Raw genomic sequence first — 55,947 nt, 5'->3', positions numbered from 1 at the left:
CCGTCACTCTGGGCGTGGCCAAGATCATCGAGAACATGGAGATCGGCCACAACGTCATGCACGGCCAGTGGGACTGGATGAACGACCCGGAGATCCACTCCTCGACGTGGGAGTGGGACATGAGCGGGTCGTCCAAGCACTGGCGCTACACCCACAACTTCGTGCACCACAAGTACACGAACATCCTCGGGATGGACGACGACGTCGGCTACGGCCTGCTGCGCGTCACCCGCGACCAGCGCTGGAAGCGCTTCAACATCTTCAACCTGGTCTACAACACCATGCTTGCCCTCCTCTTCGAGTGGGGCGTCGGTCTGCAGCACGTGGAGATCGGCAAGATCGTCAAGAAGCGGATGGAGCACGACGACGCCCGGCAGCGGGTGGACGAGTTCCTGGCCAAGGCCGGCCGGCAGGTGGTCAAGGACTACGTCGCGTTCCCGGCGCTGACCGCGCTGTCGCCCGGCGCGACGTACCGCTCCACGCTGAAGGCCAACGCCGTCGCCAACGTGATCCGCAACGTGTGGGCCAACGCCGTCATTTTCTGCGGCCATTTCCCCGACGGCGCTGAGAAATTCACCAAGACCGACATGATCGGCGAAACCAAGGGGCAGTGGTACCTGCGCCAGATGCTGGGCAGTGCCAACTTCGAGGCCGGGCCCGCACTGCGGTTCATGAGCGGCAACCTGTGCCACCAGATCGAGCACCACCTCTACCCGGACCTGCCGAGCAACCGGCTGCACGAGATCTCGGTGCGGGTCCGCGAGGTCTGCGACAAGTACGACCTGCCCTACACCACGGGCTCGTTCCTGGTGCAGTACGGCAAGACCTGGCGCACGCTCGCCAAGCTGTCACTGCCGAACAAGTACCTGCGCGATGACGCCGACAACGCTCCGGAAACCCGCAGCGAGCGCATGTTCGCCGAATTGGCGCCCGGTTTCGCGGGCATCGACCCGGAGACCGGCAGGCGGCGTGGGCTGAAGACCGCCATCGCGACCGTGCGTGGCTGGCGGCGCGCCAAGCGCGCACAGCGGGATGCGCGGCGCGCGATCGGCGGCGCGGACGACCTGGCGGCCTGACCCTTGCCGCCGAACGTGCACTCAGTGCGGGATTTCGGCCGATTTCTCGCCGTGAGTGCACGTTCGCCGCGGCGGCGCGGGTAGCCGCCTGACGCACGGCCGTTCGCCATACTGGGATACGTGCAGGTGTTCGTCGGATCGCAGGTTTCGCACTGGGATTTCCCGCGTAGCACGGCCAGCGTCGCGTTGATGACCGAGTTCGGTTGCGAGAACGGCCTTGCCGTAGCGGACCTGCTCGAGGGAACCGGCCTGTCGCAGGCCGACCTGCGCGACCACAACCGGATGATCGTCGGACGCGAAGAGCTGGCGGTCGCCACTAATCTGGTGAACCTCTTGGGCAAAGAGGCCGGCGCGGCCGACCTCGGGGTTCGGGTGGGCGGCAGCTATCACGTCGGATCGCTGGGCATCTTCGGCTTCGCGTGCCTGACCAGTTCCACGCTGGGTGACGCCGTCCGGTTCGCGGCCCGGTTCTACGAACTCAGCTATGGCTTCTGCCTGCCGACCGTCACGGTGGATGGGCCGGTGGCGGCGTTGCGGCTCGACCTGCCCGACCTGACCGGTCCGGTCGCGGAGTTTCTGGTGCGGCGTGACCTGGCCGCCATCGCCCGGGTCATGGCGGAGATGCTGGGCCGGCCCGTCCCGTTCTCCTCGATCGAGTTCGCGGGCCCCGCGCCCGCGCCTGGAGACGCATTGGCCCGCAAGGCATTCGGCGTGACACCGCGTTACGATTCGCCGGCCAACGTGGCGCGCTGGCCCGCCGCCCTGCTGGACAACCCGCTGCCGCGGGCAAGCGAGATGAGCGTGGCCATGTGCGAGCAGCAGTGCCAAGCCCTGTTGGAAGGCCGCCGGAAGCGGACCGGTGTCGCCCGGCGAGTCCGTGAGCGGCTGGCGGCGATCGACGGCGAACCCCACACGATCGCGGCCGTTGCCCGGCAGCTGGCGATGAGCGAGCGGACGCTGCGGCGCCGGCTGACCGAGGAGAACACGACCTTCCGCGATCTGGTCGAGGAGGTGCACCGGGTCCTCGCCGAGGAGATGTTGGCGACGGGCGCACTCTCGGTCGACGACGTCGCGCTGCGGCTGGGCTACGCCGAGGCGACGAGCTTCATCGCCGCGTTCAAGCGGTGGACGGGCACCACGCCCGCGCGCTACCAGCGTTCGGTCGCGCCGCGGGCCCGGCTACAGGCCGTCTGACGGTGGCCGGAATCATGGATTTTCCGACCGCAATCGGCTGCTCGCGCCAGGTCGCCCGCCCCTAGCGTTGGGGTCATGAATTCGACTCGTCCTCGCGTTTTGGTGATCGGCGCCGGCTTCGGCGGCCTTGCCGCCGCCTACGAGCTGACCAGGGATGGCCTGGCCGACGTCACGGTCCTGGAGAAGGCCGACGACATCGGCGGCGTCTGGCGGGAGAACACCTACCCCGGAGCCGCCTGCGATGTCCCGTCGAACCTGTACTCCTACTCCTTCGCCCGCAAGACCGACTGGGGGCGGCGGTACGCCGAACAGCCCGACATCCTCGGCTACATCCACGACACCGCCGACCGGTTCGGCCTGCGCGACCTGGTGCGGACGGGGGTGGAGGTAACGTCGGCCTGCTACGACGACGGCACCGCAACGTGGCGGGTGGAAACCTCGATGGGCGACGTCTTTGAGGCGGACGTGCTGGTGCCCGCGGTCGGGCAGCTGTCGCGGCCGGCGCTGCCGAACATCCCGGGACTCGACACCTATGCAGGCCCCTCGTTCCATTCGGCGCAGTGGCGCCACGACGTCGACCTCACCGGCAAGCGCGTCGCCGTGCTCGGTACCGGCGCGTCGGCGATCCAGTTCGTGCCGCGCATCCGCGAGACCGCGGGCCATGTCACCGTCTTCCAGCGGTCCGCCCCGTACGTCATCCCGAAGCCGGATCGCGCCTACACCGACGCGCATCACGCCGCCTTCCGCAACGTGCCCGGCTTCGCCGCCGCCATGCGCGGGCTGATCTGGGAGATCTCGGAGTCCTTCGGCCTAGCGCTGATCAAGGCCGCCCCGCTCGCCCGGCTGGTGGGTCTCGCCGCGTCGGCAAACCTCAAGCGTCACATCAAAGATCCGGTGCTGCGCGCCAAGCTCACGCCCGACTACCCGATCGGCTGCAAGCGCGTGCTGTTCAGCAGCGACTGGTATCCGGCGCTGGCGTGCGACAACGTCGACGTGGAGACCGGCCCGATCACCGAGGTGACGCCCGCGGGTGTGCGCACGGCCGACGGTCGGCTGCATGAAGTCGACGTGATCATCTACGGCACCGGGTTCAAGGCCACCGAGTTCCTCGCGCCGATGATGATCACGGGCCGCGACGGTCGGGACCTGCAGTCCGAGTGGGCCGGCGGGGCCCGCGCCCATCTCGGCATGGCCGTGCCCGGCTTCCCGAACATGTTCTTGATCTACGGCCCGAACACCAATCTCGGCAGCAGCTCGATCATCCTGATGATGGAGCAGCAGGCGCGCTACATCCGCCAGCTCACCGAAGAGCTCGCCCGCGGGGGCGTGGCCCGCGCGTACGAGGTCCGGCGCGCCGCGGAGCAGGCCTACGACGCGGAGATCCAGTCCCGCCTGGACGCCGGCGTCTGGACCGCCTGCGACTCCTGGTACCGCACCGCGTCCGGGCGGGTCACCACCAACTGGCCGGGTCTGGTGCACGAATACCAGCGCCGCACACGGGAAGTCGTCCTTGCGGACTATCAGGTGGTGCTGCCGGACCGCGCGGCCAAGAAGGTCGGCGCGTGACCCGGTTCGACTATGACGTGCTCGCCATGGGGTCCGCGTCCGCCGCTCGGTTCCCCCTACGTCCGCATCCCCGCCGCTCCTCCGATCAAGCCCGCCGTGCCGGCGAGCGCGCCGGGCGCACTACGTACCGACCGGGACTACGCTTCATAGCGTGCTTGCAGCGTTTGGATTCGAAACCCTCGGCGTGGTCGTCGGGGACATGTTCTTCGTGGACCCGCGCCCGCTCGAGGGTCAGGAGACGCCGGAGCGGGGCGTGAGGCTGGAACTGCGTCTCGTCGACCGCGACGAGCCGCAGGGGTCGATCTACGCCGGCGTCCCGATCGGCTTCAACCGCCCGGTGTGGCGGGTGGACCTGTTCGGCTCCACCGAGAGCCCACCCGGCACGCTGGACCGGGCGCATCACCACCCGAAGTTCGACGGTTGGGAGCCCGGGCGCCGGCATTTCGTTCCCGAGCTCTCCGCCGATCCGGTGGCCTGGCTCGCCGATCAGCTCACCGACCCAGCCTCCGTGCTGGCGCGGGCGGGCGTCGACCCCGACCAGGTTCCCGAAGCCGACAAGGCCGGGCTGGCCGCGGCCGCGCCGGAGATCGTGGCCGCGGTGAAACGGATGCTCGACGGCGTGCGGGACGGGGAACTGGCTCCGGCGCCGCCCGAGCCGGTCGCCGCCGCCCGCACCGGCTGGCTCTAGCCAACCACCTTTTCGGCCAGCGCGGCCAGCTTGGCGTCGAGTTGTTCTGCCGCGCTGAGCAATTTGGGATGGGGGGCGATGACCATCAGCGACGAAGGCTTGACGTACGTCAGGCTGCTGCCGGCCGGCTCGTCGGTGACCAAGAGTTCGACCGGGGCGAACAGGCCCGCCGTCACGTCGTGGCGCAGCATGGTGATCGCGATCAATGGGTTGCCGAGAATCACCCGGATCGCCTTGCGGTCGATGCCGGCCTTGGGAATCCACCCGCCGTGGTCGACGACACCGAACAGCATGAACCCGCTTGGCCCAACGTGGGGTTCGACGCGCTGCCGGTAAGAATCCCAGCCGTCGGTTGCCGCCGCGATGTCGTTGATCGGGACGGGGCGCTCGCCGATGTCGGCCAGTAGCGCGGCGAGCAGATCGTCGTAGCTCTTGACGCTGTCGTAGCGCACCCGCACGCCCGTGAACCGGATCTCGGTCATCGAGCCGCCCCCGGAAAGACCGGTTGAAGGCGAGGATTCCATGTCTCAGTCCACCTTTCAGACGCCGGGCCTACAATTTCCCTGTCCTTTGATCCTCACCAATCTTGAGGATCGGAGTCCGGTTCTCCTGTTGGACCCGCTCCCACAGGCCGCCCCTCCCTAGCGCTCTGCCCAACTCGTCTTCTCTGCGGAGCCACTCCTCGGCGGTTCTGATCCGGTTCGGGTGAATCTCGTCGAGCAGATCGTAGTCGCGGTCAATGACTCCGTATTTCCACAGATTCCAGAATCCCGTGAAGTTGTCGCGGATGTTCATGGTGCTCTTGTCGTTTGGGTCGGCGTTGTACCCAGCAGGCGCATCCGCGGCTCCACTGAGGGGACCGGTCCTGAAGTAGGCGTCTAGATCGGTGTCGATGTACTGCGCCGGATGTCCGGTGACCTTCTCAAACGCCGCAGCAAGATCCGCGTAGGCGATGTGGTCGATAGCGACTTCGAGATCCATGCCATTCGCGCGCTCGCGATGGTCGAAGAGCCAACGCACATAGAATCCGCAATCTTCAAGAGCCACATGGGGCACAGCACCCGCACCGAGGGGAACCCGCCACGTCACGACGCCGTCCTCGACGGTAGGCGTCATGGGTGTACCGGGTGAGATCACCATCTCGATGTATGGGCCCGACGTGAAGACCGCCGCTCCCATCCGATCGCCATTCACCTTATTCTGCAACAGGATCCACTCACCCACCCGGCCCTTGCCGTCATAGTGGCCGGTGCGGAATCGAGAGTCGTATCCCGACTTCTTGAGCCCGTAGTCGAGGTTTCCATAGACGAAGAATTTGATTCCTTCTTCGATAGCTATCTCGTAACTGCGGATGGCCCAATACATCTCGGTCTTCTCGCCGGTGTTGAACCCGTCGATGTTGACGAATGCCGCGTCACAACCGCGAAATCCTTCCCGCAGGACCGCTTCGTCGGCGAACGAGCCTTCCAGGACGGACACGTTGTCGAGGGCGAGGAGGTCCTTCGCTCGCCGGGAGCCGGGATCTCGGCTGAGGAACCGGACGGCGTATTTGTTGTCGGCGACCAGGGCGCGGATGATGGGCATGCCCTGGGCGCCCGTGCCGCCGATGACGAAAACTTTCGAGATGGTGTGCGACGACATCGTCGTGTCACAGCCGCTCGATGACGGTCGCGTTGGCCATGCCGCCGCCCTCGCACATCGTCTGCAGCCCGTACCGGCCGCCGCGCTGTTCCAAAGCGTTGACCAGTGTCGTCATGATGCGCGCGCCGCTGGCGCCCAGCGGGTGGCCGATCGCGACGGCGCCGCCGTTGACGTTGGTCTTGGCCAGGTCGGCGCCGGTGTCGTGCGCCCAGGCCAGCACGACTGGGGCGAACGCCTCGTTCACCTCGAACAGGTCGATGTCGGCCAGCGTCAGCCCGGCGCGCCGCAGCACCTTCTCGGTGGCCGGGATGACCCCGGTCAGCATGTAGAGCGGGTCGGAGCCCACCACCGTCGTGGTGTGGATGCGGGCGAGCGGGCGCAGGCCGAGCTTCTCGGCGGTTTCGCTGGTGGTGATCATGACCGCAGCGCTGCCGTCGGAGAGCGGTGAGGAGTTGCCGGCGGTGATTTCCCAATTGATCTGCGGGAAGCGGGCATCCATCGCCTCGCTGTAGAACGCGGGCCGCAGGCCGGCCAGCGTTTCGACCGTCGTGCCGGGCCGGATGAACTCGTCGGCGGCAAGGCCCGCGATCGGGATCAGCTCGTTGTCGAACAGCCCGTCCTTGGTGGCGCGGGCGGCCTTGTCGTGGCTGCCGGCGGAGAACTCGTCCAGCTGGGTGCGCGAGAAGCCCCACCGCGCGGCGATCAGCTCGGCGCTGATGCCCTGCGGCACCAGGCCTTCGGGGTAGCGCCGCGTCATGTCGTCGCCGAAGGGATTGCTGCCCGGCAGCACCGAGCTGCCCATCGGCACGCGGCCCATCGACTCCACGCCTGCCGCGACGACGATGTCGTAGGCACCGGAAAGCACGCCCTGCGCGGCGAAGCTGATGGCCTGCTGGCTGCTGCCGCACTGCCGGTCGATCGTGACGGCCGGTACCGACTCGGGAAATCCGGCACCCAGCAAGGCGTTTCGCGCGATGTTGACCGCCTGGTCGCCGACCTGGGCGACGGCGCCGGCGATGACGTCGTCGATCTGCGCGGGGTCCACGCCGGTGCGCGCCACCACTTCGCGCAGGCTGTGCGCGAGCAGGTCGGCTGGCAGCACATCGTGCAGCGCCCCGCTCGGCTTGCCCTTGCCGATGGGGGTGCGGACGGCTCCGACGATGACGGCGTCGCGGTTCATGGCTCCTCCTCGAGTCCCGCGCGGTCTAGGTATAGATCGCTATATCCAGGTAACGATCTGGGTATACTAAAGGCAACCCAGCTGGGAGAGTGATTTATGACACTGCTGCAGGGACCGCTGGCCGACCGCGATGCCTGGTCGGCCGTCGGCGAGTGCGCGATCGAGAAGACCATGGCGGTGGTGGGCACCAAGTCCGCGATGCTCATTATGCGCGAGGCCTACTACGGCACCACGCGCTTCGATGACTTCGCCCGCCGGGTGGGCATCACCAAGGCCGCCGCCTCGGCGCGGCTGTCCGAACTGGTCGAGCTGGGGCTGCTGAAGCGGCGGCCCTACCACGAGCCCGGGCAGCGGCGTCGGGAAGAGTACGTGCTCACCGAGGCCGGCATCGACTTCATGCCCGTGGTGTGGGCGATGTTCGAGTGGGGCCGCCGTCATCTACCGGGGCGCAATCGCCTCCGGCTCACCCATCTCGGCTGTGGCGCCGAGGCGAGCGTCGAAATCCGTTGTTCGGAAGGGCATAAGGTGGCGCCCGAAGAACTCGGCATGCGGCTGGCTAAGTCTGGTTGAGCGCGGCGAGCAGCCGGCGGGCCGCGGCGACGCGGCGGGCGGCGGGGCCGGCCAGGGTGTCGAGCGCGCATTCGGGGTCGGCGGGCGGCCCCATGTGTCCGCAGCCACGCGGACAGTCCTCGATTGCCTGGGCCAGATCCGAGAAGGCCATCAGCACGTCGTCGGGCTCGATGTGCGCCAGCCCGAACGACCGGATGCCCGGGGTGTCGATCACCCAGCCGGAATGTCCCAGCGGGTCTCTAAAAGGAAAAGCGACCGACTGGGTGGAGGTGTGCCGGCCGCGGCCGATGTCGGTGACCTCGCCGACGGCCCGTTCCGCGTCGGGCACAAGGCGATTCACCAACGTGGATTTGCCGACGCCGGAATGCCCGAGCAGCACGGTGATCTTGCCGGCCAGCAGGTCGGCCACCGCGAGCAGCGGGTCGTCGCGGCCCGCGGCCACCACCTTCAGGTCCAGGTCGACGAAGTGTGAGGCAAACGGCTCCGGCGGGGCGAGGTCCGTCTTGGTCAGGCACAGAATCGGCCGCAGCCCGCCGGCAAAGGCGGCGATGAGCGCCCGGTCGACCAGGCCGGTGCGCGGCGGCGGGTCGGCCATGGCCACCACGATCAGCAACTGGTCGGCGTTGGCGACCACCACGCGTTCGGTGGGATCGGTGTCATCGGCGGTGCGCCGCAACACCGTTCGCCGTTCGCCGCGCCGCACGATGCGCGCCAGGGTGTCCAGCCGCCCGGACAGGTCGCCCACCACGTCGACGTCGTCCCCGACCACGATCGGGGTGCGGCCCAGTTCGCGGGCCCGCATCGCCGTGACCCGGCGATCGGGATCCCCGCCGAGCACGCATCCCCAGCGGCCGCGGTCGACGCTGACCACCATCGCGGCCTCGGCGTCGGCGTGTTCGGGACGAGTCTTGGTGCGCGGTCGCGAGCCCCTTCCGGAGCGGACCTTGACGTCGGACTCGTCGTAATCGCCGGGCTTCAAATATCGGACCCCAGCATTTGCGCCCACAGCCGCGGAAACTCCGGCAGCGTCTTGGAAGTGGACCCGATGTCGTCCACCTGGACCCCGGCCACCCGCAGCCCGACGATCGCGCCGGCCATCGCCATCCGGTGGTCGGCGTAGGCGCGCCAGACGCCGGCATGCAGCGGTGTCGCGGTGATCACCAGGCCGTCGGGCGTTTCGGTGCAGTCGCCGCCCAGGCGATTGATCTCGGTGCTCAGCGCGGCGAGCCGGTCGGTCTCGTGCCCCCGCAGGTGCCCGATGCCGGAGAGTCGGGACACCGATCCGGGCTTCGCCAGCGCCGCGAGCGCCGCCACCGCGGGGGTCAGCTCGCCGACCGCGCGCAGGTCGACGTCAAAGCCGTCGTAGTCGGCGGACCCCTGCACTTCGAGGAACGAATCACCCTGGGTGACAACGGCGTTCAGCTTGCCCAGCACGCTCAGGATGTTGTCGGTGGGTTGCACGCTTGCCGCGGGCCAGCCGGTGATGCGCACCGTTCCGCCACTGACCACGGCCGCCGCCAGGAACGGAACGGCGTTGGTCAGGTCGGGTTCCACCTCCCAGTGCCGCGCCGCGACGGGGCCGGGGCGCACCTCCCAGCGGTTGGGGACCGAGTCGTCGACGTCGACCCCGGCTTGCCTCAGCATCACCACGGTCATCGCGATGTGCGGCGCCGACGGCAGCGTCGCGCCGGTGTGCTGCACGGTCAGGCCCTCGGTGAACGACGCCGCGCACAACAGCAGCCCCGACACGAACTGCGACGACGCCGAGGCGTCGATGGCCACGGTGCCCCCGGCGACCGATCCGCTGCCGTGGACCCGGAAGGGCAGACCCGCGCCCGCGATTTGTACACCCAGGCCACGCAGCGCGTCGAGCAGCGGCGCGATGGGCCGCAGCCGGGCCTGCTCGTCGCCGTCGAATTCGACCACCGCTCCGCCCAGCGCCGCGAGCGGCGGGACGAACCGCAGGACGGTACCCGCCAGGCCGCAATCCACGCGCGCGTCGGCTCCGGGAGCGATCCCGCCGCCGATCGTCAGGTCGGACCCGGTGCCCTCGACGCGCAGGCCCAGGGTGCGCAGCGCGCCGATCATCAGGTCGGTGTCCCGGCTGCGCAGCGCCCCGCTGATGGTCGAGGTGCCCCCGATTGGCGGGCCCTGCGCGGCCGCCAGCGCCGCCAGCACCAGCGCCCGATTGGTCTGCGACTTCGAGCCCGGAACGGTCACGCTCGCGCACACCGGTTTCGGCGCGCTGGGGGCCGTCCACATACTCACCGGTCCATCATCGCGTGTCAGGCTCTTCTGCCACCAATGGGAGGCTGGTGGCTCTGCCACTGATGGAAGTGCGTGGCTCTGCCACTGATGGAAGTGCGTGGCTCTGCCACTGATGGAAGTGCGTGGCTCTGCCACTATTGAAGGTATGTGCGGACGGTTCGCGGTGACCACCGATCCGGCGCTGCTGGCCCAGAAGATCAAGGCGATCGACGAGGCCACCGGCGCCTCCGAAAGTGCCGGGGCGCCCAACTACAACGTGGCCCCCACCTCGACCATCGCTACGGTGGTGAGCCGGCACACCGACCCCGACGACCAGCCCACCCGCCGGGTGCGGCTCATGCGCTGGGGGCTGGTTCCGCCGTGGGCCAAGGCCGCTTCCGACGGGGCGCCCGAGACCAAGGGGCCCATGCTGATCAACGCCCGCGCGGACAAGGTCACCACCTCGCCCGCGTTCCGGTCGAGCGCCAAGTCGAAGCGGTGCCTGATCCCGATGGACGGCTACTACGAATGGCGCGTCAATCCCGACTCGGCCGCGGGCAAGAAGTCCCGCAAGACGCCGTTCTTCATGTACCGCGAGGACGGGGAGCCGCTGTTCATGGCCGGACTGTGGTCCGTGTGGAAGCCCGCCAAAGACGCTCAGCCCCTGCTGAGTTGCACGATCATCACCACCGACGCGCCCGGGGAACTGGCCGAGATCCATGACCGGATGCCGCTGGTGGTTCCGGAGCGGGAGTGGGACCGCTGGCTGGACCCGGACGCCCCGATCGACGAGAAGCTGCTGGTTCGCCCTCCCGACGTGCGCGGCATTCGCATGCGCGAGGTGTCGACGCTGGTCAACAACGTCCGCAACAACGGGCCCCAGCTACTAGAGCCGGCCGATCCGGAGCCCGAGCAGGCCCGCCTTCTCTAGGTCGCTCTAGTTGCTGAGAACCAGCTTCCAGTTGCCGTTGACGTTGCGATCCGGCACGCACCAGAAGTTGTTCCAGTTTCCCGGAGTGCTGGCCTTCACGCCCGGCCCGGCGTCCTGACAAGCGGCCCGGGTCGGGTAGTTGCCCTCGGTCTGAATCGTGTCGGCGTTGCCGGTGCCGACACCGATCGTCATCAGCCCGGAGAAAGCCAGCACGCCGGCGGCAACCATCGTCGCGCCGCGGGATCGCTTCGTCGTCATGGCGCGAGCGTATCGCCGCGGAGAGCAAACGGCCCGGTTTTCGCCATAGCGGTACGCCCGCGCAGCTACGCGCGGATGTCCGCGATGACCGCGCCGGTCAACCGGATCAAATCCTGCGGTGAAACCCCGACGTCCCAGCCGCGGCGCCCGGCGCTGCAGTACACCCGAGCCCACGCGAGGGCGCCCGCGTCCACGACGGTCGGCAAACTCTTGCGCTGCCCGAAGGGCGACACGGCGCCGACGACGTAGCCGGTGGCGCGCTCGGCGTCCGCGGCCTCGGCCATGGCGGCCCTGGCCGCCCCCAGCGCCGCGGCGGCGGCCTTCAGCGAAAGCCGGTCCGGCACCGGCAGTATCGCGACCGCGAGTCCGCCCGGCACGGCGATGATCAGGGTCTTGTAGATCTGCTCGGGCGCGATGCCGCGCTCCGTCAGCGCGTGCACCGCTTCGGCGCCGAACGAGCGTTCCCGCGGATCGTGTCCGAAGGTGACAACCTCATGCGGCACACCGGCTTTCGCCAACGCGGCCAGCGCGGGCGTGGCGGCGCGGCCCACTGACTGCGGCTCGCTACGGCCCGGAGTACCCCGGCGGGTTGACGCCGTCCACCCAGAAGTCGACGCCGAGCTGCCCGCCCGGCACGCAGTTGTAGACCGACAGGTCGGTGACGCCGGACTCCAGCAGCACGTCCTCGCACAGCAAGGTGTTGCCGGTGTACTCGCGGGCGGGCTTGTTGAGGATGACGTATGCGGCGTCGGAGTACACCTCGGGCTTGCGGGCGCGGCCCATCGCCTCGTCACCGCCGAGCAGATTCTGCACCGCGGCGGTGGCCACCAGCGTGCGCGGCCACAGCGTGTTGGAGGCGATGCCCGCCTCGCGCATCTCCTCGGCGATTCCCAGGGCGCACAGCGTCATGCCGAACTTGGCCATCATGTACGCGGTGGGCTTCAGCCACTCCTTGCCGAGCAGCACGGGCGGCGACAGCGTCAGAATGTGCGGGTTCTGGGCGGCCTTCAGGTGCGGGATGCAGGCCTGCGACACGGCGTAGGTGCCACGCACCTGGATGCCGTTCATCAGGTCGAACCGCTTCATCGGCACCTCGGTGATGGACCCCAGGTTGATCGCCGACGCGTTGTTGACGCAGATGTCGATGCCGCCGAACTGCTCGACGGTCTTGGCCACCGCCGACTCGACGGACTCCGGATCGCGGACGTCCCCGACGATCGGCAGGGCCTGGCCGCCCGCTTCCTCGAGCTCCTTGGCGGCGGTGTAGACCGTGCCCGGCAGCTTCGGGTGCGGCTCGGCGGTCTTGGCGATCAGGGCGATGTTGGCGCCGTCTTGGGCGGCGCGTTTGGCGATCGCCAGGCCGATACCGCGGCTGGCGCCGGAGATGAACATGGTCTTGCCGTTCAGGGACATGGCGTCACATTAACGTCCTGTCCGGAAGCGGCGGACCGGGGGACGGGCGGCCGCGGATTCGACCGGGAAATAGCACGTCGCCCACCGCTGTTGACTCAACCGGTCTCTGAAGTTACGTGGGCGCACCCGGGCAGACACTGTCGGTGGCAACCTCTAGATTGGGAGGAGCGGTTTGGTGTCAGCGGCGACGAGCCTGTTGGACAGTCCAACGGGTGCCGAGCAGTTGGCTTGCTTTCTTGCAAGTCCGGCGGCGCTTTCAGTGCTGTCCGGCGACACCGCAGCGGAAGGGACCGGGGTAATCGACATGGCCGACACAGACGGCGCAACAGCACAGGAGATTCCCGATCCCGGCCCGCCGGAGACGGACGCCGAGCTGATGGCGCGCTTCGAGCGCGACGCGATTCCGCTGCTGGACCAGCTTTACGGCGGTGCGCTGCGCATGACCCGCAATCCGGCCGACGCCGAAGACCTGCTGCAAGAGACGATGGTGAAGGCGTACGCGGGGTTCCGCTCGTTCCGGGCCGGCACCAACCTCAAAGCCTGGCTGTACCGGATCCTGACCAACACCTACATCAACAGCTACCGCAAGAGGCAGCGCCAACCGGCCGAATACCCGACTGAGGAGATCACCGACTGGCAGCTGGCGTCCAACGCCGAGCACTCATCCACCGGGCTGCGCTCGGCCGAGGTCGAGGCGCTCGAGGCCCTGCCGGACAACGAGATCAAGGAAGCGCTGCAGGCGCTGCCGGAAGAATTCCGGATGGCCGTCTACTACGCCGATGTCGAGGGCTTTCCCTACAAGGAAATCGCCGAGATCATGGACACGCCCATCGGGACGGTAATGTCACGGCTGCACCGCGGCAGACGTCAACTGCGTGGGCTGCTGGCCGACGTGGCCAAGGAGCGGGGCTTCAACCGCGGCCACCAGGCGCACGAGGAGGTGTCGTCATGAGTCGCGCCGGCGATGATGCAGAGCGCAGCGATGCTGTGGGGGCACCTCCCGCTAGCGGGGGAGAGCGGCGCTTATGGGGCGACGTCTCCAGCCCCGGCGACACGTGCCCCAACGACGACGACCACGGCGCCGTCGGCTGTGCCGAGGTGATTCGCCAGGTCTGGCTCCTGCTCGACGGTGAATGCACCCCGGAGTCCCGGGACCAGCTGCGCCGGCACCTGGAGGCGTGCCCCGGCTGCTTCAAGCATTACGGCCTCGAGGAGCGGATCAAGGCGCTGATCGCCACCAAATGCAAAGGCGAGAAGGCCCCCGAGGGTCTGCGCGAGCGGCTACGGCTGGAGATCCGGCGGACCACCATCATCCGCGAGACGCACTAGCGGTCCTCAGGAGTTGGGCCGCTTGCCGTGGTTGGCTTTGCTGTGCTTGCGGTCACGCTTCTTCCGGCCACGCTTGGCCATGGGTCGAACCTCCATTGATTTGGTCATTGATCCGGGCGTCCGGCGCCCGTCAGCCTGCCGCCCAGTCTCTCATGAAAGACCGACGCGACGACAACGCCCCGTGCGCCGCGGTCCCGACTCCCCCTGTGGTTCGATGTACCTGAGCCTGACGGAAGCTTGATGGACCAGCCAGCCTGCGCAATGGCCGAAACGAGTGGGGTGAAGATGGCCGAGGATGTGCGCGCCGAGATCGTGGCCAGCGTGCTCGAAGTCGTAGTGAACGAGGGTGACCAGATCGGCAAAGGCGACATCGTGGTGCTGCTGGAGTCGATGAAGATGGAGATTCCCGTCCTGGCTGAGGTCGACGGCACCGTCAGCAAGGTGAGCGTCTCGGTGGGCGATGTCATCCAGGCGGGCGACCTGATTGCCGTGATCAGCTAGCCCCCGAAAAAGTTTGGACCGTTCTGCTGCCGGGGAATGGCCCGGGGAGTGAGTGATGTCGACTCTCGGTGATCTGCTTGCCGAACACACCGTGCTGCCGGGCAATGCGGTGGACCACCTGCATGCGGTGGTGGGGGAGTGGCAGTTGCTGGCGGACCTTTCGTTCGCCGATTACCTGATGTGGGTTCGCCGCGACGACGGCATGTTGGTGTGTGTGGCGCAGTGCCGGCCGAACACCGCGCCTACCGTGCTCGTCACCGACTCGGTGGGCAGTGTCGTGGCCGCCGACCGGCTGGCGCTCGTCGCCGAAACCTTCGACTCCGGCGTCGTCCAGCAGGATAGCGTTGGGAGACAACAGGATTCGTGGCTGCCCGGCCTGCACGTCGAGGCGTCCCCGGTGCGGTACGGCGGCCGGGTGGTGGCCGTGCTCACCCGCCATCAGACCGCCCTCGCCGCCGACCGCACGTCCGGCCAGCTGGAGACGGCATACCGGGAATGCGCCGGCGATCTCGTCCACATGCTCGCCGAGGGCACCTTCCCCGACGTGGGCGACGTGGTCATGTCGCGCTCCACCCCGCGCGCGGGCGACGGCTTCATCCGGTTGGACGTCAACGGCGTCGTCGCCTATGCCAGCCCCAACGCGGTGTCGGCCTACCACCGGATGGGCCTGACGACCGAGCTGGAGGGGCGCAACCTGGTCAAGGTCACGCGGCCGCTGGTCTCCGACCCGTTCGAGGCGCAGGAGCTGGCCGAGCACGTGCTCGACCTGTTGGCCGGCGGGCGGAGCATGCGGATGGAGGTCGACGCCGGCGGCGCCACGGTGTTGCTGCGAACGCTCCCGTTGGTGGTCGACGGCGCGAGCGCCGGTGCCGCCGTGCTGATCCGGGACGTGACGGAGGTGAAGCGTCGCGACCGGGCCCTGATCTCCAAGGACGCCACGATCCGCGAAATCCACCACCGGGTGAAGAACAACCTGCAGACGGTGGCGGCGCTGCTGCGCCTGCAGGCGCGCCGGACTGTCAACGCCGAAGGGCGCGAAGCCCTGATCGAGTCGGTGCGCCGGGTCTCGTCGATCGCGCTGGTGCACGACGCGCTGTCGATGTCCGTCGACGAACAGGTGAACCTCGACGAGGTCATCGACCGGATCCTGCCGATCATGAACGACGTCGCGTCGGTGGACCGGCCGATCCGGATCAACCGGGTCGGCGACCTCGGCGTGCTGGACTCCGACCGGGCGACGGCCCTGATCATGGTGATCACCGAACTGGTTCAGAACGCGATCGAGCACGCCTTCGACCCCGCGGTCGAAGAGGGATCGGTGACCATCCGTGCCGAGCGTTCGGCGCGCTGGCTCGACGTCGTCGTCCACGACGACGGCCGCGGGTTGCCGGAAGGCTTCAGCCTGGAGACGTCCGACAGTCTGGGCCTGCAGATCGTGCGGACGCTGGTGTCGGCGGAACTCGACGGCACGCTCGGCATGCGCCGAGCCCCGGCTCGCGGGACCGATGTGGTCTTGCGGGTGCCGATCGGCCGGCGGGCACGGTTGGTCATATAGGCGTACACACCCGGGCACAACAGTGCGGCCCCGACTTTCGTCGGGGCCGCACTGTTCGCTCTAACTGAGTCAGACTCCGCTACGGGCCTTCGTCCGGGCATTGCGACGCTTGAGTGCGCGCCGCTCGTCTTCACTCATGCCGCCCCAGACGCCCGAGTCCTGGCCGGTGTTCAGGGCCCAGGACAGGCAATCCGTGGTCACCGGGCACCGATTGCAGACCAGTTTCGCGTCAGCGATCTGCGCGAGCGCCGGACCGCTGTTCCCTACCGGGAAGAACAGCTCCGGGTCCTCGTCGCGACAGACCGCCTTGTGGCGCCAATCCATACGTTGTTACTCCTCACTGAGTGCGCAGCAAGGCGCACGGCCAATTTTCTTCGGCTGTTAACGCGTGCACAAGAAAAGGGTCCGTACCCCTATCTAAATTTCTGCATGCAACCTTTTGATCGTTTCACAGGCCCAACAGATGTCAATAGCCCTGAGTTCGCTCGTGGGCTATCTCACTTTGATGCTTCTGTAGTCGGGCCATTACTCCGTTGTACTACACTGACGGGCCGCTCTCGGGGAAACGCTTCGCCGCGCGGCCGGCGGTCTCTCCGTCTCCGCAGCTCAGAGCATATTTTTACGGGGCGGCGCGACCACGGCCAGCGCGTCCGGCACCGACTGGAAAGTCATCGTTTCGCGCACACCGAGATAATCCCCGTCGAACTGGCAGGCCACCGGGCCGCCGTTCGAGGTGACGCGCAAGCAGGGCACGTCGTCCTCGGTGATGAGGTGGTCGAAGTCGAACTTGGGCCGGTTGGCGAACATCTGGCGCACGATGCGCAGGGTGGGGATCGTTTTCATGCTCTTGGGCGCGAACACCCCCAGGCCCGACTCGAAGGTGCAGCCGGGGTTGGTCCATACCGGCCGTTCGTTGGCGAACGTCCACGGGCTGGAGTTGGACACGAACGCGAAGCTGACCCCCGTGATGGGTTCGCGGCCGGGCAGTTCGAGGGTGAGCATCGGTTCGCGGCGCGTGTAGCCCCAGACGGCGGGCACCGCCGCGCGAATGTAGCGCCACGCCGAGACCTTGCCGCCCTTGCCGCGTTCGGCCTCGACCGCCGCCACCACCTCGGCGTCGACCCCCATGCCGGTGTTGAACACGGCCCACCGCTCACCGCAGTCGATCAGGCCGATGCGGCGCCAGGTGTGGTGGTGGCGGTAGTCGTCGAGGAGCTGGATGAGCTGGTTGGTGGCGGCCACCGGGTCGCGCGAGATCCCCAGCGACCGCGCCAGCACATTCGCCGAACCGCCGGGAACCACCGCGACCGCGGGCACCGGGCCGGTGGGCCCCGAAGCCGCGCCGGGGCGGCCGAGCAGGCCGTTGACCACCCCGCTGACCGTGCCGTCGCCGCCGTGCACCACGACCAGGTCGACGCCGTCCGCGACCGCCTTCTCCGCGAGTTCGGCGCCGTGACCGCGGTGGTTGGTGTGCTCGACGGTGAGCTGCAGGCGGCTCTTGAGCGCGTTCGCCAGCAGGTCGCGACCGGCCGGGGTGGTGGTGGTGGCTGTGGGGTTCACGATCAGCACGGCGCGCATGAAGCACGAGCTTATGCGGGCGCCTTAAGGCCACGCTGTGGGGAACTCCCGCCGGCTGGGGTGACTACGCTGACGCGGGTGACAGTTTTCCGCCGCAACCCGGGGGCCGCCCCGACCGCCGTGCGCGGCGCCGGGCTCCTCGTGCTGCTGCAAGGCCTGGCCGCGCTCGTGGTGGCGGTGGCGCTGCTGGTGCGGGGCATCGCGGGAGCCGACCAGCGCGTGGTTAACGGGTTGGGCACTGCGGCGTTTTTCGTTCTGGTCGGGGCGGTGGTGCTGGCCGCCGGACGGGCGCTGACGGTCGGCAAGCGCTGGGCGCGCGGGCTGGCGGTGATCACCCAGCTGCTGCTACTGCCGGTGGCGTGGTACCTGACGGTGGACTCGCACCGGCCCGGCTTCGGGATTCCCGCGGCCATTGTCGCGCTGGCCGTGTTGGGCCTGCTCTTCAGCCCCGCGGGCGTGCGTTGGGCCGCCGGCGATCAGCGCGACTCCGCCAGCTCGGCCAACCGGGGGCCGGACAGCCGATAGGTGGTCCACTCGCGCTGCGGTTCGCCGCCGACGCCGTCGTACAGGGTGAGGGCGTCGGCGTTCCAGTTCAGCACGGCCCAGGACAACCGCGTGTAGCCGTTGTCGACGCATTCGGCCGCCAGCGTCGCCAGCAGCGCGCGGGCCAGGCCGCGGCGGCGAAACCCCGGCCGCACGAACAGGTCTTCGAGGTAGATGCCCGCCACGCCGTCCCAGGTGGAGAAGTTGAGAAACCACAGTGCCATCGCGGCGATCTCGCCCTCGACTTCCGCGACGTGCCCGTACACCGTCGGGGCGGGTCCGAAAAGGGCTGCGGCGATTTGCTTTTCGGTGACCGTGCAGTGCTCGGCGGCGCGTTCGAATTCGGCCAATTGGTGGATCATTCCGGTGATTGCGGCGGCGTCTTGCGGCGCGGCGCGGCGAATGGTCATTGCTCGACGCCCAATGCGTTGAGAATCGTCGCGAATTTCGTTGTGGTTTCGGCGACTTCCTCGTCGGGGTCGGATTCGGCTACGATGCCGCCACCGGAGCGCGCCAGCGCGGTGCGGCGGTCCGCCGATAGCTGCGCGCAGCGGATGGACACCACCCAGCGGCCGTCGCCCCGGGCGTCGCACCAACCGGCCGCCCCCGCGTAGAACCCGCGGTCGCCCTCCAGCTCGGCGATGAGCTCGACCGCGGCCTCGGTCGGCACCCCGCCGACCGCCGGAGTGGGATGCAGGGCAAGGGCCAAATCGATTGCGGTGGTCGACGTATCGCGCAGCCGGGCGCTGATCGGTGTGCACAGATGCCACACCGCCGCGGTGCGGCTCAGCTCGGGCTCGGCGGCGACGGTCAACTCGTCGCACAGCGGCTCGAGGGCGGCCCGAATGGTTTCGACGACCAGCTGGTGCTCGTGGCGATCCTTGGCGGACCCGGCCAGCGCGGCGCCGTTGGCGGCGTCGGCCTCCGGGTCGGCGGCGCGGGGCGCCGAGCCGGCGAACGGCCGGCACGTGACCCGGCTTCCGTTGCGCGCCACCAGAAGCTCCGGGCTGGCGCCCACCAGCGCCACGCCGGCGTAGTCATCGCCGGCGGCGGTGAGGTCGACGAGATAGCCGTATGCGGCCGGGTCGGCGGCGATGAGCCGGCGCAGGATGACGCGGGCGTCCAGGGGCGCGTCGGCGACCAGTCGCAGAGCGCGGGACAGCACCACCTTGCTCAGCAGGCCGTCGGGCGCGCCGAGCTGATCGCGGGCCCGGCTGATGCGGCGCCGGTAGTCGGCCGGCGACGGATCGGCGGCGGCGACGTGCACCGGCGGCACTGGGCCGGTCGGCCAGTCGGGCGGCCCGTCGGTGCGTCGCACCGCGTCGGGCACGAGCAGCGCTGCGGGCCCGTTAACGTCAAAAGGCAACGCGCCCAACACTATTGCGGCAGACCCCGAACGCAGCGCGTCCTGCGCCGCCGCCACGTCGCGGTAGCGCTCCCGCACCCCCTCCGCAACCAGGGTCTGCTTCGGTCCGCAAAGCGCGAACGGCGGCTGGGTGCTCACCCGGGTTTGATCGCCTGCGGCTGGCTGGTCAGTCCGAGTGCGGCGAGTTGTCGCACGCCATGCTCGAAACCGCACACCGCGATGGAGCCGGCCAGCATCCAGAAGCGGCTGCCCTCGACGAGCGGTAGCTCCACCCAGCGCGTGATGATCGAACGGGAGAAGTGGCTGTGCCCCACGAAGACCACGTCTCGCGAGCTCATGTGCTCCAGCGCGAACGCGACGGCCCGATCGGCGCGGTCGCTTACCTGCTGCACGCTTTCCCCGCCGGGGCAGCCGTGCGTCCAGACCAGCCAATCGGGCACCTTTTCGTGGATCTGCGGCGTCGTCAACCCCTCGTAGGAGCCGTAATCCCATTCGGCGAGCAGGGGAGAGACCTCGTCCACGGCGAGGCCGGCCAGCTTGGCCGTGGTCAGGGCGCGGATGCGCGGGCTGCTGACCACCAACGGGTCGGTGAGGTTCAGTTCACGCAGCACGCGACCGGCGAGCTCGGCCTGGACGCGGCCGGTGTCGGTCAGCTCGAGGTCGGTCCGGCCCGTGTGCTGCCCGGTTTTCGACCACTCGGTCTCGCCGTGGCGCAGCAGGACCAGTCGATGATTGTGCAAGCCCATATCGACCGATTCTGCCGGATGACATGCCGGGCCTGTCGGCAGCAGCGCGCGCCGAGCGAACGTGCCAGGATGGGCACTGTTGACCGCATGGCGACGATGCAGAGGGGAGAGCCGCGCGTATGGCTGCTAAGACCCGGGTACTGGCGGTGGCCAACCAGAAGGGCGGCGTGGCCAAGACGACGACGGTCGCCTCGCTGGGCGCCGCGATGGTGGACGAGGGATGTCGGGTGCTGCTGGTCGACCTGGATCCACAGGGCTGCCTGACCTTTTCGCTCGGCCAGGATCCCGACAAACTCCCGGTGTCGGTGCACGAGGTGCTGCTCGGTGAGGTCGAGCCGAACGCCGCGCTGGTCACCACCATGGAGGGGATGACGCTGCTGCCGGCCAACATCGACCTGGCGGGCGCCGAGGCGATGCTGTTGATGCGCGCGGGCCGCGAATACGCGCTCAAGCGCGCGTTGGCGAAGCTCTCCGACGACTTCGACGTGGTCATCATCGACTGCCCACCGTCGCTGGGTGTGCTCACCCTCAACGGGCTGACCGCCGCCGACGAGGTGATCGTGCCGCTGCAGTGCGAGACGCTCGCGCATCGCGGAGTCGGCCAGTTCCTGCGCACGGTCGCCGACGTGCAGCAGATCACCAACCCGGATCTGCGTCTGCTGGGCGCGTTGCCGACGCTGTACGACTCGCGGACCACCCACACCCGCGACGTCTTGGTGGACGTCGCCGACCGCTACAACATGCCGGTGCTGGCCCCGCCGATTCCGCGGACCGTGCGTTTCGCCGAGGCCAGCGCTTCGGGTTCGTCGGTGATGTCGGGACGCAAGAACAAGGGCGCGTCGGCGTACGCCGACCTGGCGAAGGCGCTGCTCAAGCACTGGAAGACCGGCAAGCCGCTGCCGACGTTCGCCGTCGAGGTGTAGTCCGGCGTCAGCCCAGGGCCACCACGGTGTCGCCCCGCTGCTCGAACACCTGGGATCCCGCGACGGCCGGGACCACCGCCCGTCCCGGCGTGCTTGGCGCCCGGTTCACCGGGATGTAGCGCTCGTTGGCGCCGCTGACGGGGTCGTAGACCCCGATGGCGCCGGTGACCGGCACCAGCAGGCGGCCCGCCATCATCGCGCCCGGCCCTAGCGGCGCGATCGTGGCGCCGGCCGCGATGGTGTAGCGCAGCGACAGGTTGCCCGTCCCGAAGACCATGACCGAATCGCCGGTCCACCAGGTGATCAGGCTGCCGGCGTGCGAGACCGCGCCGGCGCTCGTCGCTGGCTTGGGCAGCAGCGTGCTCGAGACGGTGGTGCCGGTCTCGTCGAGCACGTCCACCCGGGGCTGCGGGGACGGCAGATACACCGCGGTGTTGTTCTCCCACACCGCCAGCACCCGCGCGCCCGAATCCGCCCTGATCCCGGGTTCGGCCACGATGCGCTGCTGGGGTTCGTCGTCGTCCTTGCCCGGCCGCAGCAGCACGAGCCGCAGGTCCGCCTGGTTGACGCAGCTCTCCAGCACCGACACCGCCGACGAGCTGGCCGCCGCCGAGATCAGCTTGCAGCCGGAATGCAGCCCGCGTGCCGAGGGCTTGACCCGGGCGTCGGTCTCGCCGTAGGCCACCATCCGGACCATGTCCGAGCGCCACAGCTCGAGCCGGGTGTCGCCGGCCGCCAGCACCGTCGTGCCGTCGGAGGACAGCTGCACACGCGGGTCGGCGTAGCCGCTGCGGGCGGGCCCGCGGCGACCGGTGGACCCGTCAAGCGTGCTCGCCTGCCCGCACCCGCGGTCGTCCCGGTAGACGGCGACGGCGTAGTGGTACACCCAGGAGACCCCGCACAGGTCGGTGTCGCGCTCGTAGCTCCATCGGGACTGGCCCGAGGCGGGGTCGCGCCCGTCGACCCGGCGGCCGTCGCCGGTGATGACGGTCCCGCCGACCGCCACGGGCGCGGCGGTGGCCGGGCTGGCCGCGGTCCACAGTTCCTTGAGCGCGGCCGGGACCTGGCGGGCCGGGGTCGGGTTGGGCGCCGAAACGGCGGCCGGCCGGCTGATGGTGGCCCGCGCGTCGCTCGTCCACCAGATCAGCGAGGCGACGACGGCGACAATCACGGCTATCGCCGCGGCGGCCAAAACGTCGCCCTTGGTCCGGCGTTCGGGTCTGACCATCCGCGGGCGCGCGACTCAGCTGGCGTTGGCGCCGGCTTCGGCGGGCTTGCGGCGCCGACGGCGGCGGCGGCTGCTTCCGCCGTTAGCGGGCGCTTCCGCGGCGGCTTCGCCGTTGGGGGCGCCGGCCGCGGCATTCCCGCCCGGATGTGCGGTGGTGGGTTGGCCGCCGCGGGTGCGCCGCCGCGGCGCGCCGGAGCGGGCCCGCCCGGACCGGTCCGCCTTCTGGCCAGCGCGCTCGCTGGTGCGGCGCTGGCCCTGCGGCTTCTTCGGCGAGCCGACAGCGCCGCCCGCGCCGGCCGGAATGCCCATCTCTTCGTAGAGGTGCGGCGAGTTCGAGTAGGTCTCGGCGGGCTCGGGGGTTTCCAGGCCCAGCGCCTTGTCGATCATCGACCACCGGGGCAACTCGTCCCAGTCGACCAGGGTGACGGCGATCCCGGTCTTGCCGGCGCGGCCGGTGCGGCCGATGCGGTGCACGTAGGCCTGTTCGTCCTCGGGGATTTGGTAGTTGATGACGTGGGTGATGTCGTCGATGTCGATGCCGCGGGCGGCCACATCCGTGGCGACCAGGACGTCGATGTCGCCGCCGCGGAAGGCTTTGAGCGCCTTCTCGCGGGCGATCTGCCCGAGGTCGCCGTGCACGGCCCCGACCTTGAAGCCGCGCTCGGCCAGCTCGTCGGCGACCTTCTGGGCGGTGCGCTTGGTGCGGGTGAAGATCATCGTCGCGCCGCGGCCCTCGGCCTGCAGTATCCGGCTGACCATCTCGACCTTGTCCAGGGCGTGGGCGCGGTAGACGAACTGCTCGGTGGTGTCGTGCGTGGCGGCCGAGTGCGGCGCCTCCGCCCGGATGTGGGTGGGCTGGTTCATGAAGGTGCGGGCCAGCGTGATGATCGGGCCCGGCATGGTCGCCGAGAACAGCATGGATTGCCGGTCCTCGGGGATCTGGCGCAGGATGCGCTCGATGTCGGGCAGAAAGCCCAGGTCGAGCATCTCGTCGGCCTCGTCGAGCACCAGCATGGACAGCCCACCCAGCTGCAGGTGGCCCTGCTGGGCCAGGTCGAGCAGCCGGCCGGGGGTGCCGACCACGACGTCGGCGCCGGCCTGCAGCGCCTCGATCTGCGGCTCGTAGGCCCGCCCGCCGTAGATCGACACGACGGAAAGGGGCCGGCCCTCGTCGGCGGTGAGGTACTTGGCCGCGGCGGCCAGGTCCTCGGTGACCTGCAGGCACAGCTCACGGGTCGGCACCACGACCAGGGCCCGCGGTGTGCCGTTGAGCTCCCGCACGCCGACGCCGGACGTGATGCGGTTCAGCAGCGGCACGCCGAAGGCCAGGGTCTTGCCCATGCCGGTGCGGGCCTGGCCGATCACGTCGTCGCCGGCGAGCGCCAGCGGCATGGTCAGTTCCTGGATGGCAAAGGGGCGCTCGATGCCCTTTTCCGCGAGTGCGCGGACGATTTCGTCGCGAACGCCGAGGTTGGCAAAAGTCAATTCAGTTGTGCTGGTGAGTGCGCTCATGCGTGGGTAGTAACCCTTTCGGTGACGTATCGGTTTGTGTCGGTGTTTCTCTGTCGCGGTCACGCGCGCACGAGTTCCGACTCCGAATACGTCGCCGAGTCGCGGGCCCCTGCTCAATCTGGGCGGGCCAGCTGTGCACGCACATTTCGCCGATAGCGGCTTGGGAAAGAAATACAGCCGCTATCTACGTACATGATAGCTGGTCGACAGCTGGCCCCCATTTAGCGCCAGGTCCGCCGACTACAGTGTTGCCATGACCCGGCCCTCTTGCCAGTCCTCGGAAGCCGAACTCGAAGCCGACCAGGCGGGCGACTCGCCCGCCCCGCGTCTGCCGGCCGACCACCCGGGTGTCAACGAGTTGTTCGCGGTCCTGGCATACGGCGAGATCGCCGCGTTCTATCGGCTCACCGACGAGGCCCGGATGGCCCCCGACCTGCGCGGACGGATTTCCATGGCCAGCATGGCCGCCGCCGAGATGCAGCACTACGAGCTGCTGCGCGACGCCCTGGAAAGCCGGGGCGTCGACGTGGTGCCGGCGATGTCGAAGTACGTTTCGGCGCTGGAGAACTACCACCGGCTGACGATGCCCAGCACGTGGCTGGAAGCCCTGGTGAAGACCTATGTCGGCGACGCCCTGGCCGCCGACCTGTATCTGGAGATCGCCGACGGGCTGCCCGACGAGATCGCCGACGTGGTGCGGGCGGCGCTGTCCGAGACCGGGCACTCACAGTTCGTCGTCGCTGAGGTGCGCGCCGCCGTGACCTCCAGCGGCAAGCAGCGCAGCCGGCTGGCGCTGTGGTCGCGCCGCCTGTTCGGCGAGGCGATCACGCAGGCTCAGTACCTGCTGGCCGACCACGACGAGCTCGTCGACCTGGTGATGTCGGGCTCGGGCGCCGGGGGCCTGGGCCAGCTCAACGCGTTCTTCGACCGGCTGCAGCGGACCCACGACCGGCGGATGCACGAACTCGGCCTGAGCTGACGCTCAGCCGTGATCGCAAGCGCGGCGCAGCCGGGCGCAGCGGGTCACGGCCATCGGACTCAGCCGTGATCGCAAGCGCGGCGCAGCCGGGCGCAGCGGGTCACGGCCATCGGACTCAGCGCGTGCAGGTCGCCAGGCTCGAGTTGGTGGTCGACACGGCAACCAGTTGACCGGCGGCGTTGACGATCGAGCAGTTGAGCCGGCCGTAGAAGCTGGTCGCGACGACGGACGGGGTCTGGACGCTGGGGCTCAAGATCACCGCCTTGGTCCACGGCAGCGACACGTTGAACTCGGTCTGGGACGCGCCGCTCCCGTCGGTGTAGACGATGTTCACCAGGTCCAGCAGCTGCTTGGTGCCGGTCACGTTGTAGACGACGGTGCGCGGGTTGAGTGCGGCCGGCGGCGGCGTCAGCGTCAGGGGCGGAGCGGCGGTCGGCGTTCCCGTCGGCGCGAGGCTCGGGGATGCGCTGGGCGTGGTCACGGTGGTGACCGTTTCGGGCGGCAATGGCGTGCGCGACGGGCTGGGCTGCGCGCTGGGCGGGACGGAGCTCTTGGTGGTGGCGGGCGCGGACGTCACCGGCTGGGGGGCCGGTGCGACGGTGGCCTTGGTCGTAGCGCTGTCGCCGCTGTTGATGATGACGGCGGTCGCGATCGCGCCGACGGCCACCACGGCGCCGAGGATCGCCATGACCGGGCGCCAGCGCAGCTCGGCCGGCCAGCCGGTCCACGTGTAGTCGCCCTCGGGGTAGGCGTTGGCTCCGTAGAGCTCGTCGGTCTGGTCTTCGGGGTAGTCCCGGACCTCGTCGAGATCGGCCAGTGTGGTGCCCATGGGGCCGAAGGTAGCCATGTGAAAACACGAACCGGGCCTCGCGCCCGGGTCTGAGCCCAGTCGCAAGCGAATCGTTATCTGCTCGCGACCGATGTTTCGCTCAGCGCGAACCGCGCGGTGGGGGCTGTCGCGGATGCGGGCCCGCGGCGTCCACTAACCTGCAGCTGACAGGTCTGTCGACTTCAATGCCTACGGAAGGGGTGACCGTGGAGGTCAAGATCGGTATCACGGACAGTCCGCGGGAGCTGGTCCTCTCCAGCGCGCAGACGCCGGCCGAAGTCGAAGAGCTGGTCAGCGCCGCGCTGAGTGAGGGACCGGGCCTGCTGAGGCTCAACGACGAGCGGGGACGCCGCTTCCTCGTCCACACCAGCAAGATCGCCTACGTCGAGATCGGTCCCGCCGACGCACGCCGGGTCGGCTTCGGCATCGGCGCCGAAGTCGGAAGGCTCACCGGCAAGGGCGCTAAAGCCGAGTAAGCGGCACGTGTGAGAGCCCACCCCAGGCGAACTGGACGGTGCCGTCGACGGCGTCCGCCTTGGAGATCGGGCGGTCGGAGTCGAGCCAGTATCGGGCGCAGTCGACGCTGATGCCCACCAGCCCCACCGCGATCATCCGGGCGCGGTGCGGGTCGAGCCCGGAGTCCTCGCTGATCAAAGCGAACACCGCGTCGATGCACGATTCGGTGGCGACCCGCACCTGCGCGGCCACCTCGGGTTCGGTGACGTAGTCGTTTTCGAAGATCAGCCGGTAACCCTGGCCGTCGTGCTCGATGAAGTCGAAGAACGCCTGCACCGCGGCGTGCAGCCGCCGGCGGTTGTCGGTGGTGGTGTTCAGCGCCTGCTGCACGCCCGAGACGAGATTCTCGACGTGTCGGGCGAGCACGGCCAGGTAAAGCTCCAGTTTGCTCGAAAAGTGTTGATAGAGAACCGGTTTGCTGACTCCTGCCCGGTCAGCGATCTCGTCCATGCCGGCGGCGTGGTAGCCGCGATCGACGAAGACATCGCTGGCGACGCTGAGCAACTGACCGCGACGCTCATCCCGGGGCAACCGGTTGCCACGCCGGCCCGAAGCCGCAATGCCGTCCCCGGGCCGACTGCGTTCGGTCGATTTGACGGCACGCCGCGCCCCGGCTTTGGCGAGTTCGCTCATCGAGTCCTCATCTGATGTGTCGGCAACCGGCCGCCGGCACTGGTGGGCCGGCCGCGTGCGGCTCGTTGCGACAGACATTACTACCCGCATCGTCCCGGTGACCGTCGTCGCCGCCGTCGTGGCTGGCAGAAACCGGTGCCGGGCGGAGCATTCGGGCGCGCCAAGAACGGCCCGGCTGCCGACTATGTAATCCTGGGGCAATGACGTCCCAGCGGCCTTCGCGCGGCACCGGTCGAGTGCCGGTACTGCGCGACGAGTGGCGGGAACCGTTGCGGGCCCTGCGGGACCCGATCGCCCGCGAGGGCGGACGTACCCGGGCCGACCGCGAGCGGCCGAGCCAGTGGCGCAAACAGACGAGGCTGGGACGGTTCGTATCCACCTACGGCTGGCGCGCTTATGCGCTGCCGGTCTTGGCGGTGCTCACCGTGGTGGTCATCTACCAGACGGTGACCGGAACCAGCGCGATGAAGCCGACGGCGAACCAGCCCATCCAGAGTCCGCAGGCGATGGATGCCGTGGGCACCTCGATCATCGACGCGCCGCCGCGCGGGCTCGCCGCTTTCGACGCCAACCTGCCGGCCGGGACGCTGCCGGACGGCGGCCCGTTCACCGAGGCGGGAGAGAAGACCTGGCACGTGGTGCCCGGCACGACGCCGCAGACCGGTCAGGGCACCGTGCGGGTGTTTCGCTACACCGTCGAGGTGGAGGACGGCATCGACCCCACGATGATCGGCGGCGACGAGGCGTTTGCGGAGATGGTCGACCAGACGCTGGCCAATCCCAAGGGCTGGACGCACAATCCGCAGTTCGCTTTCGTCAGGGTGGACGGCGGGACTAAGCCCGACTTCCGCATCTCGCTGGTGTCGCCGGTGACGGTGCGGGAAGGGTGCGGCTACGAATTCCGGCTCGAGACCTCCTGCTACAACCCGTCATTCGGCAAGGACCGGCAGTCGCGGGTCTTCATCAACGAGGCGCGCTGGGTGCGCGGAGCGGTCCCATTCGAGGGGGACATCGGCTCCTATCGCCAATACGTGATCAACCACGAGGTCGGCCACGCCATCGGGTACGTGCGCCATGAGCCGTGTGAGCAGCAGGGCGCTTTGGCCCCGGTGATGATGCAGCAGACGTTCTCGACGTCGAATAACGATGCCGCCCAGTTCGACCCGGATTTCGTCAAGGCCGACGGGAAGACGTGCCGATTCAACCCGTGGCCGTTCCCGATCGCCTAGCCGCGAGCGTCACGCCAGCGTGACGCTCGGGGCTTTGAGCCACGCCAGCGTGACGCTCGCCATGTTGAATTCATTGCCGTCCTCATCGGCGGCTGCTGTGATGGTTATTGGACGACGAACCGCAATGCGCTACTGAGGAGAAGTGTGTCGACAGCGCAGACAGAACTGCCGCCCCTTGTGGAGCCGGCGGACCAGCTGACCCGCGATGAGGTGGCCCGCTACAGCCGCCACCTGATCATTCCGGACCTGGGCGTCGACGGGCAGAAGCGGCTCAAAAACGCGAAGGTGCTGGTGATCGGCGCAGGCGGGCTCGGCGCGCCGACCCTGATGTACCTGGCCGCGGCCGGCGTCGGCACGATCGGCATCGTCGATTTCGACGTCGTCGATGAGTCCAACCTGCAGCGCCAGATCATCCACGGCGTGGCCGACGTCGGGCGTTCGAAGGCGCAGTCGGCGCGCGAGTCGATCGCCGCGATCAACCCGTTGGTCCGGGTGCTTCTGCACGAGTTCCGGCTGGACTCCAGCAACGCCGTCGACCTGTTCTCGCAGTACGACCTGATCCTGGACGGCACCGACAACTTCGCCACCCGGTATCTGGTCAACGACGCCGCCGTGCTGGCCGGCAAGCCGTACGTGTGGGGATCGATCTACCGATTCGAGGGGCAGGTCTCGGTGTTCTGGGAGGACGCGCCCGGCGGGCGGGGCCTCAACTACCGCGACCTCTACCCGGAGCCACCGCCACCCGGCACGGTGCCGTCGTGCGCCGAAGGCGGCGTGCTGGGCATCGTCTGCGCCTCCATCGCATCGGTGATGAGCACCGAGGCGATCAAACTCATCACCGGGATCGGCGAATCGCTGCTGGGCCGGTTGATGATCTACGACGCCCTTGAAATGTCCTACCGCACGATCAAGATCCGCCGGGACCCGGACGACGCCTTCCGGCCGAAGATCACCGGGTTGATCGATTACGAGCAGTACTGCGGTGTGGCGTCAGACGGCGCCGGTCCGGTTGTCACCGGCTCCGCCATCACCCCGCGGGAATTGCGCGAGCTGCTGGATTCGGGAAAGAAGCTGGCGTTGATCGACGTTCGCGAGCCCGTCGAGTGGGAGATCAACCACATCGACGGGGCCCAGCTGATCCCGCAGTCGTCGATCAACTCGGGCGAGGGTCTGGCAAAGCTGCCACAGGACCGCATTCCGGTGCTGTACTGCAAGACGGGGGTGCGCTCGGCCGAGGTGCTGGCGGCGGTGCGCAAGGCCGGATTCCCCGATGCGGTGCACCTGCAGGGCGGCATCGTCGCGTGGGCGCAGCAGATGCAACCCGACATGGTGATGTACTGACCCGATAGGGCTGCTCACGTCGCGGCGACCCGCCGCGCCCGGCTTCGCCGCGCTCGCAATCGCCGCAGCTGGGCTCGTCTAGGCTACCGGTGTGAATGTCGAACCACCGCCGGAGCATGTGCTGGCGGCGTTTGGTTTGACCGGCGTGCAGCCCGTCTATCTGGGGGCTAGCTGGGAAGGCGGCTGGCGCTGCGGCGAGGTCGTCCTGTCGCTGGTGGCCGACAACGCCCGGGCGGCCTGGTCGGCCCGGGTGCGGGAGACGCTGTTCGTCGACGGTGTTCGGCTGGCCCGCCCGGTCCGCTCGACGGACGGGCGATACGTGGTTTCCGGGTGGCGCGCGGATACCTTCGTCGCCGGCACGCCCGAGCCGCGGCATGACGAGGTCGTCTCGGCGGCGGTGCGCCTGCACGAGGCGACCGGCAAACTGGAACGCCCACGATTTCTGACCCAGGGCCCCACCGCGCCGTGGGGTGACGTGGACATCTTCATCGCCGCCGACCGCGCCGCCTGGGAGGAACGGCCGCTGGCCTCGGTGCCCCCGGGCGCCCGCACCGCCCCGCCGACGGCCGACGCCGAGCGGTCGGTCGAGCTGATCAACCAGCTGGCCACCCTGCGCCGCCCGACCAAGAGCCCGAACCAACTGGTGCACGGAGACCTCTATGGGACAGTGCTTTTCATCGGCACCGCCGCCCCGGGGATCACCGACATCACCCCGTACTGGCGGCCCGCGTCGTGGGCGGCCGGTGTCGTCGTGGTCGACGCCCTGTCCTGGGGCGAGGCCGACGACGGACTCATCGAACGGTGGAACGCGCTGCCAGAGTGGCCGCAAATGTTGTTGCGCGCCTTGATGTTTCGTCTGGCGGTCCATGCGTTGCACCCGCGGTCGACCGCCGAGGCCTTCCCCGGGCTGGCCCGGACGGCGGCGCTGGTCCGGCTGGTGCTCTAGGGCCGGAAGTCGTAACGGACCTCGCGCAACGCGATCCTGCCGTCGGTGGCCAGGACCCCTTCGGCCCGCAGCAGCTCCAGCTGCCGCGTGGTCAGATGAGGCGCCGGGCGCCCCGAGGCGGTGATCACCCGGTGCCACGGCAGGTCCGACGAGTCGGTCCGCATGATCCAACCGACGATGCGCGGGCTGGAAAGCCCTGCGACGTCGGCGATGTCGCCGTAGGTGGCTACCCTGCCCGACGGGATCGCGGCGACCAGCGCGCGCACCCGCTCGACCTGCTCGTCGGTCACCGGCGCCACGGTCGGCGGGCTTCCAGCAGTTCGCGCGTCAGCGCGGCGACGTCCGCCGGCGCGGCGTAGGGGACCATGTGGTTGCAGTCGAAATCCAGCAGCCGGAAATCGGATCCCAACCGGTCCTGCAGCCCGGCGATGAGGTGGTCGCCGACGTACGGTGGCGAGGTCCGTTTGGCCCGCACCAAGACCGTCGGCGTCCCGGCCGGCGGAAACACGATGTCGCGCGCCAGCTCACTCCAGTACGACATCATCGCCGGCAGGCTCATCCGCCAGCCGAACCGGCCGCCCGGCAGCTCGATGAGGTGCTCGTCGATCTCCGCGTCCAGCAGCGCGGGGTCCACGTCCGACCAGGAGCCGTGCAGCTTTTCCAGGCGCGCTTCCTGCGCGTCGGAGTAATCGGGCGAGGACAGCATCGCATCGGCGATCTCGCGCATCCACTCACCGTCCAGCCCGACGGCCGGGTCCAGCAGCAACAGCGCCGCCACCCGGTCCGGCCGTATCGCGGCCAGCTGCATGGCGAGCGCGCCGCCGAAGGAGTGCCCCACCACCAGCACCGGCGCCTCGGCCTCGTCGTCGAGCTGCGCGGCCATCGCCGCGACGTTGGCGTCGATGGTCCACGGCGCGGCCCACGAGGAACGGCCGTGTCCGATCAGATCCGGTGCCGCGAAGGTGATTTCGGGCAGCAGGCCGGCCAGCTGCTGCCACCGCTGCCCGTGACCGGTCAGCCCGTGCAGCGCCAGCACTCGCACCGGACCCGGCGGGCCGTAGCGGTGCACATGCAGATGAGCGGTCACGCGTCGATCGTGCCAGCCACCGCCACGGCCGCCGGCGGGCGGGCGGGTCAGCGTTCGTCCCACTCGTCCTCGGTGGGGACGACGTAGGCCTGCTCGATCACGTCGGCCTCATTGGCCTCGCGGTCGGCGGCGGTCAGATACTCGGTGTCCAGGCCGGCCTCGTCGTCGAAGTCGACGGGCTGCAATTGTTCCGCGGCGTCACCTTCGGGCGCTTCGTCGCTGGGAAAACCGGGTTCGACGTTCGTCACGATTACCTACCTTCTAACCGTTCGCGGGCTGCTCGCGGCCTCCAGCGTAGGGGTCGGCGGCGTCGCGGGCCGGGCGACTTGTCAGACCCTGGTGATTGCATGCAGCCATGTCGTACACCTGGGATACCGAGGCGCGGGCTCTGCTGGCGCCCGGCGCACGCGGGCGCATCCGGGTGCTGGGCGGGCCGGGGACCGGGAAGAGCAGCCTGCTGGTCCAGGCGGCGGTCACCCAGATCGACGCGGGCCTCGACCCGGAATCGGTTCTGCTGCTTACCGGTTCCGGCCGGCTGGGCATGAAGGCGCGCAGCACCTTGACGACGGCGTTGCTGCGGCCCCGCTCCGGCGGGCCCTGCCGAGCCGCTGTCCGCGAGCCGTTGGTACGCACCGTGCACGGGTACGCCTACGCGGTGCTGCGGCGGGCCGCCGAGCGTGCCGGCGATGCGCCGCCGCGGCTGGTCACCAGCGCCGAACAGGACGCCATCATCCGGGAGCTGCTGGCCGGCGACCTCGAGGACGGACCGCGCGCGGCCACGGCGTGGCCCGCCCATCTGCAACCCGCGCTGGCCACCGCGGGCTTCGCCACCGAGCTGCGAAACATGTTGGCGCGCTGCGCCGAACGTGGCGTGGACCCGCAGGAGTTGGAGCGCCTGGGCCGTCGGTGCCGCCGCCCGGAATGGACCGCCGCCGGCCAGTTCGCCCGGCAGTACGAGCAGGTGATGCTGTTGCGGGCCGCGGTCGGGACGGCGGCGCCGCAGGCGACGACGCCCGCGCTGGGGGCCGCCGAACTGGTGGGCGCCGCGCTGGAGGCCTTCGCGGTCGATCCCGAGCTGCTGGCCGCCGAGCGGGGCCGGGTGCGGGTCTTGTTGGTCGACGACGCCCAGCAGCTCGACCCGCAGGCGGCCCGCCTGGTCCGGGTGCTCGCGGCGGGCGCCGAGCTGGCCCTGATCGCGGGCGACCCCCACCAGGCGGTGTTCGGCTTCCGGGGCGGCGAATCCGCCGGGCTGCTGGACGGGGATTCGCCGTCGGTGACGTTGACGGTCTCCCATCGCTGCGCCCCAGCGGTGGCGCGTGCCGTCAGCGGCATCGCGCACCGACTGCCCGGCGGCAGCGGCGGCAAGCGGATCGAAGGCACCGGGCCCGAGCACGGGTCGGTCACCGTGCGCCTGGCCGCGTCGGCGCACGCCGAGGCGGCCATCATCGCCGACGCGCTGCGGCGCGCGCACCTGGTCGACGGGGTGCCGTGGTCGCAGATGGCGGTCGTCGTCCGGTCGATGCCGCGGGCCGGCGCGCGGTTGCCCCGCGCGCTGGCCGCCGCCGGGGTGCCGGTGGCCGCGCCCGCGACGAGCGGACCGCTGTCCGACGAGCCGGCGGCCCGGGCGCTGCTCACCGTCCTCGCCGCCACCGCCTCCGGCCTCGACGGCGAGCATGCCCTGGCGCTGCTGACCGGTCCCATCGGTCGCGTCGACCCGGTTTCGCTGCGGCAGCTGCGCCGAACCCTGCAGCGCGCCAACCCGGATAGCGCGCCGGCCGACGCCGCGGGCCTGTTGGCCGAGGCGCTGTCCTCCACCAAGCCGCCATCGGGCCCGCTGTTTCGCCCGGTGCACCGGGTGCGTGCGGTGCTGGACGCGGCGGCGCGCTGCCATCGTGCGGGCCAAGACCCGCGCTACACGTTGTGGGCCGCCTGGCACCGCTCCGGTCTGCAGCGTCGTTGGCTGTCGGCCGCCGAGCGCGGCGGCCCCGCCGGCGCGCAGGCCACCCGGGACCTGGAGGCGGTGACCGCGCTGTTCGATATCACCGATCAGTACGTGTCCCGCACGCCGGGTGCTTCGCTGCGCGGGCTCGTCGAGCACGTCAACGCGCTGCACCTGCCGAGCGTGAATCAGGAGCCGGTGTCGACAGTGGAGGAGGTGCGGGTGCTCAGCGCGCACGCCGCGCTGGGACACGAATGGGACCTGGTGGTCATCGCGGGGCTGCAAGAGGGGTTGTGGCCCAACACGGTTCCGCGCGGCGGGGTGCTGGGCACCCAGCGGTTGCTGGACGTGCTGGACGGCCTCACCGGGGACGCGTCGGTGCGGGCGCCGCTGCTGGCCGAGGAGCGGCGGCTACTCGTCGCGGCGATGGGCCGGGCCCGTCGCCGGTTGTTGGTGACCGCCGTGGACGGCGACACGGGCGGCGCGGACGGGGACGCCGCGCTGCCGTCGTCGTTCTGCTACGAACTCGCGCAGTGGTCCGATTGCGACAGCGATCTCGCTGCCGCGCAACCCATCTCAGCGCCCCGGGTGCTGTCCACGGCCGCGCTGGTGGGCCGGCTGCGCGGTGTCGTATGCGCGCCCGACGGCGCTGTCGACGACGCCGCCCGCGCATGTGCGGCAACGCAATTGGCGCGGTTGGCCCGCGCCGGCGTCGCGGGCGCCGACCCGGCCGGCTGGCACGGCCTGATCCCGGTCAGCACCAGCGAACCGCTGCGCGGGGACGACGATGCCGTCACCTTGACCCCGTCGACCCTGCAGATGCTCAGCGACTGCCCGCTGCGCTGGCTGGCCGAACGGCATGGGGGCACCAATCCGCGCGACCTGCGCTCCACCATCGGGTCGGTGCTGCACGCGTTGATCGCCGAGCCGGGGCGGAGTGAATCCGAATTGCTGGCCGAGCTGGACCGGGCCTGGCGGCATCTGCCGTTCGAGGCCGAGTGGCATTCGGCCAACGAGCTGGCGCGGCACCGCGCGATGGTCGAGGCCTTCGTCGAGTGGCGGGCGCAGACCCGGGGCGCGCTCACCGAGGTCGGCGTCGAGGTCGAGATCGACGGAACCCTGGCCCCGTCCGGCGATGACGGCGGCGACGTCCGGCTGTGCGGCCGGGTCGACCGGCTGGAGCGCGACTCCGCCGGCCGGCTGGTGATCGTCGACATCAAGACCGGCAAAACCCCGGTCAGCAAGGACGATGCCCAAGAGCATGCCCAGCTGGCGATGTACCAGCTGGCGGTGGCCGAAGGCATGGTCGCCGCGGGGCAGGAGCCCGGCGGGGCGCGGCTGGTCTACCTGGGCAAGGCCGGCGCCTCGGGCCCCACCGAACGCGAGCAGGATCCGCTGACACCGTCCGCCCGCGACGAGTGGCGCCGGCAGGTGCGGCGCGCGGCCGAGGCGACCGCCGGGCCCCGGTTCATCGCCCGGCGCAACGACGGCTGCTCGCACTGCCCGCTGCGGCCCTCGTGTCCGGCCCACGCCGGCGGGGCGGCGCAGTGAACCCGCGCCACAGCCCGGCCGAATTGGCCCGTGCGCTCGGGCTTTTCCCACCCACCGACGAGCAGGCCGCCGTCATCGCGGCCCCGCCCGGGCCGCTGGTCGTCATCGCCGGCGCCGGCGCAGGCAAAACCGAGACCATGGCCGCGCGGGTGGTGTGGCTCGTCGCCAACGGCTATGCCGACCCCGGCCAGGTGCTGGGATTGACCTTCACCCGCAAGGCGGCCGGCCAGCTGCTGCGCCGGGTCCGGTCCCGGCTGGCCCGGCTGGCCGGCGTCGGCTTGGGCCCCGACGGCGCGACCCCCGCGGAGCCGGCGGGCGCGCCGACGGTCAGCACCTACCACGCGTTCGCCGGTTCGTTGATCCGTGACTACGGGCTGCTGCTGCCCATCGAGCCAGACACCCGGCTGCTCGGCGAGACCGAGCTGTGGCAGCTGGCGTTCGACGTGGTGAGCGGGTACCGGGGGGAGCTGCGCACCGACAAGACTCCCGCCGCGGTCACGTCGATGGTGCTGCGGTTGTGGGGCCAGCTCGCCGAACACCTGGTGGACACCCGCCAGCTCGGCAATACCCATGTGGAGCTGGAGCGGCTCATCCACACCCTCCCGGCGGGCCCCTATCAGCGCGACCGCGGGCCCAGCCAGTGGTTGCTGCGGCTGCTGGCCACCCAGACCCAGCGGGCCGAGCTGGTGCCGCTGCTTGACGCGCTGAACGAGCGCATGCGCGCCGCGAAGGCGATGGACTTCGGTGTGCAGATGGCCTGCGCGGCACGGCTGCCCGCGAACTTCCCGCAGGTCGGGGCCGACCTGCGCGGCCGCTACCGGCTCGTTCTGCTCGACGAGTACCAGGACACCGGCCACGCCCAGCGGGTCGCGCTGTCGGCTCTGTTCGGCGGCGGGGTCGACGACGGGCTGGCCCTGACCGCCGTCGGCGACCCGATTCAGTCGATCTACGGCTGGCGCGGCGCCTCGGCGACCAATCTCCCGCGCTTCACCACCGACTTCCCCCTCTCCGACGGCACCCCCGCGCCGGTCCTGGAGCTGCGGACCAGCTGGCGCAACCCGCCGCGGACCCTGCAGTTGGCCAACGCGATCTCGGCGGAGGCGCGCCGCCGGTCGGTCGCGGTGCACGCGCTGCGGCCGCGCCCGGACGCCCCGCCCGGAACGGTCCGCTGCGCGTTGCTTCCCGACGTGCACGCCGAACGCGAGTGGATCGCCGACGAGCTCGCCGCGCGGTACCGGGGGGCCCGGGCCGACGGAGTGAGCCCGCCTACCGCCGCGGTTTTGGTGCGCCGCAACGCCGACGCCGCCCCCATCGCCGACGCCCTGCGCGCCCGCGGAATCCCGGTCGAGGTCGTTGGATTGGCGGGGCTGCTGTCCATCCCCGAGGTCGCCGACGTCGTGGCCATGCTGCGGCTGGTCGCCGACCCGACCGCGGGCGCGGCGGCGATGCGGGTGCTCACGGGTCCGCGCTGGCGCCTCGGCGGTCGGGACGTCGCCGCGCTCTGGCGGCGCGCCCGGAGCCTCGGCGACGGGCTGGGGCCCGGCGATGGATCCGCGCCGGAGTCGATCGCGATGTCCGCCGGCCCGGACGCCGACACGGCGTGCTTGGCCGACGCCATCGCCGATCCCGGCCCGCCCGAAGCGTATTCGGCCGCGGGGTATCAGCGCATCACCGCGCTGGCCGGTGAACTGCGCGCCCTCCGCGCCCGCCTGGACCATTCCCTGCCGGACCTGGTCGCCGAGGTGCGCCGCGTGCTCGGTGTCGACTGCGAGGTCCGCGCCGCGGCGGGAGCCAACGCGGGCTGGACCGGCACCGAACACCTCGACGCGTTCGCCGACGTCGTCGCCGGCTACGCCGAACGAGCCGACGCCCCCGGACTGACCGGCCGTCGCACAACGGCGTCGTTGTCGGGCCTGTTGGCCTTCCTGGACGTGGCGGAGTCCGTCGAAAACGGTTTGCCCCCGGCCCCGTTGGTGGCCGCGCGCGACCGCGTCCAGGTGCTCACGGTGCACTCCGCGAAGGGGTTGGAGTGGCAGGTGGTGGCGGTGGCGCACCTGTCGGGCGGAATCTTCCCGTCGACCGCATCCAGGAGCAGCTGGCTCACCGACGCGGCCGAGCTTCCGCCACTGCTGCGCGGTGACCGTGCCGCGGCGGGCGCACTGGGCATCCCGGTGCTGGACACCTCGGACGTCAGCAATCGAAAGCAATTGTCCGACAAGATTTCCGACCACCGCTGCCAGCTCGAGCAGCGGCGCGTCGACGAGGAACGCCGACTCCTCTACGTCGCCATCACCCGGGCCGAGGACACCCTGCTGGTGTCGGGTCATCACTGGGGGGCCACCGGCATCAAACCGCGCGGGCCCTCGGATTTCCTGTGCGAGATCAAGGAGGTCATCGACCGTTCGGCGGCGACCGGGGAGCCCTGCGGTTTGGTGGATCAGTGGGCGCCCCCGCCAGCCGACGGAGATCGGAACCCGTTGTGCGACAACACTATCGAGGCGGTCTGGCCCGCCGACCCGCTGGCCGCCCGGCGCGGTGATGTCGAGCGCGGCGCGGCGTTGGTGACCGGGGCGATGTCGGGCGACGCGGGAGGGGAAGGCGCCGACATCGAGGGATGGGCCGCCGACGTCGACGCGCTACTCGCCGAGCGGGCCCGGTTGGTGGAGCCGCCCACCGGCGCACTGCCCAGCCAGTTGTCGGTCAGCGGCCTGGTGGATCTGGCGCGGGACCCCGCGGGCGCCGCGCGGCGGCTCGGGCATCGGCTGCCGACCCGCCCCGATCCGCATGCGTTGCTGGGTAACGCCTTTCACGCCTGGGTTCAGCAGTTCTACGGCGCCGAGTGTCTCTTCGATCTCGCCGACCTGCCGGGCGCGGCGGATTCGGACGTCGGCGATACCCGGGAACTGGCCGCGTTGCAGGCGGCCTTCACCGAATCGCCTTGGGCGGCACGCACTCCCATCGCCGTCGAGGTGCCGTTCGAGATGCCGATCGGCGACACCTTGGTGCGCGGCCGCATCGACGCGGTGTTCGCCGATCCCGACGGCGGTGCGACGGTCGTGGACTGGAAGACCGGCGAACCGCCGCACGGGCCGGAAGCCATGCGCCAGGCGGCCGTCCAGCTCGCCGTCTACCGCCTGGCGTGGGCCGCCCTGTCCGGTGTTCCGGAGTCGTCGGTGCGCACGGCCTTCTATTACGTGCGCGCCCGCACCACGGTGGCCCCCGACGATCTGCCCGCCCCCGACGAACTGGCCGGGCTGCTGGCGGCGCCCGCCGTCGGGTGACTTTGCGCTGCCCGCGTACCGGGGCCGCGATCATGGTTACATTGAGTCGTGCGTGACTCCTCGCTGGCGTTGAGCCGATAACGGACCGCCGTGCGCAACGGTAGGTCTCGACAACTGACCGGTCTGGATGAAGCGCTGACCGCGCAGCGGGGCCATCAGTTGGTAGGCGTGGTGCGCATCCCCGAGGAGCACGCCAGCCCCATCCGCGTCATCACCCGGCGCGTGGCCATCGCGCTGGTCGTGCTCTTCGCCGCGGCCGTCATCGTCTACGCGGACCGCAACGGCTACCGCGACGTCCGGGGCCAGCCGCTGACCTTCCTGGACGCCGTGTACTTCTCCGCGGTGTCACTGTCGACGACCGGTTACGGCGACATCACCCCGTACACCGAGACCGCGCGGTTGGTGCACACGCTGATTTTCACCGCGCTGCGGATCGCGTTCCTGGCCGTCTTGGTCGGCACGACCCTTGAAGTCCTCTCCGAGCGGTCCCGCCAAGGGTGGAAGATTCAGCGTTGGAGGAGCAGAGTGCGCAACCACACGATCGTGATCGGCTACGGCACCAAGGGCAAAACGGCCGTCGCCGCCATCCTCGGTGACGAGACCGCCCAGGGCGAGGTCGTCGTCGTCGACACCGACCGCACCACCCTCGAGCACGCCGCCGGCGCGGGCCTGGTCACCGTGCACGGCGACGCCACCAAGGCCGACATATTGCGGCTGGCCGGGGCGCAACATGCGGCCTCGATCATCGTCGCCACCAGCCGCGACGACACCGCGGTGCTGGTGACCCTGACGGCGCGGGAGCTTGCGCCCAACGCCAAGATCGTGGCGTCGATCCGGGAGGCCGAAAACCAGCACCTGCTGCAGCAATCGGGCGCGGACTCGGTGGTGGTCTCCTCGGCGACCGCCGGTCGGCTGCTCGGACTGGCGACCACCACGCCCAGCGTCGTGGAGATGATCGAGGACCTGCTGACACCCGACTTCGGGCTGGCCATCGCCGAACGCGAAGTGGAGCCCACCGAGGTCGGCGGTTCCCCACGGCATCTGCGCGACATCGTGCTGGGCGTGGTGCGCGACGGCCACCTGCTGCGCATCGGCGCGCCCGAGGTGGACGCCGTCGAGGCCAACGACCGGCTGCTGTATATCCGGCAGGCCGGGCACTAGTGACGATCGCAAGAGCGGCGCTGCCGGTCCCGGCGGGTCGCCACGAAACGGGGCACTAGTGGCGATCGCAAGGGCGGCGCTGCCGGTCGCGGCGGGTCGCCACGAAACGGGGCACTAGTGGGCATTACGGACTTTCAGCTGCGGAACGTTCCGCTGCTGTCCCGCGTCGGCGCCGACCGGTCCGACCAACTGCGCACCGACGTCGAAGCGGCCGCCGCGGGGTGGGCGGACGCGGCGCTGCTGCGGGTCGATTCGCGCAGTCAGGTGCTGGTCGCCGACGGCCGCGTGGTACTCGGCGCCGCGGCCAAACTGGGCGACAAGCCGCCACCGGAAGCGGTTTTCCTCGGCCGCATCGACAACGACCGCCACGTGTGGGCCATCCGCGGCGCGCTGGAGGCCCCGGAGGACCCCGACGTGCGCGCCGAGGTGTTGAACCTGCGCGGCCTCGGCTCGATCCTCGACGACACCAGCAGTCAGCTAGTGTCGTCCGCCGTCGCGTTGCTCAATTGGCATGACAGCGCGCGGTTCAGCTCGGTGGACGGCTCGCCCACCCGGCCGGCCCGGGCGGGCTGGGCGCGGGTCAACCCGGTCACCGGTCATGAGGAGTTCCCCCGCATTGACCCGGCGGTGATCTGCCTGGTCCACGACGGCGGCGACCGCGCGGTGCTGGCCCGCCAGGCGGTGTGGCCGGAGCGGATGTTCTCGCTGCTGGCCGGATTCGTCGAGGCCGGTGAATCGTTCGAAGTCTGCGTCGCGCGCGAGATCCGCGAGGAAATCGGCCTCACCGTCCGCGACGTGCGCTACCTGGGCAGTCAGCCGTGGCCGTTCCCGCGCTCGCTCATGGTCGGCTTCCACGCGGTCGCGGACCCGGCCGAGGAATTCTCGTTCAACGACGGGGAGATCGCCGAGGCCGCGTGGTTCACCCGCGACGAGGTGCGCACGGCGCTGGCGGCCGGCGACTGGTCCAGCTCAACGGATTCGAAACTGTTGCTGCCCGGGTCCATCTCGATCGCGCGCGTGATCATCGAATCCTGGGCCGCGCTCGACTGACCCGGGGCGGCCCGCGCAACCCCCCTAGGCGCCCGCTTCGGCCAGCTTGGCCTTGACCTCGGCCGCGCTCGGGTTGGTCAGCGTCGACCCGTCGGCGAACTTCACCGTCGGAACCGTCCTGTTGCCGCCGTTGACCGAACCGACGAACTCCGCGGCGGCGGGATCGTCTTCGATGTCGACCGCGTCGTAGGGGATTCCGTTGGACTTCAACACGGTCATCAGGCGGTGGCAGTAGCCACACCACGAGGTCGTGTAGACGGTGAGCGGGGCGTTGGTCATAGCTCGTTAACGTAGCCCGGCGACAACATGTTCCGCGCCGCGGCCGCCGGCCGGCACCGGCGCGTCGCGGCGACTCGCCGACGCGCCGGGCGGGGCCGCGGTTTGTCGGCGACCGCTGCCAAGATGGACGCCATGCCGATGGTCGCCGACGCCTTGACCGCCGGACTGGACGACGAGCAGCGCGAGGCCGTGCTGGCTCCGCGCGGCCCGGTCTGCGTGCTCGCGGGCGCCGGGACAGGCAAGACCCGCACCATCACGCACCGGATCGCGCAGCTGGTGGCGAGCGGTCACGTGGCGGCCGGGCAGGTGCTGGCGGTCACCTTCACCCAGCGGGCGGCGGGGGAGATGCGTTCGCGGCTGCGGACGCTGGACGCCGCCGCGGGCACGGGCGCCGGCGTCGGCGGGGTGCAGGCCCTGACGTTCCACGCCGCGGCGCACCGGCAGCTGCGGTATTTCTGGCCGCGGGTGGTCGGCGACACCGGCTGGCAGCTGCTGGACACCAAGTTCGCCGTGGTGGCGCGGGCGGCCAGCCGCTCCCGGATCAACGCCAGCACCGATGACGTCCGCGACCTGGCGGGTGAGATCGAGTGGGCCAAGGCGTCGCTGATCGGCCCCGAGGAGTACCCGGCCGCCGTGGCCGAGGCGGGGCGGGACATTCCGCTCGACGCGGCCCGGGTCGCCACCGTGTACGCCGCCTACGAGGCGCTCAAGGTTCGCGACGAGTCGGTGACGCTGCTCGACTTCGACGACCTGCTGCTGCACACCGCGGCCGCGATCGAAAACGACGCCGCCGTGGCCGACGAATTCCGGGGCCGCTACCGCTGCTTCGTCGTCGACGAATACCAGGACGTCACGCCCCTGCAGCAGCGGGTGCTGACGGCGTGGCTGGGCGACCGGGACGACCTGACCGTCGTCGGCGACGCCAACCAGACCATCTACTCGTTCACCGGGGCCTCGCCGCGGTTCCTGCTCGACTTCTCCCGGCGGTATCCCGACGCGACCGTGGTTCGCCTCGAACGCGACTACCGCTCGACCCCGCAGGTGGTGTCGTTGGCCAACCAGGTGATCGCCGCGGCCCGCGGCCGGGTCGCCGGCAGCAAGCTGCACCTGTTGGGGCAGCGTCCGCCGGGCCCCGCGCCGTCGTTCCGCGAGTATCCCGACGAACCGGCCGAGGCCGCCGCCGTCGCCGCCTCGATCGCGCGGCTGATTGAAGCGGGCACCCCGCCGGCGGAGATCGCCGTGCTGTATCGGGTCAACGCCCAGTCCGAGGCCTACGAGGAGGCGCTGACCGAGGCGAACATCCCCTATCAGGTCCGCGGCGGCGAGGGGTTCTTCACCCGTCAGGAGATCAAGCAGGCGTTGTTGGCGCTGCAACGGGCGGCCGAGCGCGGCTCTGAACATGGCCTGGCGGGGCCGCTGCAGGCGGGCGTGCGGGCGGTCCTCGAACCTCTGGGTCTGACGGCCGAGCCACCCGTCGGCACCCGCGCCCGGGAGCGCTGGGAGGCGCTGACCGCGCTGGCCGAGCTGGTCGACGACGAGGTGGCCCAGCGCCCGCAGCTGGACCTCCCGGGCCTGCTGGCCGAACTGCGGCTACGCGCCGACGCGCGGCACCCGCCGGTCGTGCAGGGCGTCACGCTGGCCTCGCTGCACGCCGCCAAGGGCCTGGAGTGGGACGCGGTGTTCCTGGTCGGGCTGGCCGACGGCACGCTGCCCATCTCGCACGCGCTGGCGCACGGCCCCGAGAGCGAGGCCGTCGAGGAGGAGCGCCGGCTGCTCTACGTCGGAATCACCAGGGCGCGAATCCATTTGGCGCTCAGCTGGGCGCTGGCCCGCAGCCCCGGCGGGCGGCAGGGCCGCAGGCCGTCGCGGTTCCTCAACGGCATCGCGCCGCAGGCGCGCGCCGACGCCGCGCCGGGCAAGACCCGGCGCAACCGCGGCGCCCCGGCGCGCTGCCGCATCTGCAACAAGGACCTGTCCACCGCCGCGGCGGTCATGCTGCGGCGGTGCGAGACGTGCGCCGCCGACGTCGACGAAGAGCTGTTGCTGCGGCTCAAGGCGTGGCGGCTGGACGTCGCCAAGGAGCAGAACGTGCCGGCGTACGTCGTCTTCACCGACAACACGCTGATCGCGATCGCCGAGCTGCGCCCCGGCGACGCGGACGCGCTGATCGCCATCCCCGGCATCGGCGCGCGCAAGCTGGAACAGTATGGGCCCGACGTGCTGGGGTTGGTGCGCGCCCGCTGACCGGTAAAGACGCAGGTCGGAAAATCGGTTGTGGTGGAGGGCGGCGACCGTTTACCCTCGAAACCGCGTTCCGGCGCTCATGGAAGCTCACGAAAGGAGGGTGGCCACGATGATCAGCGACGTCTTCGGTGCAGGTGTGGCCGCCGCGGCGGCCGTGCTGAAGCACGCCGCCCGTACCGCCGTGCCGGCGGCCGCGCTCAAGCATCGCGCCGCCGCCGCCGCCGCGACGAACGCATCCGTGCGACTCGGAGTCCCCCGAATGGCTACGTAACTCCCCGGTTTTCACCGAATGGCCACGGACCCGAAGTCAAGGATCCGTGGCCACAGTTTTAGGGGCTCGAATTTCAAACCCCGCTACCTGGTCCGGATCACCAGCAGGAAGCCCCGACCAGGAAGCAGGTGAGCAGGACATGTCGGCACTGACAGTCCCCAGACAGCCGTCGCCGGTGTTGCCGTGTCACGCCGGCGATCCCGACCTTTGGTTCGCCGAGACCCCGGCTGACCTCGAGCGCGCCAAGGCGCTTTGCGGTGGCTGCCCGATCCGGCGCCAGTGCCTGGCGTCGGCGCTGGAGCGGGCCGAGCCCTGGGGTGTGTGGGGCGGCGAGATCCTCGACCGCGGCTCGATACTGAGCTTCAAACGGCCGCGCGGACGTCCCCGCAAAGACGGGGTCGCGGCCTAGACGACGGCGCTGTCGGGCTCGGCGAAGCCGGGGATCAGCTCCTCGGACAGCCTCTTGATCGGCACCCGCGCGTCCAGCTGGCACAGGATGGCGGCCACGGACGCGATGACGCGCATCGGGATGGCCAGCTTGGGCGGCAGGTCCATCTGCCGGGCCGTCTTGATCTGCGACACCGACCGGTCGATCTGGCCCACCGTCATGCGCTGCAGCCACTTGCGCGTGTAGTGAAAGACGTCGACCTCGATGGGTTCGACGTACTGGCGCAGCATTTCGTCGATGTCGCGCACCGACACCTGCTGGCCCTTCTGGATGAAGCCGACCTTCTCCATCGTCGGTAACAGCAGGTCGTAGTTCTTGTCGCGGGCCAGCCGGATCGTCATCCCGAGCTCGATGGGGTAGCCGCCGGGCAGGGGCGCGACGGCGCCGAAGTCGATGACGCCCATCCGGTCGTCGGGCAAAAGCATGAAGTTCCCGGGGTGGGCGTCGCCGTGCAGCATTCCGAGGCGGCGCGGCGCGTCGAAAGTGAGCTCGAGCAGCCGGGTGCCGATCAGGTCGCGCTGCTCGCGGGTGCCGTTGCGGATGATCTCCGCCAGCGGCAATCCCTCGATCCACTCCTGGACCACGACCTTGGGCGCGCTGGCGACGACGTGCGGTATGACGAAGTGCGGGTGACCCTCGTAGGCCTTGGCGAAGGCGCGCTGGTTGTCGGCCTCCAGCCGGTAGTCGAGCTCCATCTCGGTGCGCTCGATCAGCTCGTCGACGATGCCCTGGACGTCGGCGCCGGGGGCGAGCTGTTTGACCACGCCGACCAGCCGCTGCATCGTTTTCAGGTCGGCGCGCAGCGCCTCGTCCGCGCCCGGGTACTGGATCTTGACGGCGACCGAGCGGCCGTCGGCCCAGACCGCCTTGTGCACCTGGCCGATGCTGGCCGAGGCAATGGGTTTGTCGTCGAACGAACTGAACCGCTCGCGCCATTTGGTGCCCAGTTGGGCGTCGAGCACCCGGTGCACCTTGTGGGCGGGCAGTGGCGGGGCGTCCTTCTGCAGCTTGGTCAACGCCTCGCGGTAGGGCTCGCCGTATTCGTCCGGGATGGCGGCCTCCATCACCGATAAGGCCTGGCCCACCTTCATCGCTCCGCCCTTGAGCTCGCCCAAGACGGTGAACAGCTGGTTGGCGGCTTTCTCCATCAGTTCGGCCTGGACTTCGTCCCTCGACTTGCCGGTCAGCCGCTTACCGAAGCCGAGCGCCGCCCGGCCGGCGAAGCCGACCGGGATGCTGGCCAGCTTCGCGTTCCGCGCCGCACGACCGCGTTTGATGTCTGCCACGTATCCATCATCCATGACGGCCAGCTCGGCTCGCGCTTGATCTTCACAACACTTCGTCCCCCGGGCGGCAGGCGGCATCGAGCCCTAGGTTGTGCCTTGCGGGTGGTAGTCGGCGACCCGCCGAAGGGTGCATCCGAAGGGTGGTATCGACCAGGCCATGGCAGCAAAGCAATCGCAGCACGACGCTGCTGACTCCTTGTTCAGGGCGATCATCGAGACGCTCGACAAACATCGAACCGACGGCACTTTGACCGCGGAGATCCTGCACCAGCTCGCGACGGCGTACGAGTCCGTGTCTACGAACGTCCCGGACCAGGGGCGGCTGGGCTGACTGCCCGCTTCAGCACGGGCACAGCGGGTGTCGGGTCCATTGCCGCGCGACGATGGCGCCGGCGTTGAGGTCGAACTCCAGCGTGGCGTTCAGCGTCTGCGGCGGACCGGGATCGGGCACCGCCGCCTGGTTGCGAACCGCGGCGATCACCCGGTTCACCTGGCTGAGCGCGAGCGCGGCGGTCGCCAACAACGTGGCCCGGTCGGCGACTCCGACGGTTTCCCGAAGCTGCGCCGAGATGGCCGGCCACGCCGCGTCGCGGTCTCGCCGATGCAGGTCGGCGCAGCCCAGGCAGCTGGTCGTGCCGGGGATCACCAGCGGACCGACCAGCCCGATGCCGTCGCGGACCCGGACCGGCAGATGGGGGACACCCTGGGTGTGCAGGTCGCGGACCATGTGCGGATCGGCGACCAGGTAATCGGACAGGACCACCAGGTCGACGGCGGTGGCCGACACGGCGGCGTGCGGTTGGCTGCTGTGGGCGAGCCGGGCGCCCGAGCAGCGCAACGCCTCGACCAGCAACTCCGAGAGCGGTCCGCGGCCGTGGATCCGGATGGACGGCGCCCGCCCGCGGGACTTCGCGCATTCGGTCGCGACGCCCGCACCGACCAGCTGGGTGACGAGACCCGTCAACCCCTGGGCGTCCCGCAGGCCGCGGTCGGCGGCCCGGCGCTGTAGCTCCGATAGCGGGGTCGGTGATCGCATGGACCGCAGCAACGCGGCCAACTCCGCCGCGGCCAGGCCGCCCGGCGGACGCACCAGCACGGCGCGGCGCGGATCCCAACCGACCTGGACGGCGCCGTCGGGCCGCAACAGCACCGGCATGGCGGGGTCCAGCGCATAGGTAGGAAGTAGGGCCGGTGACACGGGTGCACTGTGTCACGCGGACGGCGACCGGCTAGGTCAGTTGTCCACAGGACCGGCGCCGGGGTCCTCGGGGTTCTCCTCGAGTTTGGCGATCGCCTCGTCGATGCCGCTGGTGTCGCCGCCGATGACCCGGTCGATGAAGCCGGCCGGGTCGTCGAGGTCCTCGGCGTCGGGCAGCAGGTCGGGGTGTTGCCAGATGGCGTCGCGGGCGTCCACGCCGGCGGCCTCGGTGAGGCGCTCCCACAACGCGGCGGCTTCGCGCATCTTGCGGGGCCGCAGTTCCAGGCCCACCAGCGTCGCGAACGTCTGCTCGGCCGGGCCGCCGGTGGCGCGGCGGCGGCGCAGCGTCTCGCCGAGCGCGGCCGCACCCGGAATTCGATCGCCCAGGGCCGCGTTCACCACGACCTGCACCCAACCTTCGATCAACGCGAGCAGCGTCTCGAGGCGTTCCAGCGCCTGCGTCTGCGCGGGGGTCGCCTTGGGCTCGAAAACGCCCTGACCCAAGAGGTTTTCGATGGCCGCCGGGTCGGACAGCGTCGCCGGGTTGAAGTCGCGGGCCAGCTCCTCGATTCCGCTCATGTCGATCTGCATGCCCATCGCGTAGGCCTCCACGGCGCCCAGCAGCTGGCTCGACAGCCACGGCACGTGGCTGAACAGCCGGTGGTGGGCCGCCTCGCGGGCGGCCAGGAAAGTCAGGATCTCGCTTCGGGGCTGCTCGAGTCCGGCGGCGAACGACTCCAGGGCATCGGGCAGGATCGCGGCAACGCCGGTGGGCCCCAACGGCAGACCGATCTCGGTCGACGTCAGCACCTCGCGGGACAGCCGGCCCAGCGCCTGCCCCAGCTGTGAGCCGAAGGCCATACCGCCCATCTGCGACATCATCGCCATCAGCGGGCCGGCCATGCTCTTGGCCTCCTCGGGCAGCGACGACGCCCACACCGTCGAAATCTGTTGTGCCATTGGGTCGCACAACCGCTTCCAAGTCTCCAGGCTGTTTTCGACCCAGTCGGCGGGGGTCCAGCCCACCGCCTTGTTGGTGCCGGCGGGCAGCGCCGTGGCGCCATCCAGCCAGGTCTCGGCGAGATGCACCGCGTCGGCGATCGCCGAGTGTGTCGTGGCCGGGATCGGCGCCACGAACCCGATCGAGTTGGTCGCGACCCGGCGCGCCAGCTCGTAGTTGACGGGGCCCGACTTGTCGCCGCCGGCCATCCCGGTGCCCGCGCTGCTGAGCATCTGGCCCAGCTGGGTGAAGATCTGTCCCAGGTCGCCCATGCCGAACTCGCCGCTCATGCCGAATGCGCCGAATGGATCGGAGCCGCCAGAGCCCGAATTGGGATCTTTCTTCCCGGGTTTGTCGGGGTCTTCTCCGGAGGAGAAGCCGAAAGGCAGGTCAGCCATACCGTCAACGGTACCCACCGCCGGAACGGGGTGGGCGATCTCGGGTCAGCTTGTGGCTGAACCGGGCGCGGTGGGCGCCGTCTAGTGTAATCGGCGTGAACAGGCGGATTCTGACCTTGATGGTCGCGCTGGTGCCGATCCTGGTCTTCGGCGTGCTGCTCGCGGTGGTGACGGTGCCGTTCGTCTCGCTGGGCCCCGGCCCCACCTTCGACACGCTCGGTGAGGTCGACGGCAAGCAGGTCGTGGCGATCGAGGGCACCCAGACGCATCCGACCACCGGCCACCTGAACATGACCACCGTGTCCCAGCGCGACGAGCTGACGCTGGGTGAAGCGCTCACGCTGTGGCTTTCGGGTCAGGAACAGCTGGTGCCGCGCGACCTGATCTACCCGCCGGGCAAGTCGCGGGACGAGGTCGACAAGGCCAACAATGCGGACTTCAAGGACTCCGAGGACAGCGCCGAGTATGCGGCCCTGGGGTACCTGAAGTATCCGGCCGCGGTCACGGTCGCCAAGGTCACCGATCGGGGTCCGTCGGCGGGCAAGCTGAAGGCCGGCGACGCCATCGACGCGGTCAACGGCACCCCGGTCGCCGACGTCGACCGGTTCACGGGATTGCTGAAGGGCACCAAGCCCGGGCAGACGGTGACCATCGATTACCGACGCAAGAACGAGCCGGCCGGTGTCGCGCAAATTACGCTGGGCGCGAACAAGGATCGCGACTACGGCTTCCTCGGGGTGGCCGTGCTGACTGCGCCCTGGGCGCCCTTCGTGGTGGATTTCAACCTCGCCAACGTGGGCGGGCCGTCGGCCGGTCTGATGTTCAGCCTGGCGGTGGTCGACAAGCTGACCACCGGTGACCTGACCGGGTCGAAGTTCATCGCCGGGACCGGCACCATCTCCGCCGACGGGAAGGTGGGCCAGATCGGCGGCATCACGCACAAGATGGTCGCCGCGCACGCGGCGGGCGCCACCGTGTTCCTGGTGCCGGCCAAAAACTGCTACGAGGCGAACTCGGACAACCCGTCCGGTCTGCGCCTGGTGAAGGTGGAGACGCTCAGCCAGGCGGTCGACGCGCTGCATGCGATCGCGTCGGGGGCCCAAGCGCCGAGCTGCTGAAGCTCGGCCGGGATCGCGGGCCGCGCGGTGCGTAGAGTTGTCGTCGTCGATCAATCGAGCAGGGAGCGTAGCCAGTGGGGATGCGGCCCACCGCACGGATGCCGAAGCTGACGCGGCGTAGTCGGATTCTGATCCTGATCGCACTGGGTGTGATCGCTCTGCTGCTCGCCGGACCGCGGCTGATCGACGCGTACGTGGACTGGCTGTGGTTCGGTGAGCTGGGCTACCGCTCGGTGTTCACGACCGTGCTGGTCACCCGGTTCGTGGTCTTTCTGGTGGCCGGCCTGCTGGTCGGCGGCATCGTGTTCGCCGGCCTCGCGGTGGCCTATCGCACCCGCCCGGTGTTCGTGCCGAGCAGCGACAACGATCCCGTGGCCCGGTACCGCGCCGTCGTCCTCTCCCGGCTGCGGCTGGTGGGCATCGGGGTGCCGGTCGCGATCGGCCTGCTGGCCGGCATCATCGCGCAAAGCTACTGGGTGCGCATCCAATTGTTCATGCACGGCGGGGACTTCGGCATCCGGGATCCGCAGTTCGGCAAGGACCTCGGCTTCTACGCGTTCGACCTGCCGTTCTACCGGCTGCTGCTCAGCTACCTGTTCGTAGCCGTGTTCCTGGCCTTCGTGGCGAACCTGTTGGCGCACTACATCTTTGGCGGGATCCGGCTTTCCGGCCGCACCGGCGCGCTGAGCCGCTCGACCCGCATCCAGCTGGTCACCGTGGTGGGGCTGCTGGTGGTGCTCAAGGCGGTCGCGTATTGGCTGGACCGTTACGAGCTGCTGTCGCACACCCGCGGCGGTAAGCCGTTCACCGGCGCCGGATACACCGACATCAACGCGGTGTTGCCGGCCAAGCTGATCCTGATGGCGATCGCGCTGATCTGCGCCGCCGCGGTGTTCTCCGCGGTCGTGCTGAAAGATTTGCGGATCCCCGCCATCGGCCTGGTGCTGTTGCTGCTGTCGTCGCTGATCGTGGGCGCCGGGTGGCCGCTGATCGTCGAGCAGATCAGCGTCAAACCCAATGCGGCGCAGAAGGAAAGCGAATACATCAGCCGCAGCATCACGGCCACGCGGCAGGCCTATGGCCTGACGTCGGACGTGGTCACCTATCGCACGTACGCCGGCGACACGCAGGCCACCGCGCAGCAGGTGGCCGACGACCGGGCGACCACCTCCAACATCCGGCTGCTCGACCCGACCATCGTCAGCCCGGCGTTCACCCAGTTCCAGCAGGGCAAGAACTTCTACTACTTCCCCGACCAGCTGTCCATCGACCGGTACCTGGACCGCAACGGCTCGCTGCGCGACTACGTCGTCGCCGCGCGCGAGCTCAACCCCGACCGGCTGATAGAGAACCAGCGGGACTGGATCAACCGGCACAGCGTCTACACCCACGGCAACGGGTTCATCGCGTCACCGGCCAACACGGTGCGCGGCGTCGCCAACGACCCCAACCAAAACGGTGGCTACCCCGAGTTTTTGGTCAACGTCGTCGGCGCCAACGGCAACGTGGTATCGGACGGCCCGGCGCCGCTGGACCAGCCGCGCATCTACTACGGCCCGGTCATCTCCAGCACGTCCGCCGACTACGCGATCGTCGGCCGCAACGGTGCCGACCGCGAATACGACTACGAGACCAGCGCCGAGACCAAGAACTACACCTACACCGGGTTGGGGGGCGTGCCCGTCGGGGACTGGCTGTCCCGCAGCGTGTTCGCCGCCAAGTTCGCGGAGCGAAACTTCCTGTTCTCCAACGTGATCGGCTCCAATAGCAGGATCCTTTTCAACCGGGACCCGGCGCGGCGGGTGGAAGCGGTGGCGCCGTGGCTGACCACCGACAGCTCGGTGTACCCGGCGATCGTCAACAAGCGACTGGTGTGGATCATCGACGGCTACACCACGTTGGACAACTACCCGTACTCCGAGCTGACCTCGCTGGAATCGGCCACCGCCGACTCGAACGAGGTCGCGTTCAACAAGCTGGCGCCCAACAAGGACGTCTCCTACATCCGCAACTCGGTCAAGGCCACGGTGGACGCCTATGACGGCACCGTCACGCTGTACCAGCAGGACGAGCAGGACCCGGTGCTCAAGGCGTGGATGCAGGTCTTCCCCGGCACGGTCAAGCCGAAGAGCGACATCACCCCCGAACTCGCCGAGCACCTGCGCTACCCCGAGGACCTGTTCAAGGTGCAGCGGATGCTGCTGGCCAAATACCACGTGAACGACCCGGTGACCTTCTTCTCCACGTCCGACTTCTGGGACGTGCCGCTGGATCCCAACCCCACCGCCAGCAGCTATCAGCCGCCCTATTACATCGTCGCGAAAAACATTGCCAAGAACGATAATTCGTCGTCATATCAGTTGACGAGCGCGATGAACAGGTTCAAGCGCGACTATCTGGCCGCCTACATCAGCGCGAGTTCCGACCCGGCGACGTACGGCAAGATCACCGTGCTGACCATCCCGGGTCAGGTCAACGGGCCCAAGCTGGCCAACAACGCCATCACCACCGATCCGGCGGTGTCCCAGGACCTCGGTGTGATCGGGCGCGACAACCAGAACCGGATCCGTTGGGGCAACCTGCTCACCCTGCCGGTGGGCCAGGGCGGCCTCCTGTATGTGGAACCCGTCTACGCCTCCCCGGGGGCCAGCGACGCCGCCTCGTCGTACCCGCGGCTGATCCGGGTGGCGATGATGTACAACGACAAGATCGGCTACGGCCCGACGGTGCGCGACGCCCTCACCGGGCTGTTCGGTCCCGGCGCGGGCGCGGCCGCGACGGGAATTCAGCCGACCGACACCGGCAACCCCCAAGCGCCACCGCCGGCGAGCCCGCCCCCGCCGGCCAGCCCACCGGGGTCGCCGCCGCCGGCGGCAGTCCCGCCGGTATCGGATGGGTCGGTGACGCTGTCCCCGGCCAAAGCCGCCGCCCTGCAAGAGATTCAGACGGCGCTGGGCGCGGCCAAGGACGCCCAGAAGAAGGGCGATTTTGCCGGGTACGGCGCCGCCCTGCAGCGGTTGGACGACGCGATCACCAAGTACAACAACACCAAATAGCGGTCAGGCCCCGGCCATTCCGGCCGTTCGGAACCTGTCCCGATAGGCTTTCGGGCTGATGCCCAGGTGGTTGACGAATACCCGTCTCAGCGTTTCGATACTGCCGAAGCCGGCCATGCCCGCGGTCTCGGTGACCGACCGGCCGGCTTCCAGCGCGCCACGGGCGAAATCGATTCGGACCAATTCGACATAGCGTGCGGGACTCATCCCTAGCTCGGACTGGAAGAGCCGGGTCAGCTGGCGGGTGCTCAGTGCGGCCCGGGCGGCAAGAGATGTCACGCTGTGGTTCGCGCCCGGATTGGCCGCGACCGCATCGATGACCGCCCGCAGCGGCGAGTCCGGCGGCGGGTCGGCCTCGACCAGCACCGAGAATTGTGATTGGCCCCCTGCGCGTTTGAGGTACACGACCAGCCACCGGGCCACGTCGCGGACCAGCTCGGTCCCGTGATCCATCTCGACCAGCGCCAGCGCCAGGTCGATGCCCGACGAGATTCCGGCCGAGGTGAAGACGTCGCCGTCACGCACGAAGATCGCGTCCGGCTCGACGGTGACATCGCGAAAGGCCCGCGCCAACAGCCGGGCATCGTGCCAGTGCGTGGTGGCGCGCCGGCCGCTGAGCAGGCCGGCCTGCGCCAGGATGAACGAACCCGTGCAAATGGACGCCATTCGCCGGGCCCGCGCCGACACCGCCCTGACAGCCTCGACGAGCGCGGGGTCGATCGGCCGCGCCGGCAGCCGGTCGCTGCCGGCGACCAGCACCGTATCGGCGAAACCGATCGCCGAGATGCTGTCGGTGACGCCCAGTCGGGTCCCGATCGACGTCGTCACGTCCCGCCCGTCCACCGACGCGATTCTGAGCTCGTAATCGGCGCCGAACCGGTTCGCCTCAGCGAAGACTTCACCCGCTCCCGCGACGTCCAACAGCGTCACGTCGTCGAACACGACGATCACCACCACCCGTGAACGCGCTCCCGCTTCAGCCACGCAAAACATTGTGTCGCTTTCTGTGGAGAGGACGGCGCGAACGCCCACGGTCGCGGAGCCCGGGTGGCCGCACACTGACGGTCATGACCACTCAGTCCATCGACAGCATCGCCGGTATCCGCATCCCCGACTCGCCGCTGGCGCGCGAGGCCACCGAATTCATTCGCGAGGTCGAGGACGACTTGCTGTTCAATCACTCGCGGCGGGTATTCCTCTTCGGCGCGCTGCAGGGGCTGCGCCGCGGGCTGCATCCCGACCTGGAGCTGCTCTACGTCGGCGCGATGTTCCACGACATCGGGCTCACCGAGCGCTACCGCACCTCGACGATCCGCTTCGAGGTCGACGGCGCCGACGCGGCACGCGGCTTCCTGACTGCGCGCGGTGTCGACGGGGCCGACGCCGACAAGGTGTGGCTCGGCATCGCGCTGCACACCACGCCGGGCGTGCCCGAGTTCCTCGCACCGGAAGTCGCCCTGCTGCAAGCCGGTGTCGAGGTCGACGTTGTCGGCGTAGGCCGGGAATCCCTGGCCCCCGAGGCCCTCGCCGCGGTGACCGCCGCCCACCCGCGGCCCGATTTCAAGAACCGCATCCTCGCGGCGTTCAACGACGGCATGAAGCACCGCCCGCAGACCACCTTCGGCACCATGAACGCCGACGTGCTGGCGCACTTCGACGCCACCTTCGAGCGCGCCGACTTCGTCGACATCATTCTCAACAACAGCTGGCCCGAATAGCGGAGGGGAGCGGACAAATGGACATCTACGAAGCGCTGTACACCACCAGAATGATGCGGCGGTTGCGGCCGGACCCGATCCCGCTGGACATCCAGGCCCGCATCCTCGATGCGGCCGTTCGCGCCCCCAACGGCGGCAACACGCAGCGCTGGCACTTTGTGGCCGTGGACGATCCGCAACTCATCCGCGAGTTCGCCCAGCTGTTCCGGCAGGCCCGCGCCATCGAGTACCAGAAGTTCGGCGCGGGGGCGGGACCGATGGTGGCGACCGCCCCGGGTGCGGACCCGACCGCCCACGCCGAGACGATGCGCCGCATGCAGGGCTCGGGAAACTACCTGGCCGACCATTTCGAGGAAATCCCCTTGCTGCTCTTCGTCTTCGCCATCGACGACCTGGGCGGCGCCAACATCTACCCGGCGATCTGGAGCGCGTTGCTTGCCGCACGGGCCGAGGGCGTCGGCGGCGTCATGACGATGGTGCTCCGCAATTTCGAGGACCAGGTGAACGAACTGCTGGGCGTGCCGGTCGAGGAAGGCTGGGAGATGTCGGCCATGCTGGCCCTCGGCTACCCGCGGGGCCGGTGGGGTGTCGCGGCCAATCGGCGTCCCGTGCACGAGGTTTCCTCCCGCAACGGGTGGGGCAAGCCGTTCGGTGTGGAAGTGCCGCAGCCGTTGTGGCCATCGCAGAGGGACGCGAAATGACCAACGCGAACGAAATCGGAGTAACCGTGGTGCAGCCGGGGGAGGGTGAGTACGTCGCCCTCCCGGGATTCGGGGCAGTCTTCAAGCTGTCCAGCAAGACCAACGGGGGTGAGGTGTCGATCGTCGAGCACCCGTTTGAAGTCGGCTTGCTCACGGCCGCGCACATGCATACTCGCGAGGACGAGCACTCGATCGTGTTGGCGGGCGAGATCGGCTTCCGCTCCGACGACAGCGAAGTGGTTCTGGGCCCGGGTGGCTACATCACGAAGCCGCGCGGGCAAATGCACGCGGTGTGGAACGCCGGCAGCGAGCCGGGCCGCATCATCGAGGTCATCACCCCTGGCGGATTCGAGAACTACTTCCGCGAGCTCGGCGAGCTGCTCGTCGAGCATGCCGACGACCCGGTCGGCAAGGTGCTGCACGAGTCGCCCGAGTTCGGCGAACTCGCCGACAAATACGGGCTGACCTACGGCTCGCCCGATTGGATGGACGACGTCGCGCGACGGTACGGGCTGAACCCGCCGTCCCATTGAGCTGGGTCCCTACCCCCGCTGAGCCCGCGATTTGGTCGCCATGATGCCGGTTCGGTAACCTGGCATTCACCAACGCGGGGTGGAGCAGCTCGGTAGCTCGCTGGGCTCATAACCCAGAGGTCGCAGGTTCGAATCCTGTCCCCGCTACCAGGTAAGACGGCCCCCGGAGGAAACTCCGGGGGCCGTCTTCATGCGTCGTGGGAGTGAAATTGTGATCGCGCCCGCCTGCGCCCGCTATTACTCGCGAGAGACGATCACGACCGATTGCGCCGCATGTGCGACCGCCGTGCACACCGAGCCCAGCAGCATGCCGGCGAATCCGCCGCGGCCGTGACTGCCGACGACGACGAGCTGCGCGGACTCCGAGTGCTCGATGAGTTGACGAGCCGGCTGATCGCACACCACCACACGTCGCACCGCGACATCGGGGTAGCGCTCCTGGAACCCGGCGAGCCACTCGGCAAGCGCCTGTTGTGCCTGCGCTTCCATCATCTCGAGATCCAGCCCTGGCACTTCCGACATGCTGACGTCCGACCACGCATGCAGTGCCACCAACTCCACGCCCCGGCGAGAGGCCTCGTCGAAGGCGATCTCCGCCGCCAGTTTTGATGCGGCCGAACCATCGATTCCCACCAGGACCGGTGCCTGCGGACGCGGCGCGGCCTCATCATGGACGACGGCGACCGGGCAATGCGCATAGTTCACCAGGCCGGTGCTGGCCGAGCCGAACGGGACCCGGCTGAACGCGCCTTCGCCGCGGTATCCCACGACCATCATGTCCGCGATCTTGGATTCGTTGACGAGCGTGGAAACGGTCGGGCCGCGCACCACCACGCTGTACACGAACGGCGGGCCATGATCGCCGGTGCTCTCGGCGACCACCTTGCGCGCGTCTTCGAGAATTTGCCGTGCCTTCTCGTCCTGCCGCTCGAAATGGTCTTGAGGAATCGGGATCGCCGGCCACGGCGCAACCGCCGGCACGACCGGTGCGATGACGTGCATGAGTGTCAGCGGCACATTGCGTATCGCCGCATCGCGAGCCGCCCAGTCGACCGCCGCCATCGACGAGGCTGATCCGTCAACGCCGACCAAAATGCCACGATGGGTTTC

At 69.6% G+C, this 55,947-nt stretch carries 56 protein-coding genes and 1 tRNA gene (2 of these 57 running past the window's edge); 31 read left to right on the top strand and 26 right to left on the bottom strand.

The window, feature by feature from the left end; translation table 11 throughout:
* From A5678_RS17600 to A5678_RS17585, 4 genes are all read left to right on the top strand, one after another.
* Nucleotides 1-1,076, top strand: the 3' portion of a protein-coding gene (locus A5678_RS17600) for a fatty acid desaturase (RefSeq protein ID WP_068044579.1). The gene continues 220 nt to the left of window position 1, outside the view; only the last 1,076 of its 1,296 coding nucleotides appear in the window; its start codon lies off the left edge, out of view; its stop codon occupies nt 1,074-1,076.
* Between the two features lie 120 nt (nt 1,077-1,196).
* Complete coding sequence (locus A5678_RS17595; protein WP_082945599.1) at nt 1,197-2,270, top strand: AraC family transcriptional regulator; 1,074 nt, start codon at nt 1,197-1,199, stop codon at nt 2,268-2,270.
* A 75-nt stretch (nt 2,271-2,345) separates the two neighbouring features.
* Nucleotides 2,346-3,836, top strand: coding sequence for an NAD(P)/FAD-dependent oxidoreductase (locus A5678_RS17590; RefSeq protein WP_068044578.1), 1,491 nt, complete (start codon nt 2,346-2,348; stop codon nt 3,834-3,836).
* A gap of 151 nt (nt 3,837-3,987) precedes the next feature.
* The gene (locus tag A5678_RS17585) at nt 3,988-4,524 is read left to right on the top strand and encodes a hypothetical protein (RefSeq protein ID WP_068044577.1); all 537 of its coding nucleotides are present in this window, start codon (nt 3,988-3,990) and stop codon (nt 4,522-4,524) included.
* Here A5678_RS17585 and A5678_RS17580 read toward each other — a convergent pair.
* The 3 genes from A5678_RS17580 to A5678_RS17570 all read right to left on the bottom strand — a co-directional run bounded on the left by A5678_RS17580 (nt 4,521) and on the right by A5678_RS17570 (nt 7,345).
* Entirely contained in the window at nt 4,521-5,006 is a 486-nt protein-coding gene (locus A5678_RS17580) for a DUF302 domain-containing protein (RefSeq protein ID WP_068044575.1), read from the bottom strand. The two genes, A5678_RS17585 and A5678_RS17580, sit on opposite strands and share 4 nt — an antisense overlap.
* 70 nt (nt 5,007-5,076) lie before the next feature.
* Nucleotides 5,077-6,165 carry an NmrA family NAD(P)-binding protein gene (locus tag A5678_RS17575; protein ID WP_068044573.1) on the bottom strand — a complete coding sequence of 363 codons (1,089 nt, stop codon included), beginning with the start codon at nt 6,163-6,165 and terminating at the stop codon, nt 5,077-5,079.
* A gap of 7 nt (nt 6,166-6,172) precedes the next feature.
* Nucleotides 6,173-7,345, bottom strand: coding sequence for a thiolase family protein (locus A5678_RS17570; RefSeq protein ID WP_068044570.1), 1,173 nt, complete (start codon nt 7,343-7,345; stop codon nt 6,173-6,175).
* A gap of 96 nt (nt 7,346-7,441) precedes the next feature.
* Here A5678_RS17570 and A5678_RS17565 point away from each other — a divergent pair, with 96 nt between their 5' ends.
* Nucleotides 7,442-7,915, top strand: coding sequence for a helix-turn-helix domain-containing protein (locus A5678_RS17565; protein WP_068044568.1), 474 nt, complete (start codon nt 7,442-7,444; stop codon nt 7,913-7,915).
* Here the strand turns inward: A5678_RS17565 and rsgA are convergent.
* Both rsgA and aroA read right to left on the bottom strand, forming a co-directional pair.
* Complete coding sequence (gene rsgA, locus A5678_RS17560; RefSeq protein ID WP_068044566.1) at nt 7,902-8,894, bottom strand: ribosome small subunit-dependent GTPase A; 993 nt, start codon at nt 8,892-8,894, stop codon at nt 7,902-7,904. The two genes, A5678_RS17565 and rsgA, sit on opposite strands and share 14 nt — an antisense overlap.
* Entirely contained in the window at nt 8,891-10,183 is a 1,293-nt protein-coding gene (gene aroA, locus A5678_RS17555) for a 3-phosphoshikimate 1-carboxyvinyltransferase (RefSeq protein ID WP_156746957.1), read from the bottom strand. Before aroA ends, rsgA begins: the two co-directional genes overlap by 4 nt.
* A gap of 145 nt (nt 10,184-10,328) precedes the next feature.
* On the opposite strand from aroA, the gene A5678_RS17550 reads away from it, so the two are divergent.
* Entirely contained in the window at nt 10,329-11,093 is a 765-nt protein-coding gene (locus A5678_RS17550) for an SOS response-associated peptidase (protein ID WP_068044563.1), read from the top strand.
* Nucleotides 11,094-11,099: 6 nt separating this feature from the next.
* Here the strand turns inward: A5678_RS17550 and A5678_RS17545 are convergent, their stop codons facing one another.
* From A5678_RS17545 to A5678_RS17535, 3 genes are all read right to left on the bottom strand, one after another.
* The gene (locus A5678_RS17545) at nt 11,100-11,351 is read right to left on the bottom strand and encodes a hypothetical protein (protein ID WP_067947732.1); all 252 of its coding nucleotides are present in this window, start codon (nt 11,349-11,351) and stop codon (nt 11,100-11,102) included.
* A gap of 65 nt (nt 11,352-11,416) precedes the next feature.
* Nucleotides 11,417-11,902 carry a YbaK/EbsC family protein gene (locus A5678_RS17540; protein WP_068044561.1) on the bottom strand — a complete coding sequence of 162 codons (486 nt, stop codon included), beginning with the start codon at nt 11,900-11,902 and terminating at the stop codon, nt 11,417-11,419.
* 13 nt (nt 11,903-11,915) lie between these two features.
* Nucleotides 11,916-12,764 carry an NAD(P)-dependent oxidoreductase gene (locus A5678_RS17535; protein WP_068044558.1) on the bottom strand — a complete coding sequence of 283 codons (849 nt, stop codon included), beginning with the start codon at nt 12,762-12,764 and terminating at the stop codon, nt 11,916-11,918.
* A gap of 304 nt (nt 12,765-13,068) precedes the next feature.
* Between A5678_RS17535 and A5678_RS17530 the strand changes: the two genes are divergently transcribed.
* From A5678_RS17530 to A5678_RS17515, 4 genes are all read left to right on the top strand, one after another.
* Nucleotides 13,069-13,716 carry a sigma-70 family RNA polymerase sigma factor gene (locus tag A5678_RS17530; RefSeq protein ID WP_197502176.1) on the top strand — a complete coding sequence of 216 codons (648 nt, stop codon included), beginning with the start codon at nt 13,069-13,071 and terminating at the stop codon, nt 13,714-13,716.
* 146 nt (nt 13,717-13,862) lie between these two features.
* Nucleotides 13,863-14,093 (top strand): mycothiol system anti-sigma-R factor, encoded by a 231-nt coding sequence (rsrA, locus tag A5678_RS17525; protein WP_068044554.1) that lies wholly within the window; start codon nt 13,863-13,865, stop codon nt 14,091-14,093.
* A gap of 285 nt (nt 14,094-14,378) precedes the next feature.
* A complete protein-coding gene (locus tag A5678_RS17520) occupies nt 14,379-14,594 on the top strand; it encodes a biotin/lipoyl-binding carrier protein (RefSeq protein ID WP_040622133.1) in 216 nt (71 codons plus the stop codon).
* Nucleotides 14,595-14,649: 55 nt separating this feature from the next.
* The gene (locus A5678_RS17515) at nt 14,650-16,149 is read left to right on the top strand and encodes a sensor histidine kinase (protein WP_068044552.1); all 1,500 of its coding nucleotides are present in this window, start codon (nt 14,650-14,652) and stop codon (nt 16,147-16,149) included.
* A 69-nt stretch (nt 16,150-16,218) separates the two neighbouring features.
* On the opposite strand, the gene whiB1 is transcribed toward A5678_RS17515, so the two are convergent.
* Together whiB1 and A5678_RS17505 are read right to left on the bottom strand one after the other, a co-directional pair.
* Nucleotides 16,219-16,473 carry a transcriptional regulator WhiB1 gene (gene whiB1, locus A5678_RS17510; RefSeq protein ID WP_007168139.1) on the bottom strand — a complete coding sequence of 85 codons (255 nt, stop codon included), beginning with the start codon at nt 16,471-16,473 and terminating at the stop codon, nt 16,219-16,221.
* Between the two features lie 282 nt (nt 16,474-16,755).
* Complete coding sequence (locus A5678_RS17505) at nt 16,756-17,727, bottom strand: diacylglycerol kinase family protein (protein WP_068044550.1); 972 nt, start codon at nt 17,725-17,727, stop codon at nt 16,756-16,758.
* Nucleotides 17,728-17,805: 78 nt separating this feature from the next.
* Here A5678_RS17505 and A5678_RS17500 point away from each other — a divergent pair, with 78 nt between their 5' ends.
* On the top strand, nt 17,806-18,252 hold the full coding sequence (locus A5678_RS17500; protein ID WP_068044547.1) for a hypothetical protein: 447 nt from the start codon (nt 17,806-17,808) through the stop codon (nt 18,250-18,252).
* Here the strand turns inward: A5678_RS17500 and A5678_RS17495 are convergent.
* The 3 genes from A5678_RS17495 to A5678_RS17485 are packed head-to-tail and all read right to left on the bottom strand — an operon-like array spanning nt 18,204 to nt 20,382.
* Nucleotides 18,204-18,680 carry a GNAT family N-acetyltransferase gene (locus A5678_RS17495; protein WP_068044545.1) on the bottom strand — a complete coding sequence of 159 codons (477 nt, stop codon included), beginning with the start codon at nt 18,678-18,680 and terminating at the stop codon, nt 18,204-18,206. The genes A5678_RS17500 and A5678_RS17495 overlap by 49 nt on opposite strands.
* Nucleotides 18,677-19,774, bottom strand: coding sequence for an isochorismate synthase MenF (locus A5678_RS17490; RefSeq protein WP_068044543.1), 1,098 nt, complete (start codon nt 19,772-19,774; stop codon nt 18,677-18,679). The genes A5678_RS17495 and A5678_RS17490 overlap by 4 nt, the downstream gene beginning before the upstream one ends.
* On the bottom strand, nt 19,771-20,382 hold the full coding sequence (locus A5678_RS17485; RefSeq protein WP_068044541.1) for an acid phosphatase: 612 nt from the start codon (nt 20,380-20,382) through the stop codon (nt 19,771-19,773). The genes A5678_RS17490 and A5678_RS17485 overlap by 4 nt, the downstream gene beginning before the upstream one ends.
* 119 nt (nt 20,383-20,501) lie before the next feature.
* Here A5678_RS17485 and A5678_RS17480 point away from each other — a divergent pair, with 119 nt between their 5' ends.
* Nucleotides 20,502-21,305: a ParA family protein gene (locus A5678_RS17480; protein WP_068044539.1), complete on the top strand. Its 804-nt coding sequence runs from the start codon at nt 20,502-20,504 to the stop codon at nt 21,303-21,305.
* Nucleotides 21,306-21,312: 7 nt separating this feature from the next.
* Here A5678_RS17480 and A5678_RS17475 read toward each other — a convergent pair whose 3' ends face one another.
* Complete coding sequence (locus A5678_RS17475) at nt 21,313-22,533, bottom strand: hypothetical protein (protein WP_068044537.1); 1,221 nt, start codon at nt 22,531-22,533, stop codon at nt 21,313-21,315.
* 15 nt (nt 22,534-22,548) lie between these two features.
* Nucleotides 22,549-24,045 carry a DEAD/DEAH box helicase gene (locus tag A5678_RS17470; protein WP_068044535.1) on the bottom strand — a complete coding sequence of 499 codons (1,497 nt, stop codon included), beginning with the start codon at nt 24,043-24,045 and terminating at the stop codon, nt 22,549-22,551.
* 253 nt (nt 24,046-24,298) lie between these two features.
* Between A5678_RS17470 and A5678_RS17465 the strand changes: the two genes are divergently transcribed.
* Nucleotides 24,299-25,024, top strand: a complete 726-nt coding sequence (locus A5678_RS17465) for a ferritin-like fold-containing protein (RefSeq protein WP_068044533.1) — start codon at nt 24,299-24,301, stop codon at nt 25,022-25,024.
* 115 nt (nt 25,025-25,139) lie between these two features.
* Here the strand turns inward: A5678_RS17465 and A5678_RS17460 are convergent, their stop codons facing one another.
* Nucleotides 25,140-25,853 (bottom strand): MmpS family transport accessory protein, encoded by a 714-nt coding sequence (locus tag A5678_RS17460; RefSeq protein ID WP_068044531.1) that lies wholly within the window; start codon nt 25,851-25,853, stop codon nt 25,140-25,142.
* A 206-nt stretch (nt 25,854-26,059) separates the two neighbouring features.
* Here A5678_RS17460 and A5678_RS17455 point away from each other — a divergent pair, with 206 nt between their 5' ends.
* Nucleotides 26,060-26,329, top strand: a complete 270-nt coding sequence (locus A5678_RS17455; RefSeq protein WP_068044643.1) for a DUF3107 domain-containing protein — start codon at nt 26,060-26,062, stop codon at nt 26,327-26,329.
* Here the strand turns inward: A5678_RS17455 and A5678_RS17450 are convergent.
* Entirely contained in the window at nt 26,316-27,002 is a 687-nt protein-coding gene (locus A5678_RS17450; RefSeq protein WP_068044529.1) for a TetR/AcrR family transcriptional regulator, read from the bottom strand. The two genes, A5678_RS17455 and A5678_RS17450, sit on opposite strands and share 14 nt — an antisense overlap.
* A 200-nt stretch (nt 27,003-27,202) precedes the next feature.
* Between A5678_RS17450 and A5678_RS17445 the strand changes: the two genes are divergently transcribed.
* The 3 genes from A5678_RS17445 (at nt 27,203) to A5678_RS17435 (ending at nt 30,518) form a co-directional block, all read left to right on the top strand.
* Nucleotides 27,203-28,231: a DUF3152 domain-containing protein gene (locus tag A5678_RS17445; RefSeq protein ID WP_231983701.1), complete on the top strand. Its 1,029-nt coding sequence runs from the start codon at nt 27,203-27,205 to the stop codon at nt 28,229-28,231.
* A 165-nt stretch (nt 28,232-28,396) separates the two neighbouring features.
* On the top strand, nt 28,397-29,572 hold the full coding sequence (gene moeZ, locus A5678_RS17440; protein WP_197502180.1) for an adenylyltransferase/sulfurtransferase MoeZ: 1,176 nt from the start codon (nt 28,397-28,399) through the stop codon (nt 29,570-29,572).
* Nucleotides 29,573-29,663: 91 nt separating this feature from the next.
* On the top strand, nt 29,664-30,518 hold the full coding sequence (locus tag A5678_RS17435; protein ID WP_068044523.1) for a TIGR02569 family protein: 855 nt from the start codon (nt 29,664-29,666) through the stop codon (nt 30,516-30,518).
* Here the strand turns inward: A5678_RS17435 and A5678_RS17430 are convergent.
* The 3 genes from A5678_RS17430 to A5678_RS17420 are packed head-to-tail and all read right to left on the bottom strand — an operon-like array spanning nt 30,515 to nt 31,853.
* Nucleotides 30,515-30,817, bottom strand: a complete 303-nt coding sequence (locus A5678_RS17430; protein ID WP_068044521.1) for an MGMT family protein — start codon at nt 30,815-30,817, stop codon at nt 30,515-30,517. The genes A5678_RS17435 and A5678_RS17430 overlap by 4 nt on opposite strands.
* On the bottom strand, nt 30,805-31,605 hold the full coding sequence (locus A5678_RS17425; protein ID WP_068044519.1) for an alpha/beta fold hydrolase: 801 nt from the start codon (nt 31,603-31,605) through the stop codon (nt 30,805-30,807). The genes A5678_RS17430 and A5678_RS17425 overlap by 13 nt, the downstream gene beginning before the upstream one ends.
* A gap of 47 nt (nt 31,606-31,652) precedes the next feature.
* Nucleotides 31,653-31,853, bottom strand: coding sequence for a hypothetical protein (locus A5678_RS17420; protein ID WP_068044518.1), 201 nt, complete (start codon nt 31,851-31,853; stop codon nt 31,653-31,655).
* A gap of 107 nt (nt 31,854-31,960) precedes the next feature.
* Between A5678_RS17420 and A5678_RS17415 the strand changes: the two genes are divergently transcribed.
* The 4 genes from A5678_RS17415 to nudC all read left to right on the top strand — a co-directional run bounded on the left by A5678_RS17415 (nt 31,961) and on the right by nudC (nt 40,587).
* Nucleotides 31,961-35,095 carry an ATP-dependent DNA helicase gene (locus A5678_RS17415; RefSeq protein ID WP_068044516.1) on the top strand — a complete coding sequence of 1,045 codons (3,135 nt, stop codon included), beginning with the start codon at nt 31,961-31,963 and terminating at the stop codon, nt 35,093-35,095.
* The gene (locus tag A5678_RS17410; protein ID WP_068044641.1) at nt 35,092-38,376 is read left to right on the top strand and encodes an ATP-dependent DNA helicase; all 3,285 of its coding nucleotides are present in this window, start codon (nt 35,092-35,094) and stop codon (nt 38,374-38,376) included. The genes A5678_RS17415 and A5678_RS17410 overlap by 4 nt, the downstream gene beginning before the upstream one ends.
* Nucleotides 38,377-38,466: 90 nt before the next feature.
* On the top strand, nt 38,467-39,537 hold the full coding sequence (locus A5678_RS17405; protein ID WP_068044515.1) for a TrkA family potassium uptake protein: 1,071 nt from the start codon (nt 38,467-38,469) through the stop codon (nt 39,535-39,537).
* Nucleotides 39,538-39,654: 117 nt separating this feature from the next.
* Nucleotides 39,655-40,587: an NAD(+) diphosphatase gene (nudC, locus tag A5678_RS17400; protein ID WP_068044513.1), complete on the top strand. Its 933-nt coding sequence runs from the start codon at nt 39,655-39,657 to the stop codon at nt 40,585-40,587.
* A 24-nt stretch (nt 40,588-40,611) separates the two neighbouring features.
* On the opposite strand, the gene mrx1 is transcribed toward nudC, so the two are convergent.
* Nucleotides 40,612-40,866 carry a mycoredoxin Mrx1 gene (mrx1, locus tag A5678_RS17395; protein ID WP_068044512.1) on the bottom strand — a complete coding sequence of 85 codons (255 nt, stop codon included), beginning with the start codon at nt 40,864-40,866 and terminating at the stop codon, nt 40,612-40,614.
* 132 nt (nt 40,867-40,998) lie between these two features.
* Between mrx1 and A5678_RS17390 the strand changes: the two genes are divergently transcribed.
* The 3 genes from A5678_RS17390 to A5678_RS17385 all read left to right on the top strand — a co-directional run bounded on the left by A5678_RS17390 (nt 40,999) and on the right by A5678_RS17385 (nt 43,790).
* Nucleotides 40,999-43,110: an ATP-dependent DNA helicase UvrD2 gene (locus A5678_RS17390; protein WP_197502179.1), complete on the top strand. Its 2,112-nt coding sequence runs from the start codon at nt 40,999-41,001 to the stop codon at nt 43,108-43,110.
* A gap of 109 nt (nt 43,111-43,219) precedes the next feature.
* The gene (locus A5678_RS27600) at nt 43,220-43,381 is read left to right on the top strand and encodes a hypothetical protein (protein ID WP_197502174.1); all 162 of its coding nucleotides are present in this window, start codon (nt 43,220-43,222) and stop codon (nt 43,379-43,381) included.
* Between the two features lie 139 nt (nt 43,382-43,520).
* A complete protein-coding gene (locus A5678_RS17385) occupies nt 43,521-43,790 on the top strand; it encodes a WhiB family transcriptional regulator (protein WP_068044509.1) in 270 nt (89 codons plus the stop codon).
* Here the strand turns inward: A5678_RS17385 and A5678_RS17380 are convergent.
* Nucleotides 43,787-45,130: an AarF/ABC1/UbiB kinase family protein gene (locus tag A5678_RS17380; RefSeq protein ID WP_068044506.1), complete on the bottom strand. Its 1,344-nt coding sequence runs from the start codon at nt 45,128-45,130 to the stop codon at nt 43,787-43,789. The genes A5678_RS17385 and A5678_RS17380 overlap by 4 nt on opposite strands.
* A 142-nt stretch (nt 45,131-45,272) precedes the next feature.
* Here A5678_RS17380 and A5678_RS27595 point away from each other — a divergent pair, with 142 nt between their 5' ends.
* Nucleotides 45,273-45,446, top strand: coding sequence for a hypothetical protein (locus A5678_RS27595; RefSeq protein ID WP_197502173.1), 174 nt, complete (start codon nt 45,273-45,275; stop codon nt 45,444-45,446).
* Between the two features lie 9 nt (nt 45,447-45,455).
* On the opposite strand, the gene A5678_RS17375 is transcribed toward A5678_RS27595, so the two are convergent.
* Together A5678_RS17375 and A5678_RS17370 are read right to left on the bottom strand one after the other, a co-directional pair.
* Entirely contained in the window at nt 45,456-46,271 is an 816-nt protein-coding gene (locus A5678_RS17375; protein ID WP_068044504.1) for a TOMM precursor leader peptide-binding protein, read from the bottom strand.
* A gap of 78 nt (nt 46,272-46,349) precedes the next feature.
* A complete protein-coding gene (locus tag A5678_RS17370) occupies nt 46,350-47,729 on the bottom strand; it encodes a zinc-dependent metalloprotease (protein WP_197502172.1) in 1,380 nt (459 codons plus the stop codon).
* A 77-nt stretch (nt 47,730-47,806) separates the two neighbouring features.
* Between A5678_RS17370 and A5678_RS17365 the strand changes: the two genes are divergently transcribed.
* Together A5678_RS17365 and A5678_RS17360 are read left to right on the top strand one after the other, a co-directional pair.
* Nucleotides 47,807-48,829, top strand: a complete 1,023-nt coding sequence (locus A5678_RS17365; RefSeq protein ID WP_068044500.1) for a PDZ domain-containing protein — start codon at nt 47,807-47,809, stop codon at nt 48,827-48,829.
* Nucleotides 48,830-48,903: 74 nt separating this feature from the next.
* Entirely contained in the window at nt 48,904-51,885 is a 2,982-nt protein-coding gene (locus A5678_RS17360; RefSeq protein ID WP_068044498.1) for a UPF0182 family protein, read from the top strand.
* Nucleotides 51,886-51,888: 3 nt separating this feature from the next.
* Here the strand turns inward: A5678_RS17360 and A5678_RS17355 are convergent, their stop codons facing one another.
* Complete coding sequence (locus A5678_RS17355) at nt 51,889-52,878, bottom strand: GlxA family transcriptional regulator (protein ID WP_197502171.1); 990 nt, start codon at nt 52,876-52,878, stop codon at nt 51,889-51,891.
* Nucleotides 52,879-52,952: 74 nt separating this feature from the next.
* Here A5678_RS17355 and A5678_RS17350 point away from each other — a divergent pair, with 74 nt between their 5' ends.
* The 4 genes from A5678_RS17350 to A5678_RS17335 all read left to right on the top strand — a co-directional run bounded on the left by A5678_RS17350 (nt 52,953) and on the right by A5678_RS17335 (nt 54,987).
* Nucleotides 52,953-53,603 carry an HD domain-containing protein gene (locus A5678_RS17350; protein WP_068044494.1) on the top strand — a complete coding sequence of 217 codons (651 nt, stop codon included), beginning with the start codon at nt 52,953-52,955 and terminating at the stop codon, nt 53,601-53,603.
* Between the two features lie 17 nt (nt 53,604-53,620).
* Nucleotides 53,621-54,304, top strand: a complete 684-nt coding sequence (locus A5678_RS17345) for a nitroreductase family protein (RefSeq protein ID WP_068044492.1) — start codon at nt 53,621-53,623, stop codon at nt 54,302-54,304.
* Nucleotides 54,301-54,837 carry a cupin domain-containing protein gene (locus A5678_RS17340; RefSeq protein ID WP_068044491.1) on the top strand — a complete coding sequence of 179 codons (537 nt, stop codon included), beginning with the start codon at nt 54,301-54,303 and terminating at the stop codon, nt 54,835-54,837. The genes A5678_RS17345 and A5678_RS17340 overlap by 4 nt, the downstream gene beginning before the upstream one ends.
* A gap of 73 nt (nt 54,838-54,910) precedes the next feature.
* Nucleotides 54,911-54,987: transfer RNA gene (locus A5678_RS17335), tRNA-Met, on the top strand.
* An 87-nt stretch (nt 54,988-55,074) separates the two neighbouring features.
* On the opposite strand, the gene A5678_RS17330 is transcribed toward A5678_RS17335, so the two are convergent.
* Nucleotides 55,075-55,947, bottom strand: partial view of a universal stress protein gene (locus A5678_RS17330; protein WP_068044489.1) — the 3' portion only. It continues 12 nt past the right edge of the window; the window shows 873 of its 885 coding nt (coding positions 13-885); the start codon falls outside the window, past its right edge — the gene reads right to left on this strand; it ends in the stop codon at nt 55,075-55,077.

This window comes from Mycobacterium sp. E2733 (genome assembly GCF_001667585.1).
Classification (GTDB): Bacteria; Actinomycetota; Actinomycetes; order Mycobacteriales; family Mycobacteriaceae; genus Mycobacterium.
This window is presented reverse-complemented; position numbering and strand designations above follow the sequence as displayed.

Bases quoted from the DNA above. Each gene is read 5' to 3' on its own strand.
- A5678_RS17590 (WP_068044578.1), top strand. From the start codon at position 2,346: ATGAATTCGACTCGTCCTCGCGTTTTGGTGATCGGCGCCGGCTTCGGC.
- A5678_RS17580 (WP_068044575.1), bottom strand. From the start codon at position 5,006: ATGACCGAGATCCGGTTCACGGGCGTGCGGGTGCGCTACGACAGCGTC.
- A5678_RS17575 (WP_068044573.1), bottom strand. From the start codon at position 6,165: ATGTCGTCGCACACCATCTCGAAAGTTTTCGTCATCGGCGGCACGGGC.
- A5678_RS17570 (WP_068044570.1), bottom strand. From the start codon at position 7,345: ATGAACCGCGACGCCGTCATCGTCGGAGCCGTCCGCACCCCCATCGGC.
- A5678_RS17565 (WP_068044568.1), top strand. From the start codon at position 7,442: ATGACACTGCTGCAGGGACCGCTGGCCGACCGCGATGCCTGGTCGGCC.
- A5678_RS17550 (WP_068044563.1), top strand. From the start codon at position 10,329: ATGTGCGGACGGTTCGCGGTGACCACCGATCCGGCGCTGCTGGCCCAG.
- A5678_RS17545 (WP_067947732.1), bottom strand. From the start codon at position 11,351: ATGACGACGAAGCGATCCCGCGGCGCGACGATGGTTGCCGCCGGCGTG.
- A5678_RS17535 (WP_068044558.1), bottom strand. From the start codon at position 12,764: ATGTCCCTGAACGGCAAGACCATGTTCATCTCCGGCGCCAGCCGCGGT.
- A5678_RS17530 (WP_197502176.1), top strand. From the start codon at position 13,069: ATGGCCGACACAGACGGCGCAACAGCACAGGAGATTCCCGATCCCGGC.
- A5678_RS17520 (WP_040622133.1), top strand. From the start codon at position 14,379: ATGGCCGAGGATGTGCGCGCCGAGATCGTGGCCAGCGTGCTCGAAGTC.
- A5678_RS17515 (WP_068044552.1), top strand. From the start codon at position 14,650: ATGTCGACTCTCGGTGATCTGCTTGCCGAACACACCGTGCTGCCGGGC.
- whiB1 (WP_007168139.1), bottom strand. From the start codon at position 16,473: ATGGATTGGCGCCACAAGGCGGTCTGTCGCGACGAGGACCCGGAGCTG.
- A5678_RS17505 (WP_068044550.1), bottom strand. From the start codon at position 17,727: ATGCGCGCCGTGCTGATCGTGAACCCCACAGCCACCACCACCACCCCG.
- A5678_RS17495 (WP_068044545.1), bottom strand. From the start codon at position 18,680: ATGACCATTCGCCGCGCCGCGCCGCAAGACGCCGCCGCAATCACCGGA.
- A5678_RS17485 (WP_068044541.1), bottom strand. From the start codon at position 20,382: ATGGGCTTGCACAATCATCGACTGGTCCTGCTGCGCCACGGCGAGACC.
- A5678_RS17480 (WP_068044539.1), top strand. From the start codon at position 20,502: ATGGCTGCTAAGACCCGGGTACTGGCGGTGGCCAACCAGAAGGGCGGC.
- A5678_RS17475 (WP_068044537.1), bottom strand. From the start codon at position 22,533: ATGGTCAGACCCGAACGCCGGACCAAGGGCGACGTTTTGGCCGCCGCG.
- A5678_RS17470 (WP_068044535.1), bottom strand. From the start codon at position 24,045: ATGAGCGCACTCACCAGCACAACTGAATTGACTTTTGCCAACCTCGGC.
- A5678_RS17465 (WP_068044533.1), top strand. From the start codon at position 24,299: ATGACCCGGCCCTCTTGCCAGTCCTCGGAAGCCGAACTCGAAGCCGAC.
- A5678_RS17460 (WP_068044531.1), bottom strand. From the start codon at position 25,853: ATGGGCACCACACTGGCCGATCTCGACGAGGTCCGGGACTACCCCGAA.
- A5678_RS17450 (WP_068044529.1), bottom strand. From the start codon at position 27,002: ATGAGCGAACTCGCCAAAGCCGGGGCGCGGCGTGCCGTCAAATCGACC.
- A5678_RS17445 (WP_231983701.1), top strand. From the start codon at position 27,203: ATGACGTCCCAGCGGCCTTCGCGCGGCACCGGTCGAGTGCCGGTACTG.
- A5678_RS17415 (WP_068044516.1), top strand. From the start codon at position 31,961: ATGTCGTACACCTGGGATACCGAGGCGCGGGCTCTGCTGGCGCCCGGC.
- mrx1 (WP_068044512.1), bottom strand. From the start codon at position 40,866: ATGACCAACGCCCCGCTCACCGTCTACACGACCTCGTGGTGTGGCTAC.
- A5678_RS17390 (WP_197502179.1), top strand. From the start codon at position 40,999: ATGCCGATGGTCGCCGACGCCTTGACCGCCGGACTGGACGACGAGCAG.
- A5678_RS27600 (WP_197502174.1), top strand. From the start codon at position 43,220: ATGATCAGCGACGTCTTCGGTGCAGGTGTGGCCGCCGCGGCGGCCGTG.
- A5678_RS17385 (WP_068044509.1), top strand. From the start codon at position 43,521: ATGTCGGCACTGACAGTCCCCAGACAGCCGTCGCCGGTGTTGCCGTGT.
- A5678_RS17380 (WP_068044506.1), bottom strand. From the start codon at position 45,130: ATGGATGATGGATACGTGGCAGACATCAAACGCGGTCGTGCGGCGCGG.
- A5678_RS27595 (WP_197502173.1), top strand. From the start codon at position 45,273: ATGGCAGCAAAGCAATCGCAGCACGACGCTGCTGACTCCTTGTTCAGG.
- A5678_RS17375 (WP_068044504.1), bottom strand. From the start codon at position 46,271: ATGCCGGTGCTGTTGCGGCCCGACGGCGCCGTCCAGGTCGGTTGGGAT.
- A5678_RS17355 (WP_197502171.1), bottom strand. From the start codon at position 52,878: ATGTTTTGCGTGGCTGAAGCGGGAGCGCGTTCACGGGTGGTGGTGATC.
- A5678_RS17350 (WP_068044494.1), top strand. From the start codon at position 52,953: ATGACCACTCAGTCCATCGACAGCATCGCCGGTATCCGCATCCCCGAC.
- A5678_RS17345 (WP_068044492.1), top strand. From the start codon at position 53,621: ATGGACATCTACGAAGCGCTGTACACCACCAGAATGATGCGGCGGTTG.
- A5678_RS17340 (WP_068044491.1), top strand. From the start codon at position 54,301: ATGACCAACGCGAACGAAATCGGAGTAACCGTGGTGCAGCCGGGGGAG.